General features: G+C 69.0%; 48 protein-coding genes (2 of these 48 only partly in view). 25 read left to right on the forward strand and 23 right to left on the reverse strand.

Translation table 11 applies throughout. The features are described from left to right. A protein-coding gene (locus tag F4554_RS23875) for an ATP-binding protein (protein WP_179789636.1) crosses the window boundary here: on the reverse strand, window positions 1-2,145 show its 5' portion. 858 nt of this gene lie to the left of the window's left edge; only the first 2,145 of its 3,003 coding nucleotides appear in the window; the start codon lies at window positions 2,143-2,145; the stop codon falls past the left edge of the window. A gap of 97 nt (window positions 2,146-2,242) precedes the next feature. On the opposite strand from F4554_RS23875, the gene F4554_RS23880 reads away from it, so the two are divergent. The 3 genes from F4554_RS23880 to F4554_RS23890 all read left to right on the forward strand — a co-directional run bounded on the left by F4554_RS23880 (window position 2,243) and on the right by F4554_RS23890 (window position 4,243). Further along, window positions 2,243-2,995 (forward strand): SAM-dependent methyltransferase, encoded by a 753-nt coding sequence (locus F4554_RS23880; protein ID WP_337796178.1) that lies wholly within the window; start codon window positions 2,243-2,245, stop codon window positions 2,993-2,995. Window positions 2,996-3,134: 139 nt separating this feature from the next. Further along, on the forward strand, window positions 3,135-3,518 hold the full coding sequence (locus F4554_RS23885; RefSeq protein ID WP_202889440.1) for a GNAT family N-acetyltransferase: 384 nt from the start codon (window positions 3,135-3,137) through the stop codon (window positions 3,516-3,518). Window positions 3,519-3,916: 398 nt separating this feature from the next. Beyond that, complete coding sequence (locus F4554_RS23890; RefSeq protein WP_179789637.1) at window positions 3,917-4,243, forward strand: hypothetical protein; 327 nt, start codon at window positions 3,917-3,919, stop codon at window positions 4,241-4,243. Window positions 4,244-4,711: 468 nt separating this feature from the next. On the opposite strand, the gene F4554_RS23895 is transcribed toward F4554_RS23890, so the two are convergent. From F4554_RS23895 to F4554_RS23905, 3 genes are all read right to left on the reverse strand, one after another. Continuing rightward, window positions 4,712-6,400 carry an HNH endonuclease signature motif containing protein gene (locus F4554_RS23895; RefSeq protein ID WP_179789638.1) on the reverse strand — a complete coding sequence of 563 codons (1,689 nt, stop codon included), beginning with the start codon at window positions 6,398-6,400 and terminating at the stop codon, window positions 4,712-4,714. Window positions 6,401-6,484: 84 nt separating this feature from the next. After that, on the reverse strand, window positions 6,485-7,243 hold the full coding sequence (locus F4554_RS23900) for an alpha/beta hydrolase family protein (RefSeq protein ID WP_179789639.1): 759 nt from the start codon (window positions 7,241-7,243) through the stop codon (window positions 6,485-6,487). A gap of 431 nt (window positions 7,244-7,674) precedes the next feature. Then, on the reverse strand, window positions 7,675-8,091 hold the full coding sequence (locus F4554_RS23905; RefSeq protein WP_179789640.1) for a hypothetical protein: 417 nt from the start codon (window positions 8,089-8,091) through the stop codon (window positions 7,675-7,677). 110 nt (window positions 8,092-8,201) lie between these two features. Between F4554_RS23905 and F4554_RS23910 the strand changes: the two genes are divergently transcribed. Continuing rightward, on the forward strand, window positions 8,202-8,927 hold the full coding sequence (locus tag F4554_RS23910; RefSeq protein ID WP_179789641.1) for a transporter substrate-binding domain-containing protein: 726 nt from the start codon (window positions 8,202-8,204) through the stop codon (window positions 8,925-8,927). Between the two features lie 18 nt (window positions 8,928-8,945). On the opposite strand, the gene F4554_RS23915 is transcribed toward F4554_RS23910, so the two are convergent. The 3 genes from F4554_RS23915 to F4554_RS23925 form a co-directional block, all read right to left on the reverse strand. Next, window positions 8,946-10,904 (reverse strand): C1 family peptidase, encoded by a 1,959-nt coding sequence (locus F4554_RS23915; RefSeq protein ID WP_179789642.1) that lies wholly within the window; start codon window positions 10,902-10,904, stop codon window positions 8,946-8,948. Window positions 10,905-11,219: 315 nt separating this feature from the next. Next, on the reverse strand, window positions 11,220-11,540 hold the full coding sequence (locus tag F4554_RS23920) for a GYD domain-containing protein (RefSeq protein WP_179789643.1): 321 nt from the start codon (window positions 11,538-11,540) through the stop codon (window positions 11,220-11,222). Window positions 11,541-11,618: 78 nt separating this feature from the next. After that, on the reverse strand, window positions 11,619-11,795 hold the full coding sequence (locus tag F4554_RS23925; protein ID WP_179789644.1) for a ParB N-terminal domain-containing protein: 177 nt from the start codon (window positions 11,793-11,795) through the stop codon (window positions 11,619-11,621). A gap of 139 nt (window positions 11,796-11,934) precedes the next feature. Here F4554_RS23925 and F4554_RS23930 point away from each other — a divergent pair, with 139 nt between their 5' ends. Next, window positions 11,935-12,756 carry a nucleotidyltransferase domain-containing protein gene (locus F4554_RS23930; RefSeq protein WP_179789645.1) on the forward strand — a complete coding sequence of 274 codons (822 nt, stop codon included), beginning with the start codon at window positions 11,935-11,937 and terminating at the stop codon, window positions 12,754-12,756. A gap of 14 nt (window positions 12,757-12,770) precedes the next feature. Here the strand turns inward: F4554_RS23930 and F4554_RS23935 are convergent, their stop codons facing one another. After that, the gene (locus F4554_RS23935; RefSeq protein WP_202890159.1) at window positions 12,771-14,282 is read right to left on the reverse strand and encodes an MDR family MFS transporter; all 1,512 of its coding nucleotides are present in this window, start codon (window positions 14,280-14,282) and stop codon (window positions 12,771-12,773) included. 211 nt (window positions 14,283-14,493) lie between these two features. Here F4554_RS23935 and F4554_RS23940 point away from each other — a divergent pair, with 211 nt between their 5' ends. Next, entirely contained in the window at window positions 14,494-16,896 is a 2,403-nt protein-coding gene (locus F4554_RS23940; RefSeq protein WP_179789647.1) for a hypothetical protein, read from the forward strand. A 13-nt stretch (window positions 16,897-16,909) separates the two neighbouring features. Here F4554_RS23940 and F4554_RS23945 read toward each other — a convergent pair whose 3' ends face one another. Beyond that, window positions 16,910-18,865 carry a translation factor GTPase family protein gene (locus tag F4554_RS23945; protein WP_337796179.1) on the reverse strand — a complete coding sequence of 652 codons (1,956 nt, stop codon included), beginning with the start codon at window positions 18,863-18,865 and terminating at the stop codon, window positions 16,910-16,912. Window positions 18,866-19,235: 370 nt separating this feature from the next. On the opposite strand from F4554_RS23945, the gene F4554_RS32565 reads away from it, so the two are divergent. After that, window positions 19,236-20,231 (forward strand): L,D-transpeptidase family protein, encoded by a 996-nt coding sequence (locus F4554_RS32565; RefSeq protein ID WP_238341390.1) that lies wholly within the window; start codon window positions 19,236-19,238, stop codon window positions 20,229-20,231. Window positions 20,232-20,245: 14 nt separating this feature from the next. Here F4554_RS32565 and F4554_RS23955 read toward each other — a convergent pair whose 3' ends face one another. Then, complete coding sequence (locus tag F4554_RS23955; RefSeq protein ID WP_337796180.1) at window positions 20,246-21,100, reverse strand: SDR family NAD(P)-dependent oxidoreductase; 855 nt, start codon at window positions 21,098-21,100, stop codon at window positions 20,246-20,248. Between the two features lie 112 nt (window positions 21,101-21,212). Here F4554_RS23955 and F4554_RS23960 point away from each other — a divergent pair, with 112 nt between their 5' ends. Next, window positions 21,213-22,367 carry an acyltransferase gene (locus F4554_RS23960; RefSeq protein ID WP_179789649.1) on the forward strand — a complete coding sequence of 385 codons (1,155 nt, stop codon included), beginning with the start codon at window positions 21,213-21,215 and terminating at the stop codon, window positions 22,365-22,367. Between the two features lie 14 nt (window positions 22,368-22,381). Here the strand turns inward: F4554_RS23960 and F4554_RS23965 are convergent, their stop codons facing one another. Next, window positions 22,382-24,064 carry a glycosyltransferase family 39 protein gene (locus tag F4554_RS23965; RefSeq protein WP_179789650.1) on the reverse strand — a complete coding sequence of 561 codons (1,683 nt, stop codon included), beginning with the start codon at window positions 24,062-24,064 and terminating at the stop codon, window positions 22,382-22,384. Between the two features lie 276 nt (window positions 24,065-24,340). Between F4554_RS23965 and F4554_RS23970 the strand changes: the two genes are divergently transcribed. Next, window positions 24,341-24,508, forward strand: coding sequence for a hypothetical protein (locus F4554_RS23970; RefSeq protein ID WP_179789651.1), 168 nt, complete (start codon window positions 24,341-24,343; stop codon window positions 24,506-24,508). On the opposite strand, the gene F4554_RS23975 is transcribed toward F4554_RS23970, so the two are convergent. Both F4554_RS23975 and F4554_RS23980 read right to left on the reverse strand, forming a co-directional pair. After that, a complete protein-coding gene (locus F4554_RS23975) occupies window positions 24,490-26,727 on the reverse strand; it encodes an FAD-dependent oxidoreductase (protein WP_179789652.1) in 2,238 nt (745 codons plus the stop codon). The two genes, F4554_RS23970 and F4554_RS23975, sit on opposite strands and share 19 nt — an antisense overlap. A gap of 22 nt (window positions 26,728-26,749) precedes the next feature. Beyond that, window positions 26,750-28,741 (reverse strand): ABC transporter substrate-binding protein, encoded by a 1,992-nt coding sequence (locus tag F4554_RS23980; protein WP_179789653.1) that lies wholly within the window; start codon window positions 28,739-28,741, stop codon window positions 26,750-26,752. 59 nt (window positions 28,742-28,800) lie between these two features. Here F4554_RS23980 and F4554_RS23985 point away from each other — a divergent pair, with 59 nt between their 5' ends. The 4 genes from F4554_RS23985 to F4554_RS24000 all read left to right on the forward strand — a co-directional run bounded on the left by F4554_RS23985 (window position 28,801) and on the right by F4554_RS24000 (window position 32,378). After that, window positions 28,801-29,571, forward strand: a complete 771-nt coding sequence (locus tag F4554_RS23985; RefSeq protein WP_179789654.1) for a phytanoyl-CoA dioxygenase family protein — start codon at window positions 28,801-28,803, stop codon at window positions 29,569-29,571. A 119-nt stretch (window positions 29,572-29,690) separates the two neighbouring features. Beyond that, entirely contained in the window at window positions 29,691-30,593 is a 903-nt protein-coding gene (locus tag F4554_RS23990; protein WP_179789655.1) for a helix-turn-helix domain-containing protein, read from the forward strand. Window positions 30,594-30,610: 17 nt separating this feature from the next. Then, on the forward strand, window positions 30,611-31,390 hold the full coding sequence (locus F4554_RS23995) for a phytanoyl-CoA dioxygenase family protein (protein WP_179789656.1): 780 nt from the start codon (window positions 30,611-30,613) through the stop codon (window positions 31,388-31,390). Between the two features lie 49 nt (window positions 31,391-31,439). Next, window positions 31,440-32,378 carry an ROK family protein gene (locus F4554_RS24000; RefSeq protein WP_202889441.1) on the forward strand — a complete coding sequence of 313 codons (939 nt, stop codon included), beginning with the start codon at window positions 31,440-31,442 and terminating at the stop codon, window positions 32,376-32,378. Between the two features lie 35 nt (window positions 32,379-32,413). Here F4554_RS24000 and F4554_RS24005 read toward each other — a convergent pair whose 3' ends face one another. From F4554_RS24005 to F4554_RS24025, 5 genes are all read right to left on the reverse strand, one after another. Beyond that, window positions 32,414-33,517 carry a Gfo/Idh/MocA family protein gene (locus F4554_RS24005; RefSeq protein ID WP_179789658.1) on the reverse strand — a complete coding sequence of 368 codons (1,104 nt, stop codon included), beginning with the start codon at window positions 33,515-33,517 and terminating at the stop codon, window positions 32,414-32,416. Further along, window positions 33,514-34,404, reverse strand: a complete 891-nt coding sequence (locus F4554_RS24010; protein ID WP_179789659.1) for a cupin domain-containing protein — start codon at window positions 34,402-34,404, stop codon at window positions 33,514-33,516. The genes F4554_RS24005 and F4554_RS24010 overlap by 4 nt, the downstream gene beginning before the upstream one ends. Before the next feature lie 42 nt (window positions 34,405-34,446). Further along, window positions 34,447-35,166, reverse strand: a complete 720-nt coding sequence (locus F4554_RS24015) for a GntR family transcriptional regulator (RefSeq protein WP_179789660.1) — start codon at window positions 35,164-35,166, stop codon at window positions 34,447-34,449. 170 nt (window positions 35,167-35,336) lie between these two features. Next, a complete protein-coding gene (locus F4554_RS33795) occupies window positions 35,337-36,944 on the reverse strand; it encodes an ankyrin repeat domain-containing protein (protein WP_179789661.1) in 1,608 nt (535 codons plus the stop codon). A 223-nt stretch (window positions 36,945-37,167) separates the two neighbouring features. Next, the gene (locus F4554_RS24025; RefSeq protein WP_179789662.1) at window positions 37,168-39,144 is read right to left on the reverse strand and encodes an ABC transporter substrate-binding protein; all 1,977 of its coding nucleotides are present in this window, start codon (window positions 39,142-39,144) and stop codon (window positions 37,168-37,170) included. Window positions 39,145-39,404: 260 nt separating this feature from the next. Between F4554_RS24025 and F4554_RS24030 the strand changes: the two genes are divergently transcribed. After that, on the forward strand, window positions 39,405-39,866 hold the full coding sequence (locus F4554_RS24030; protein WP_179789663.1) for a universal stress protein: 462 nt from the start codon (window positions 39,405-39,407) through the stop codon (window positions 39,864-39,866). Window positions 39,867-40,119: 253 nt separating this feature from the next. Further along, window positions 40,120-41,379 (forward strand): sulfatase family protein, encoded by a 1,260-nt coding sequence (locus F4554_RS24035; RefSeq protein ID WP_179789664.1) that lies wholly within the window; start codon window positions 40,120-40,122, stop codon window positions 41,377-41,379. Between the two features lie 77 nt (window positions 41,380-41,456). On the opposite strand, the gene F4554_RS24040 is transcribed toward F4554_RS24035, so the two are convergent. Beyond that, a complete protein-coding gene (locus F4554_RS24040; protein ID WP_179789665.1) occupies window positions 41,457-42,434 on the reverse strand; it encodes an aldo/keto reductase in 978 nt (325 codons plus the stop codon). A 292-nt stretch (window positions 42,435-42,726) separates the two neighbouring features. On the opposite strand from F4554_RS24040, the gene F4554_RS24045 reads away from it, so the two are divergent. After that, the gene (locus F4554_RS24045) at window positions 42,727-42,966 is read left to right on the forward strand and encodes a hypothetical protein (RefSeq protein WP_179789666.1); all 240 of its coding nucleotides are present in this window, start codon (window positions 42,727-42,729) and stop codon (window positions 42,964-42,966) included. A 56-nt stretch (window positions 42,967-43,022) separates the two neighbouring features. Then, entirely contained in the window at window positions 43,023-43,313 is a 291-nt protein-coding gene (locus F4554_RS24050; RefSeq protein ID WP_179789667.1) for a DUF1330 domain-containing protein, read from the forward strand. A 23-nt stretch (window positions 43,314-43,336) separates the two neighbouring features. Here the strand turns inward: F4554_RS24050 and F4554_RS24055 are convergent, their stop codons facing one another. From F4554_RS24055 to F4554_RS24065, 3 genes are read right to left on the reverse strand one after another with little or no spacing between them, the layout of a single operon-like run. Continuing rightward, window positions 43,337-44,446 (reverse strand): Gfo/Idh/MocA family oxidoreductase, encoded by a 1,110-nt coding sequence (locus F4554_RS24055; RefSeq protein WP_179789668.1) that lies wholly within the window; start codon window positions 44,444-44,446, stop codon window positions 43,337-43,339. After that, window positions 44,443-45,678: an ABC transporter substrate-binding protein gene (locus tag F4554_RS24060; RefSeq protein ID WP_179789669.1), complete on the reverse strand. Its 1,236-nt coding sequence runs from the start codon at window positions 45,676-45,678 to the stop codon at window positions 44,443-44,445. Before F4554_RS24060 ends, F4554_RS24055 begins: the two co-directional genes overlap by 4 nt. Window positions 45,679-45,712: 34 nt before the next feature. Then, window positions 45,713-46,771, reverse strand: coding sequence for a substrate-binding domain-containing protein (locus tag F4554_RS24065; protein ID WP_179789670.1), 1,059 nt, complete (start codon window positions 46,769-46,771; stop codon window positions 45,713-45,715). A 186-nt stretch (window positions 46,772-46,957) separates the two neighbouring features. On the opposite strand from F4554_RS24065, the gene F4554_RS24070 reads away from it, so the two are divergent. Genes F4554_RS24070 through F4554_RS24095 form a run of 6 tightly spaced genes read left to right on the forward strand, consistent with a single transcriptional unit; the run spans window position 46,958 to window position 53,649 of the window. Then, the gene (locus tag F4554_RS24070; protein WP_179789671.1) at window positions 46,958-47,419 is read left to right on the forward strand and encodes a MaoC/PaaZ C-terminal domain-containing protein; all 462 of its coding nucleotides are present in this window, start codon (window positions 46,958-46,960) and stop codon (window positions 47,417-47,419) included. Window positions 47,420-47,452: 33 nt separating this feature from the next. Continuing rightward, window positions 47,453-48,649, forward strand: coding sequence for an extracellular solute-binding protein (locus F4554_RS24075; protein WP_179789672.1), 1,197 nt, complete (start codon window positions 47,453-47,455; stop codon window positions 48,647-48,649). After that, window positions 48,646-50,280, forward strand: coding sequence for a class I adenylate-forming enzyme family protein (locus F4554_RS24080; RefSeq protein WP_179789673.1), 1,635 nt, complete (start codon window positions 48,646-48,648; stop codon window positions 50,278-50,280). Before F4554_RS24075 ends, F4554_RS24080 begins: the two co-directional genes overlap by 4 nt. Window positions 50,281-50,330: 50 nt before the next feature. After that, the gene (locus tag F4554_RS24085; protein WP_202889442.1) at window positions 50,331-51,659 is read left to right on the forward strand and encodes an MFS transporter; all 1,329 of its coding nucleotides are present in this window, start codon (window positions 50,331-50,333) and stop codon (window positions 51,657-51,659) included. A 35-nt stretch (window positions 51,660-51,694) separates the two neighbouring features. Continuing rightward, window positions 51,695-52,870 (forward strand): CoA transferase, encoded by a 1,176-nt coding sequence (locus tag F4554_RS24090; protein WP_179789674.1) that lies wholly within the window; start codon window positions 51,695-51,697, stop codon window positions 52,868-52,870. Beyond that, a complete protein-coding gene (locus F4554_RS24095; RefSeq protein WP_179789675.1) occupies window positions 52,867-53,649 on the forward strand; it encodes an enoyl-CoA hydratase-related protein in 783 nt (260 codons plus the stop codon). Before F4554_RS24090 ends, F4554_RS24095 begins: the two co-directional genes overlap by 4 nt. 9 nt (window positions 53,650-53,658) lie before the next feature. Here the strand turns inward: F4554_RS24095 and F4554_RS33800 are convergent, their stop codons facing one another. Next, window positions 53,659-55,617, reverse strand: coding sequence for a heparinase II/III domain-containing protein (locus tag F4554_RS33800; RefSeq protein ID WP_179789676.1), 1,959 nt, complete (start codon window positions 55,615-55,617; stop codon window positions 53,659-53,661). 151 nt (window positions 55,618-55,768) lie between these two features. Between F4554_RS33800 and F4554_RS24105 the strand changes: the two genes are divergently transcribed. Then, entirely contained in the window at window positions 55,769-56,788 is a 1,020-nt protein-coding gene (locus tag F4554_RS24105) for a carbon-nitrogen hydrolase family protein (RefSeq protein WP_179789677.1), read from the forward strand. A gap of 81 nt (window positions 56,789-56,869) precedes the next feature. Further along, window positions 56,870-57,671, forward strand: the 5' portion of a protein-coding gene (locus F4554_RS24110; protein ID WP_179789678.1) for an MFS transporter. Its footprint extends 539 nt past the window's final position; only the first 802 of its 1,341 coding nucleotides appear in the window; the start codon lies at window positions 56,870-56,872; the stop codon falls past the right edge of the window.

Genomic DNA, 57,671 nt, shown 5'->3' on the forward strand with positions numbered 1-57,671 from the left:
GGCGTACTCCTCTGTGACCTCGGTCAGGTGCCGCCGCGCGGTGTCGCGCTCGCCGCCGGCGAGGGCCACCAGCCCCAGGAGCTGCCGTGCCTGCAGCTGGTCCAGCGTCACCGACGTCTCCGAGGTCGCGAGTTCGCGTGCCGCGGCGTCGAGGTCGGCCCAGTCACCGGTGTGCCAGTCGAGGAAGGCCTCGGTGACCCGGACGGTCGCCCGCAGCCGCTGGTAGTCCGCGGCCTGCAGGTGTTCCAGGGCCGACACCAGCCATGGGCGTACCTCGTCGCAGCGTCCCCACACCACGGCGAGCTGGGCGGCGTTCAGCAGACCTCGCGCGACGACCAGACGTTCCGCCGGGTCGGCCGGGTTGGCCGCCTCCCGCGGAACTTCCGCTGCTGCCTGCCATCCCGCCTCCTCGCCCAGCAGGAGCAGGCTGCTCGCGCGGTTGACGGCGAACGACAGCCGATCGACCCGAGACTCCAACGCGGGCAGGGATTCGGTCGCGCGTTCCAGCCAGGCCAGGTGGCGGGCGGCCGGCCAGTCCGGAACCAGCGGCATGGCCAGGTTGAGCATCGCGCGCACCGCGAGGTCGGGGCGGTGCCCGAGGTCGTCGACCGCCGCCTCGATCGCCGCGTACGCCTCGGGTTCCTCACTGATCTCGCGGAGCATCCGGCCCAGCAGCAGCCGAAGCTCGCCTCGTGCGGCCGGCGTCGCGACGCCCGCTGCCAGCGCGTTCCGCAGCGCGTCAACGACCTGTGCGGCGAGGTCTCCCAGCGCTGCCGTCCCCTGGTGCGCCGCCTCCCCGAGCTTGCGGGCCAGTCGGGTACGCCGGTCGGCCGGATGGTCGCCGGCCGCCAGCAGTTCCAGCAGCGTCACGACGGCGAACCGGTCGTCACCGGACTTCAGCGCGAGATCCGCACTCGCCTCGGCGTACTCCGTCCAGGCTTCGTGGTCCCCGGCCTCGCGAAAGTGCCGGGCGAGCCGCGCCACCGGTGGTGGGTCGAGGCGCCGGAGCCGCTCGGCCGCCCGCCGGTGCAGATGCCGGCGCCGCGAGACGGGAACCGCCTCGTCCACGGCCTGCGAGGCGAGTACGTGCCGGAACCCGAACAGTCCCGGACCGGTCTCGCGCAACAAGCCCGAGGTCAACGCGGCGGCGAGACCACGCCGGCCGGCCTCGGCGTCCAGGCCCGGCACGTCGGTGAGCGTCGCCTCGTCGGCCGGGGCGGCCAGGACCGCGGCCGCCTCCAGCACCGCGCGGGTCTCCGGGGCCTGGCGTTCCACGCGTTCGAGTACCGAGTCGCGCACGGTCGGCGGCACCTGAAGGTCGTCGAGCACCCGACGGGTCCACTGTCCGCCGCGCTCGACGATGTCCCGGCGGTCGCGCAGCAGGTGCAGGCACTCCTCCAGGGCGAGCGGCAGTCCGTCCGTACGCGCGTGCAGGAACGCGGCGAACTGCTCCGACACCTGCTCGGTGGCGAACATCGCCGACACGAGGTCACGGGTCCCGCCGACGTCGAGGGGCCGCAGGTCGATCCGTAGCTGGGCCATCCCCGCCGGTCGCCGGGTGACCAGCCGCCGCAGCAGCGAACCGCCCGGCACGTCCGCGGGCCGGTAGGTGAGAACGACGGGGACGCGGGTGTGGCCGGTGGCGTACGTCGTCAGCAGCCACTCCCACGTCGCCTGGTCCGCCCAGTGGACGTCCTCCACTACCAGCACGTCCACCCGCAGGCACTCCAGGAGTTCGGCGAACGCACGGAACAGCCGGTGTCTGGTGGCGGTCAGATCGGTGAGTACGTCCACCGCGGGTGGAAGGCGGTCGGCGAGTTCGGGAAACACCGGACGCAGCGCGCCGCCCAACGGGGTCAGCTCGAGCGGGCCATCGGGTGGCACCAGCCGACGTACGCCGTCCAGCAGTGGTCCCAGCGGGAACGGCTCCGGCAACGGCGGGCACGAAGCGACCAGCACCACCTGGCCGCTCATCGCCGGCGACGCCAGGCACTCGCGGACCAGGCGGGACTTTCCGATGCCGGCCTCGCCCTCGATCAGCACCATCGCAGGCGGCCGCCGCAGCGCGGCGACCACGGCCTCGACCTCGGCAGCCCGGCCGACGAACGCCGAACGCGATGCCTCTGCCGGCCGTACCGATCGCATCGACCGAACGTACTACGGCGCCGGCCGCGGGACGGACCTCAGGAGGTGCTTCAAAACCGGTTGCCTCCCGCGGTGCGGCCTCGCCAGACTCCGCGGCGTGGAGGACGACGAACTGACACGGTTGCTGACGAACGATCGCTACCCCCGGTCGGGGCGATACTCCGCCCGCTGGATGGTCGACAACGCCATGGGTCCGAACCCCGTCTGGCTGGCCGAGGCACTGACGGAGGTCATGCCGCTCGAACCCGGCATGCGAGTTCTGGACATGGGCTGCGGCAAGGCACTCACGTCGATCTTCCTTGCCCGCGAGTTCGGCGTGCGGGTGTGGGCCACCGATCTGTGGATCGACCCCACGCAGAACTGGTCCCGCATCGAGGAGGCCGACCTACGTGGCCAGGTGCATCCGGTGCATGCCGAGGCACACGCACTTCCATTCGAGGAGGGCTTCTTCGACGTGCTGGTCAGCATCGACGCCTACCACTACTTCGGAACCGACGACCTGTATCTCGGCTACTACGCGCGGTTCGTCAAGCCAGGCGGCCCGATAGGCATGGTGGTCCCCGGTCTCGCCGAGGAGCCGCCGTCGTATCCGCCGCCACATCTGGCGTCCTACTGGCCATGGGAATTCTGCTCCTTCCACAGCCCGGACTGGTGGCGCCGTCACTGGGAGAAGACCGGCCAGGTCACCGTCGACCTCGCCGACCGGCTGTCCGGCGGCTGGGAGGACTGGCTGCGCTGGAACGACGTGTGCGACCGCGACTTCGGCGAGCCGAGGGAAGAGGCGGAGATGCTGCGTGCAGACGCCGGGCAGCTGCTGGGGTTCACCCGGATGGTCGCGCGGCGGAGTTGAGGTCGCGTCGACCAGTGCCGTAACAGGCTACGTTCGCCTGGTCTGCCAGACTGCTCGGGTGATCGTCAGACTTGCACGGGAGCAGGACTTCTTCGGCTTTCTTGCCCTGGCAGCCCAGGTCGAGCACTAATTCGGCCCGATGGTCGATGCTCCCGGTTTCCACCGCGCCGTGGAGGAGCACATTCGCCGGTCCACCGCGCTCGTCGCGGTCGACTCGGGTTCGGATCTCCTCGGCGGCCTGATGTTCGGGGGGAAGGCCCCGACCTACCACGTCCACTGGCTCGTCGTCTCGCAGCAGGCGCGCGGAAGTGGCGTCGGCCGTGCGCTGATGTCGGACGCCACACGTAGGTTCGTGCGGGGTCCGGGCAGCATCGAGGTGGTCACCTTCGGGGCCGACCACCCGGGCGCGGTTGCCAGTGGCGCACGCGTCTTCTACGAGTCTCTCGGTTTCGCCCCGGCCGAGGCCACCGATCCGGGCCCCGAAGGCGGGTCACGGCAGATCTATCGCCGCACCGTCGCCTGATTCGGGGTACGAGACGCGTCGAGTCCAGCATGGCGGCGACCGGACCGAGGTTGTCCCACAACCCCGGTCCGCCGTGACACAACACCACCGGTGCGGCGTCCGACGGCCCGGACGTCATGGTCCACAACCGTGCGCCGTCGTCGACGGTCACGGCCTCCTCCCGGATTCTGTCCACCGGCACAGGGTCGCGGACCTGTGCCGTGCCGTCAACGGGGTTCGGGGTTCCCGACCTGTGCCGTGCTGTCAACCGGCGGTTGGCGATGGGCATGTCCTGGAAGGATGTGACCAGACACCGCACTCAGCGCCACCCATGTGCATCACCGCAAGCGCGCCTTGTCACCTGCCGCCTTTCGACCGACACAACGCGCGTGCCCGCAACGACGGCCGAGGAGGAAGTGATGACCGCCACCACTCACGCCCGGGCCGAGGAACACGAGCACCACACCCACGGACCGGGCTGCGGACACGAGTCCGTGGTGCACAACGATCACGTCGACTACTTCCACGGCGGCCACGCACATCGCGAACACGCCGGCCACTACGACGAGTGCACGACCTGCCAGTGCAGCAACTGCGAAGGCGCCTGCGCCGGCTGCCGGTGCACGGACTGCACCTGCCCCAACTGCAACCACGGCACCTGCTCCTGCACGAACTGCGGCGGCGAGAGTTGCGCCAACTGCACGTGCGCCGACTGCGACTGCCCGACCTGCGCGCACGGAGGCTGATCCCTCCGTGCGCCTCGGTCAGGTCGGCTGGCGTGCGGGCCGTCCTGCTGGGAGCGTTGCCACAGCTGGCGCAGGGCGAGGGGTCGAGGCGTGTCTCCCAAGCCATCCGGGCTTCCCGGGCCACCGATCGGTCTGCAGTTGACCAACACCTCCCGCGCCGTCAGCCGGGCGTTCGACACAGCGCTGGCCGCCGCCGGGGCTCGTTGGCGACCTGGCAGGTGCTGCTGGCGTTGAAGACCCGGCCGACTGCCAACCAACGCGAGCTCGCGGCCGCGGTGGGCATCCAGGGAGCGACCCTGACTCACCACCTCAACGGCCTGCTGACCCGCCGGCGCGACCCTGCCAACCGGCGGGTTCACCTGGTCGAGCTCACCGACGAGGGCGAAGCCGCGTTCCGCCGGCTCCGGGATGTCGCCGTCGCCCACGACCGCCGCTTTCGAGCCGACATCGGTGTCGCCTATGCCACCTTCAGGGACGGAGGACGCGGCGCTGCGGGTCCGACCACTCGGGCGGAACGTATTCGGGGTGGCCGTGGGTGCCCATGCGGACGTGCCAGCCTTTGTGGTGGACGGTGACGTGGTGGTAGCGGCACAACAGCACCCCGTTCGCCAGGTCCGTCGGCCCGCCATCGTCCCAGGCGGTCATGTGGTGCGTAATACAGCGCGGCTCCGGAATCTGGCAGCCGGGGAAGTGGCAGTGGCTCCCATCGCGGATGGCGAGGGCACGCCGCTGGTGTTCTTTGAAGAACCGGTCGGAACGGCCCAGGTCGAGGATTTGCCCGTCTCCGCCGAGGACGACGGGGATGAGGTCGGCCTCGCAGGCAAGCCGGCGCACGGTCGCGGCTGAGATCGGTTTGCCGTCGGTACCGAGGTAGCGAGCCGATCCGCCGCCTCCGCACTTCGGGCAGCCGTCGTGGGGATCGATGGCAGCCCCCGGATCCGGTCCGGTGATCGGATCGGATTGGATCGGATCCGTTCCGGTACGGGGTTCCGGTTCGGGGTCGATGTTCGGTTGTGGTTGTGCTTCGTGCCCGGGTGCTCGCGGTGGGGGTATCCCGTCCGCGAGTGAACCCGTACCAGGTGATCGCTGTTTCTCCTTACCGGCTTGGCCTTCGTCCTGCCCTCCTGCCTCCTCCCGCTTCGGAACGCCGGTGTCATCAGCCTTCTTGGTGCTGTTGGTGTTCTTGGTGGTGGCGTATTTGGGGTCTGTGCAGGGGCAGGTGCACGGCCTGGGCCGGATGATGGTGGCGGTGTCGTCGATCGTTCCCGCGCCCGTGCCCTTCAGCATCGCCTCCAGTGGGATGGTGACCGCGACCTGTGGTGGTCTGCCACCGCGGACGGGTGCGGTCGCGGCGGCGGCGAGCAGCCCGAGGGCTTCGGCGAACGCGTCACCGCGCCGCTGGTCGATGGGCCGCCGGTCCGGCTCTGCGCCCTTCACCGGCTCCGCAAGGGGCTCGATGATCTTGCGGAGCAGCTCCATCTCCCACGCCGGCAGCGTGATGTGCACTGATTCGGACTGGGGGATCCCGTTGGGCACGTACCGAAGAGACCGTTTCTGCTCGGCCTTGCGGTCCTTCCTCTCCAACTCCTCCCGCATCCGCCGGTCGTATTCTTCCGGCGCGATCCGCTCCAGCAGTTTCTCGCCCAGCACCCGTAGCTCGTCGGGGTTGGCGAACCGGGCTTTGGCGATCAGGAACTCCTCGGCCCGGTGGCGTTCGTCGACACCCACGTACTCGGGGAGTTTCTTGATCGCGTCGGCGATGACCTGCGCCTGCCGCACCGACACCACACCCGCCGCCAATGCCTCCCCGGTCAACCGCACCTCCTTGTCGAGGTCGCGGGCGAGACCGACCGCGGCGGAGGACTCGTGCTGACTCATCCGCTGCGCCGTCCGCAGATACACCGTCGCGTTCGGCGCCCCGGTCAAATTTCCGATGTCACAGGCCTCGGCCTGACGCACCAACGCCAACTCCAACGCCTCGATGCGAGCCTTCTTCGCCCGCACCTGCGCGATCAGCGACCCGACCTCCTCCGCGCCCAGGAAGCCCTTCGGCGTCACCCACGCCGAGTCGAGAGCCGGATCCAACAGGTCGAGCGCAGCCTGAACCCGACCAGCGGCACCACCACCAGTCGGACAACCCCACTCGCTCGAAGACATGATCGAATGCTATCGGCCACCACCGACAACAACCCCTCGTCCGACGGCGCGATATCTCTGTGTACGAAGGAAAAACGCGATGTGTCATGGGGTCAACTGAAACCAGGCCTGCGCACGGTCGAGCAGGTCCGCCAGGTTGCGTGGATTGGTCAGGACGTGCCCTTCGTCGGCATAGACGACGTACTCGTTGCGCACTCCGTGGCGGCGAAGTACCTCCAGCCAGTTCTCACCATGGGGGACGGCGAGACCGTGCTCGCCGTAGACCAGCAGCATCGGCACCTTGGCCTGAGCCGCTCGCTCGACCGGAGAGGCCGCGGCCCACGCCTCGGGCCGATCGGCAGGCGACCCGCCCCGCCATCTGGACTGTGTTCGCAGGCTGGCCGGATCCAGAAGCCGTAGGTCCGCGACTCCCTCCCAGCACACCGCCGCCCGGAAGGGATGGTCGGCCGTCACGATTCGGTTGAGGAGGTACGCACCGTAGCTGTGGCCGATGGCAAACATTCGGTCCGTGTCGACCAGACCGGTGCCGGCGACGACGGCGACCCCGGCGAGCACCTCCTCCGCCTCCAGGTCGCGGTCGGGTAGCCCGACACCGCGGAATGCCTGCCACATCGGGTCCGGGCCCAGAATTCCGCTCGCGCGAAACTCGGGCCGAAACACCGCGAATCCGCGGGCACACCAACCGGCAAGGTTGCCGACGTCGCCGGCCTGGAACGCGCCGATCGGCCCGCCGTGCAGGTCCACCACCAGTGGCCACGTCCTCCTGTCCCCTCCGGTCGGCACCACGAGCAGACCTTCCAGGCTTCCGGCCGGCACCTCCCAGCGCACCAGCCGACAGCTCATGTGATCATCGGGAGCACGCTCACTCTCCGACGACCCGTCTGATGGAGCACTCCGCTACCGCGGTCGACGCGCACCCGGGTCCGCACGCCGTCCAGCCCGACCCGGACAGCTTCCACGTATCTGCCGACGGGTCCGAGCCGCACGTCGACGTAGGAAGCCTGATCGTGCCACGGAACGCCCCGACCGACAGGGCACTCCCGTCCGGGGACCATGCCAGCGGGCCTGCCAGCCGGAGTTCAGGCGGAGGCGGAACGGCCCAAGCCGCCGAGTGTTCCACCACGAGGCGGAACCACCAGGGAAACTCCGGATCACAGTCGCTGTTCAGAAAGGCGATCCGACCGCTGCTGTTCGAGGTCACATCCGTCGTGTAACCAGGCAGGTCCTCTGGCCTCGGCTTGCCGGCTTCCGCATCCACGTGTGCCATGAGTTCGTCAGCGTACGGCGATCTCGTCCAGCAGGTCCATCGGCACCTTCTTCACCGTCACGTGGTCATGACCTGCCAGCGACGCCGTCAGAAGCCGGTGCGTACCGTCCAGAACGGTGAGGCCACCTGGCCTGTCGAGGAAGTGCAGCGGCCAACGTGGATCCGCCGCCGTCGTCCGGGCGTACTGCTCGTGAAACCGCCACGGGTCCGCCGCGACCTCCAGCGGACTGACAGCGAACGGCCGCCTGTCGTATGCCCACAACGGCAACCGCAGGTGCCACTCGACCTCGGCTATCGACACCTGGACGGACTCCAGCTCCAACTGCCACAGGCGTTCGCGTTCCCAGTGAAAGTCGAGGATCACCTCACGCAGGACCGGCGGCACCAGGTCCAGCAAGGGAAACGGGCGGCGATCGGTGGGCATCGCAGAATGCTACGCACCCGAACGTGCCACGGCGACGCGCTGCCGCCCGCGCGCTCCCACCCACGCGCCGCTGACCACGGCACGCAGGACCGTTCGGTACGCTCCCCCGCATGACCGCCGGTACTGCAGCGATCGCCGAGGATCTCGCCCCGACGGGCGTCCTTCGGGCATCGATCAACCTCGGCAACCCCGTTCTCGCCCAGGGAACTCCGAGCGACCCCAGTGGTGTCACGGTCGACATCGCGCGCGAGGTCGCGGCTCGTCTGGACCTGCCGGTACGACTGCTCTGCTTCGACGCCGCACGCAAGTCCTACGAGGCGATGGCGACAGGTGAGGCCGACCTCTGCTTCCTGGCCATCGAGCCCGCACGGGAGGCCGAGGTCGCGTTCACCGGGCCGTACGTCGTGATCGAGGGCGTGTTCGTCGTACGCCAGGACTCACCACTGTCAACCGTCGCGGACGTCGACCACCCCGGCGTACGCATCGGCGTGAAGCGCGGCTCCGCCTACGATCTCTACCTCTCCCGCACCCTCCGGTACGCGGAGGTCGTACGAGGCGACGAGGGCGTCGAGGTGTTCCGCGACCAGGACCTGGACGCCGGTGCGGGCATCCGGCAGCCGATGACGGAGTTCGTCGCCGCACACCCGGAGGTGCGGCTGATCGACGAGCGCTTCATGCAGATCCGGCAGGCGGTGGGGACGACCAGGGGCCGGGCGCCGGAGACCGTCCGGTTCCTTCGGAACCTGGTGGAGGAGCTGAAGGCCGACGGGTTCGTCGCCAAGTCACTTCGGCGAGCAGGCCTCCCCGACGCCCTGGTCGCCCCCGCAGAGCGATGACCGCGTGCTAGCCGCCGCTCACCCCGTCGGCATGCCGGTCAGGTCCGCCTGGCCCCAGTGGCTTTCCCAGAAGAGTTCGTGCAGGTGGCCGTCCCAGGTCTGGTAGTAGACGCGGGGGTTGGTGCCGTCGCGGCCGAATGCCTGCAGGGAGCTGACCGGTGCGGCCGGCGGGCTCTGGGTGATGGCCGTGAGGTCGTTGTGGAACCAGTTTCCCTGCCAGCCGAGTTCGTTCACGTTCCCTCCCTCGGCGAGATAGTAGATCCAGATGTTGCTGCCTGCGTGGCCGAAAGCCGTCACGGCGGTGCCGACAGCGGCCGGCCAGGCACCGGTCACGGCGGTCACGTCACCCGCGTACCAGCCGTTGCTCCACGAGAGTTCCCGCACGTGCCCGTCGGGGCTGATGTAGTAGACCCGCGGTGAGTCGCCGTTGTACGCGACCGAGGCGATGCCGCTGGCCGCGGTGGCGAACGGCGCATCGGTGAGGGCCGAGACGTCGAGGTGCCGCCAGGTCTGTCCGCTCCAGGAGAGTTCGTGAACGTGGCCTTCCTCACCGATGTAGTAGACGCACGGCGAGGTCCCGTTGACGGCGAAGCCGGTGAGGCCGCTCGCCGTCACCGCGGGCGGTGCACCCACGAGAGCCGAGAGGTCTCCGTGGTACCAGCCGTTGCTCCACGACAGTTCGTGTACGTGGCCGTCCACACTGATGTAGTAGACGCGGGACGCCGTACCACCGATGCCGAAGCTGCACATCCCGCTGCCGGGACGAGCTCGGTCGGCTCCGGTGGCCTCGGTGAGGTTGGTCGCGTGCCAGCCGTTGCCCCAGTAGCCGTCGCCGGACCACCACAGCTCGTGGACGCTGCCGTCGTCGGTGAGGTAGTAGACCCGGGAGTCGTTCCCACCGACGGCGAATCCGGTCATCGGCGTACGTCCCACCCGGGGTGCACCAGCAGCCCGGGTCGTCACGTCGGACTGGTACCAGCCTGTGTTCCAACCGAGTTCGTGGACGTGTTGCTCCTCACCGAGGTAGTAGATCCGTGAGGCACTGCCGTGGACGGCGAACCCGGTGAGCGTCGTGGCGGCGGATGGCTTCGCGGAGTAGAGAAGGTCGAAACCCTCCACCGCCCACATCATGGCATCGATCCCACACTGGCCGTACTGGATCCAGAAGTACCCGGACTCGCCCCACCCGGTGCCCCACTGGTTCTTGCACAGCCAGGCTCCGCGGCTGTCGTCGTACCCGATGACACAGACGCAGTGGCCACCCTGGTAGTCGCCGTACTCATGGGTGTAGATGCCGCCGCGGTAGGACTGGAAGTCCTCGTAGACCGTGAACGCGGTGGCCAGCGGGCCGTGCTGTTCCAGCCACGACTTCATGTCGGCGTGGTCGGTCAGCGTACGGACCTGCTTGATGCGGGTGACGACCTGCCCGTAGTCGTTCGGGAGGTATCCGCTCTGGTCGTTGGCGGTGTACGGGTAGGAGCTCTCGGGCACCAGGCCGAAGTACGTGCAGTACGACATGGCAGACGTGACGTCCCAGCCGACGGTGCAGGATCGGCCGTTGTAGAAGAAGAGTTGCGCCTCCGAGACGTCCTGTAGAAGGCCGGCCTCGGGGTGCGACAGCGGAAGCCCCCGGGTGATGCGCATGTTCGCGTCGACCGCCGCACCGACACCGAACGCGACACACGAGCCACAGCTTCCCTGGTCCTTGATCGGCGTGACGTAGTTGCCGCCGTCGTGGTTACGCCAGTCGACGGCGCCCGGTACTGCGCGCGCCGCGAGGGCCCGGATGTGGCTGCCGAGGCGGGCCTGCGAGATGCGTTCGCGCTGCTGGACCGACGGTTGTCCCGGCCCGGGTACGTATCCCAGCCGAACTCTCTGGTCGTGTTCGCTCAGACCTGTCTGGCTGGTCTCACCTGCCTGCCACGCGGCCCCGACAGCCTCCAGCGTGGACACGATCGCAGCAAGATCCACAGACATGGCAGCTCCCAGGAGTGTGATCACCGTGCCCGCACACGCGTCGGCCCGCGCCGAAGACGGATACGGAAGAAGGACCGAGCAGGTCATGGAAGGTGGGCGCCCAACCGTGACGTTAGGCTCGGTGATCACCGCCGACAAGATCGACTTGGCATAGCTTTCGCCAACTCACTGTCGGCACGGGAGAGCTACCGGCACAGGCGAACTGTCGGCACAGGAGAACTGCCGGCAAGGGTGAAGCGGAGGGAAGGAAGCGCTGAGAAAGCACACCCAGGAAAGGTGACGACCCGGTGTGCGGATCTTCGATGGGTGCCGACGTCAGGTGCCGGGCGGACGGAACTCCACCGACTTCTTCGCGGCGGTGTCGATCTCCTCCGGAGTCAGCAGAACGGTCGCCTTCGTCTGGATCGCCCCACTCGCCTTGACCGCGAGCGCTACCGCCGCCATCGAAACGTTGTCCGGGAAGTCCAGGATGCTGTAGAAGTCGACGTCGCCGAACGCGAAGTACGTGGACTCGACCGTGCCGCCCAACCGCTTCGTCACCTGCTCGACGGCGTCCCGCCGTCCGGTTCCGCCTTCTTTGACCAAGCCCTCCGAACCCTTGGTCGTGTAGCTCGCCTGCACGAGAAACTTCGGCATCGAAACCACCCCCTGCGTCCAGACTCTCACCCGGCGGCCACCCGCCGTTTCGCCCCGATCCGGCATATCCCTCATTCCTCACGCACCAGATCGTGGGTCCTGCCTGAGCACCTGGGCCGAGCCGATCCCGAGTAGCCGCAGAGCGCGGTATCTCGCGTAGCCGTCCACCAGCTTCAGCTCTCGCCCGAGCACGATGAGCGGAGGGAGGTGGACGCCGGACCGGATGCGCTCCACGAATCCGTCCCGGCGTCTCACGTGGAGGTCTTCCTGGTCGTGTCGTTCGAGCATCCCGACGTCAGGCCGAGACCGCCACCGCGTTCATGCCGCCTATCCTCGATCACCAGCACGTCCGATCGCCGCCGCGGGCTCCTCGCGGCCCGGAAGGTGGGGTGGAGTGTTGCGTGACCTGAGCACCGAGCCGCAGTGGAACCTGATCGAACGCGTGCGGGCCGTCGCCACCGACGACGACCGGATCCTCGCCGCGTGGCTCGCCGGCAGCTTCGCGACCGGGGAGGCAGACGCCTACAGCGACGTCGACGTGCACTGTCTGGTCAGCGATGACAGTGCCGAGTGGTTCCGGGACAACTGGCCGGAGACGGCCGCCGCGATCGCCGGGCCACTGGTGCTCGCCACCGGCCTCCCGGGCCTGATCGGCGGGTACGCGGTGACGAAGGACTGGCAGCACCTCGACCTCATCATGCATCCGCGCGGCCTGGCCGACCCGCTTCTCACCGCGGGGGTCATGCCGTTGTACGACTCGACCGGCAACCTCCTTCCCGCCGAACACGTAGCGCCGGAACCGCCCACGGGTGAGCCGTTCTTTCCCGAGGCCGCGGTCAAGGTGTGCCTGTACTTCCTCGGCAACCTCGTGGTGACGTTCGGACGCAAGGAGCTGACCGTCGCGCACAGCGGGATCAACGCGATCCGGGACGGGCTGGTCCAGGTCATGCTCGCCGAACGCGGAGTTCGCCGGCGCGGTGGCAACAAGCGGCTGAACCCGTACCTGAGCGGCGAGCAGCGGTTGTTCCTGGAATCGATCCCAGCCGCGGACGTGTCCGTCGACGGCATCACCGCGACGATTCGGGTGCTGTCACGGGAGTTCATCCGGCGCGGCAGGGCGCTGGCCGATCGCACCGGCGCCGCCTGGCCCCAGGAACTCGAGGACGCCACGATCGCGCACCTCCAAAGGCACCTCGGCGTCGACTACCGCTCGTGAGCCCGTCCAGCAGTTCAGCGGACGGTCTCGAGCTCGTCCAGCTCGTCGGTGGGCGGGCACCGCTGCGGGTCGTCCGGCGTCGGCTCCTGGCTGTCATCGGCCCGCCGCGGCATCCGCAGGGCGACCGCGACCACGATGATCGAGAGCACCGCGCTGACCAGGAAGGCGAGTCTCATGCCGTCGAGTTGGGCGGGGCCGGCGGGGGCTCCACCAGTCATCAGCTGGTCGGCCCGTACGGTCATCACGGTCACCGCCAGCGCGGTGCCGAACGCGGCGGCCACCTGCTGCAAGGTCCCCAGCATCGAGCTCCCGTGGGAGTAGAGGTGCTGCGGCAGGGCGCCAAGCGCGAGCGTGAAGACCGGGGTGAAGACCGTGGCCAGCGACAGCATCAACACCATGTAGAGCCCGAGCACCTGCCAGTACGGCATCGTCATGGAGACCTGGGTGAAGCCGGCCAACGAAGCCACGATCCCGACGGAGCCCGGGATGATCAGCACTCGGCCACCGCGCCGGTCGAAAACCCGCCCGACGGTCGGGCCGAGCACGCCCATGGCGAGCCCCCCGGGCATCACCAGCAGGCCGGTCTGCAGCGGGCTCAGGCCGCGGATGTTCTGCAGGAACAGGGGTAGCAGGATCATCGAGCCCATCATCGCCACGAACCCCACCGACATCAGGCCAACGCCCTTGGCATAGGTCGAGTGCCGTAGGGTGCCCAGATCCATCAGGGGCGAGGAGCCTGCGCGCTTGAGCCGACGCTGGCGCATCACGAAAGCTCCGATAGCCACCAGCCCGCCGCCGACGATGACGGCCGACTGGCCGGCTCCGCCCTCGGCGAACTCGGTGAGACCGTAGACCAGTCCACCGAAGCCAACGGCGGCCATGACCACGCTGGGCCAGTCGATGGTGCTGTCGTGCGGCTCGCCGACGTTCTCGAGGCGACGCAGCCCGAACCAGGTGACCGCGCCGGCGATCGGCATGACAAGCAGGAAGAGCATCCGCCACGATCCGTGCTGCAGGACGAGACCGGAAACCGTCGGCCCCATCGCGGGAGCAACCGAGATCGCCATGGTCACGTTGCCCATCACCCGGCCCCGGTCGCTCTCGGGCACCACGGTCATCAGGGTGGTCATCAGCAACGGCAGCATCACGGCTGTGCCGAGCGCCTGGATGATGCGGCCGAGCAGAAGTACCTCGAAGACCGGGGCGGCAGCCGACAGCGCCGTGCCGGCGAGGAAGATGCCCATCGCCGTGGCGTAGGCGCTGCGGGTGGAGACTCGCTGGAGGAACCAGCCGGTGACCGGGATGACAGCGGCGGTGGTCAGCATGAACCCGGTGGAGACCCACTGTGCGGCCTGCTCGGTGACGTGCAGGTCAGCCGTCAACCGCGGGATCGCGTTGAGCATGATGGTCTCGTTGAGGATCACGACGAAGGTCGCCAGCATCAGGAGCCTGATCACCGCGGGGGTACGACGACTCGGCACGTCCGCGGTGCCCGGCAGGACGTCTTCGGGCCGATCGGCAGGCATGAGTCCTCGCACGGGATAGGTCTTGTCGGTGTCGCAGCCGGCATTCCGGCCGAGAGTCTCAGTAGTCGCCGTCATGGTTGATCAGACCGGCGTACCGTCCACAACTCATCGGTGGCCAGACGCATTCCAGTTCGCGACGATGCTCTGAGTCGACCATCATAGAGAAGCAGCTCGGGTGCTGCCACGGGAGTTTGGCCATACAGTCACCTCCGTGACATCCGCACTGAACGGGACGCCCCGGCCACTCCCACTCGTGGTGACCATCGACGAGCAAAGCGTCACGCTCGCGGGGACCGGCGACCGAGACCTTCGACTTCACGTGGGCGGGGCCCACGACGGCTGGGTGCTGATGGCGACGGTTCGCGGCCGTCGGGGCGGCGACGTCGCCATCTTCGAGGACTTCCGTACGAAGGCCGGGGTGATCGCGGCGGTCAGCCAGGATGGCACGACGCGCGTCCTCGCCAAGTCGCTGGAGCCGACGTTCGCCGCGCCCGAGGGTCTCTACCGCGGCCACGACGTCCGGACGGTGCTGTCGAGTGATGCCGACCTGCTCGGCGACGAGATCCTCGCCGAGGAGGGTGATCCCGAGTACGCCGACGTCGCCGCGTGCTTCCCGCCGATCGCCAAGCCCGCGAACTCCAGCATCTCCGCGATGGCGACCTACACGTTCGTCGCCACTCCCGGCTGCGGCGACAAGATCGGCGTCGCCTACGGCGGACGTACGGCGAACTTCGATCCGGCCGTCCACGTCCCGGCGATCGCGCGGATCCGAGAACGCGGCGAAGTCCTCGACGGACTCGTGGGTGGCTGGCCGCCGGTGCTCCGGTTCGTCTACCCGGAAGGCGAAGGAACCTGGTCGGAGCTGGTGATGTTCGCTCCGTTCCGTACCGACAACGGCAATGATCGCATCCAGCCGGTGTGGCACCGCATCGCCCGGGTCGAGGCCGACGAGCTGGCCTGGGTGAAGTACGTCGACTCCTACCCTCCGGTCCCACCTCGTACGGACGTCGACCGCGCGGGCGACTTCTTCGCCGACCTGCTGGACACGACCCGGAGCTGGGAGGACCTTCTCGCCGGCGCCGCCGAACTCGACGTTCCGGACCGGCGGTTGGCCGACCAGGCTCGGCACTCCCTCGCCCGGGCGATGAGCACGCGGATCGGCGACTTCCCGAAGTACGGCGTGATGGACCGCGCCTACGGCGGTGCCGAGCACGACGGCTTCCAGGACACGTTCAACGTCGACGTCACCGCGATGCTGGACTGGGGGCTGTTCGACGCCGCCCGGAGTTACGTGGACAACTACCTCGCCTACTTCGTACGCGACGACGGCTCGATCGTCTACCGCGGTCCCGGCACCGGCCAGTACGGGCGGATGTTGACCGTGATCGCCCACTGCTACCGGCTGGCGCGCGACGACGAGCTCCTGATGCGTCACCGGGCACGCATCGACGCCATCACGGATGTACTCCTCGGCCTTCGTACGACTGCGAAAGCCCTGCCACCCAAGGATCCCGGGCACGGCCTGATCGCGGGCTGGTCCGAGGCGGACTCCTGCCTGGAGGCCGACCCCGACCACTACGTGCGGCCGTACCTGTCCAACAGCAGTGAGGCGGTACGCGGGTTCGCCGACCTCGGTGCCGTGTGGGTGGAACTCGGCCTGGCCCACCGCAACGACGGGTTGACGGAGAAGGGTAGGCGGCTGCTGGCGGAGTCGGCGGCACTGCGGGACGATCTTCGCGTCGCCATCGACCGGTCGGTGCTGACCGACGTGGAGCCACCGTGCCTGCCCAGCATCGCCGGCGTCGAGGAGCCGTTCCACGTGGCGGTGCAACGGGACAACGTGGATCCGCAGTTTCGCGCCTACCGTGTCAACTCCGAGTTGCTCCACTCCGGCGTGCTCGGCAGAGACGACGTGGAGACGATCCTCCGCTACCGGGCCGCGCACCGCGACATTCGGCTCGGCGTACCGATGGCGTACGGGTTCGACTCGTGGGACGACCTCGGCGGCAACGGCGGCGAAATGGCCGGGTTTCTCAGCTACGGGCACGCGTACGGCCTGCTGCAGCACGACCTGATCCGCGAGTTCCTGCTGGCGCTGTACAGCCTGTCGGCCCACCAGTACACGCGTGGATCGTGGACGGCTCCGGAAACGAGGAGTCTCCACCCGAACCGGCCCGCCGCGCCGTACTGCGTGCCGGCCCAGCTCGTCGTCCCGTTGCTGGTGCGGTGGATGCTGGCCTTCGAAGAACCCCTCGAGGACGTGCTGTGGCTGTGCCGGGCGACGCCACGCGGGTGGCTTCGGGACGGAGGCCGCATCTCGGCTCGCGGCGTGCCCACGCGGTGGGGCAAGGTCGACGTCACCATCGTCTCCCGGGTCGCGAACGGTCGCGTCGACGTCGAGGTGAACCTTCCGGACGGGACACGTGTGCCGCTCACCCGGATCCGCCTCCGGCTGCCCGCGGGGTTGCGGATCGCGAGCGCGTCCGTCGTCGACCACGAGTGGACCTCGGCCGGGAACGGCGAGCCCGTGACGGTCGACCCGGAGTCGGAGACGGTCACCATCCCCGCCAACCGAGGTGGGCAGCTTCGGCTGACGGTCGCGGTCGCGGAGTGAGGCCGGTGCCGAGTCACGCCCGTCGTACGACGTGAAGTAGGTACTCCTTGCGGTCGAGGGGATTGTGGTCGGTCCGGGGCCGGGAAGGAACCGGGCCGCGGACCGGTTCGTAGCTCTCGAACGCGAACTCCAGCACGCCTTCGCCGCGGGTCAGGCCCGGCAGCCTTTGTTGCAGGTCGTGCACCACGGCCGCCCGGATCCGCCCCTCCAGTACGCACCCGGCCCCACGGGTCGACGGTGCGTCCGGAACCGCGCCCAGCTGGGATAGCGCGGGCAGGAGCGATCCGAGCGTGTCGGCCGGAATCTCCAGCCGGAAGTGGTGAACCGGCTCGCACACGATGGTTCCCGCCCTTGTGAGCGCGTCCATCACGACCAGCGGCGTCAGCCCGCGGAAGTCACCGGCGGTGCTCCCCGCCGAGGAGTAACCGGAGTGGGTCAGCGTGACTGTGCAGTCCGGCACCTGCCAGCCGTGGAGTCCCTGCTGCAACGCGTGCGGCACGGTCTCCTCGATCGCCTTGAGCAGCGTGGGCAGGAGGGAGCCGCGTTCGACCTCGAGCCGGAAGTCGACACCCGCGTCGACCGGTGCCGGTTCGATGCGTAGTCCGATCGTCGCGGCGAACGGGTTGTCCGGGGTGCCCATGAGGTTGAACGACGCGCCGCTGCCCAGCACGCGTTCGACGCAGATGGGGGTGGTTTCGCGGAAGGTGACGTCGATGCCGTACTCCAGGGCAAGGGTGGCCTCGATGACCTCCTTCTGCACCTCGCCGTACAACGAGACGTACATTTCCTGGGCAACGTCGTCCTGGCGCAGGTTGATCAACGGGTCCTGCTCGGCCAGCTGCGTCAACGCCACATGCAACCCGCCCTTGTCACCCGTGCGGACCGGCACCACCACCGTCTCCGACGTCGGCGGCGCGAAGTACTGCTCCCGGCCCTCGGAGCCCGGGTCGCCGAGCCGGTCACCGATGCGCACGTCGGAAAGCCCCCACACCTTCGCGATCCGGCCCGCCGTGACCGACGGGCGCTGGACGGCCGACCCGTCCTCGAACACCCGGACCGCGGTGACCTTCTCGCCCTCACCCCGGCCGAAGCGCACCCGCTCCCTGGTGTGCAGCTCACCTGCGAACATCCGCAGATAGGCGACCTTCTCCCCCGCCGGGCCACGCTCGACCTTGAACACCGTCCCCACAGCAGGCCCGCCGGCGTCCGGCTCCCTCGCCGGCAACAACCCCGTGATCCCGCCGACGAGCTCCGCCACCCCCGCACCGGTGATCGCCGAACCGAAGAACACCGGATGCACCCGCGACCGGGCCACCTGCGACACCAGCTCACGACGAAGCCGACCGTCCGCGACCACCCCGGCCCCACCCTCGACGTAGGCCGCCAGGAACTCCTCATCAGAATCGGCGAGCACCTCGGTCGCGCTGGTGACGAACACCTCGTCCTCCGGCCCGTACGCCACGAACCCCGCCCGCCGAGTGCCTTCGCCGCACCCCCGGCCCATCGCCACCATCGCGGGCGTCAACTTCTCCCCGATCTCGGCGAACACCCGCTCCGCATCCGCGCCCCCACGGTCGAGCTTGTTCACGAACACCAGCGTCGGAATCCCCAACCGCCGCAACGTCCGCATCAACACCCGCGTCTGCGCCTGCACACCCTCCACCGCAGACACCACCAACACCGCACCATCGAGCACCCCCAGCACCCGCTCCACCTCAGCGATGAAATCCGGGTGCCCCGGCGTGTCGATCAGATTCACCGTCACACCGTCCAACACGAACGACACCACCGCCGACCGGATCGTGATCCCCCGCCGACGCTCCAACTCCAACGAATCGGTCTGCGTACTCCCCGCATCCACACTGCCCACCTGCGCGATCACCCCCGCCAGATGAAGCAGCCGCTCCGTCAGACTCGTCTTGCCCGCATCAACATGGGCCACGATCCCAAGATTCAACGTCCGCACCACGCGTCAGGTCCTTCGGATAGGCGACAGTTGCCTCCTGAGGTGACACGAACGCCGCACGCATGTCGCTCTCCTTGGTCGCTGACCGATGACCGGTGGCCGGTGAACGGTGGCCGGTGGCCGGTGGCCGAGTGGTCGTGTTGCCGGAAGTGCAGCAAGCAGCGACCCTCGGGGTCAACCGAATTGCCGGCTCAGGCGGAGCACCCCTGCCCCGAGCTCGGGACGAGACGCGTCCGTTCCTGGCCAAGTTCACCCCTGCGTGACCGGATCGTGACCGGACTCGCCGTACAAGAGTGCAACCTTCCAGGGCTACGCGACATCCTTTGGATGTCGTCGCCGTGCAGTGCAGTCGCCTGAAGCCCATGGGGGTCCGATGCGCCATCGTCGTTTCGCAGCGGTGCTCGCCGCCGTCGTACTCGCGGTCGCCGCGCTTGGCGGGGTCGCGTACGGCGCCGGCCTCCCGCCGTTCGCGCACAAGTCGACGGCCACCACGGACGCGTCCGTCAGGGCGCACCGGCCGGCCGCGCAGCCGTCACGTCCGACCCCCACGCCGACGGCAGCCGAGAAGACCCCGGATGAGGCGACTCCCACCCCTCGCGCCACCCTTCCGACGCCGACAGCGACGCCGAGCCGGAAACCGGCCGCGACCCCGACCCCGAAGCCCACCGCCACCACGAAGGCTTCCCCGAAGCCGACACCCACGCCCACCCCCACCCCCAAGCCCAAGCCCAAGGCGCTGATGAGCGTCGGCTCCCGCACCGACCAGGTACGCGAACTCGAGGCCCGCCTGCACCAGCTCGACTGGCTGACCACCGAGTGGGTCGACGGCTACTTCGGCACTTCCACCCGCAAGGCGGTCTACGGCTACCAGGGCAAGCACGGGCTGGAGCAGCTGGGCTACGTCGACAGCGCCACCTGGAACAGCCTGCGTGAGGCGAGCCGGACCCCGACGCACGACGAGCTGTATCCGCCGAAGCCCAAGCCGCACACCGGTCCGCTCGACCCGCGCTGCACCACCGGACGAACAGTCTGCATCGACAAGTCCACCCGGAGTCTGCGGTGGGTCGTCGACGGCAACGTCCGGTTGACGATGGACGTACGGTTCGGATGCCCGTCGTCACCGACCCGGGAGGGCACGTTCCACATCCGGGCCAAGGTGCGGGACGGCTACTCCGACATGTACGACAGCAGCATGCCGTTCTCGATGTTCTTCAGCGGCGACGAGGCGGTCCACTACTCCTCCGACTTCGCCGCCCGCGGCTACAACGGCTGCTCCCACGGATGTGTGAACGTCCGCAACTGGGACGCGCTGGCCCAGCTGTTCGGCGAGGCGCAGGTCGGCGACAAGGTCGTCGTCTACTGGTCCTGACGAGCCACCGCACGTCACGACCGACTTCGGGTGGGCCCGGCGGAGAGGATGCCGCCGTCGACCGGGAGGACGGTGCCGGTGATCCACGCGGCATCCCCGGAGGCGAGGAATGCGACCGCGGCGGCAACGTCGTCCGGCTCGCCCACCCGGCCCAGCGGGTAGAGCCGAGCCAGCCGGGCGAGTGAGTCAGCCTGGTCGTCCCACACCCGAGTACGGATCGTCCCGGGCGCGACGAGGTTGAAGCGGACGCCCTGCGGACCGTACTTCGCCGCGAGGTTGGCGGTCAGGATCTGCAGGCCCGACTTGGCGGCCGAGTACGGCTCGCTGCCGAACGTCGCCATGCCGTTGACCGAACTGATGGTGACCACGCTGCCACCTTCAGGCGCGGCGAGCAGATGGGGCAGCGCCGCGCGGATGCAGCGGACCACACCGACCAGATTCAGGTCGAGCAGGGCCTCCCAGACACTGTCGTCGGTGTCCGGGAAATCCGGATGCCTTCCACCCCCTCCCGCGGTGTTGACGAGTACGTCGAGCCGGTCGAACTCGTCCACCGCGCGGGCGGTGGCTGCCTCGACGGATGAGCGATCCCGTACATCACACCTGACTGCGACCGCCGCGGTGCCGGCCTTCCCGAGCTCATCGGCAACCGCTTGAGCCGCCGCCAGGTCGAGGTCCGCCACCGTAACGGACGCCCCCTCCGATGCCAGTCGGTGTGCGGACGCACGACCGATCCCGTGACCGCCGCCGGTCACCAGCGCTGCTCTTCCGTCGAATCGACGCATGACTTCCCTCCGTGGTTGGCGCACCAGGTGAGCCCTTCGGACACCGCTCACCGCGGCGGTGAGGTTGCCGTTGGTATTCTTCGACATCCTTCGGCCGGGCAGATAAGAGGGCGGGTCCGTGTTCGTGGTATGCCTCGCGAGCCGGCGACGCAGTGAGCAGTGCCCTGCCTCGGCCGCATCATCTCGAGGGGGGCACCTGATGTCGTCATCTGTCGCAGCGTCGGCCGAAGCCGTGGCCGCCCCGGAGTCGACAACGACGTCCGATCGCCCTGCCCGCCGCTACGTTCCCTGGCTGTCGTGGGTACGTGTAGCGGCCGCGATCGCGGTGGTGTCCGGCCACGTCTGCACCCACCTGGTGTGGGAGTGGGGAAAGGTCTCCGACCGCGAGTGGCACTTCGGCAACCTCGTCGCCGCCACCAGCCGGTTCAGCGTGCCGCTCTTCGTGATGGCCTCGGGTGCCGTGCTCCTGCAGGCCGGACGTAACCAGTCGCTGCGGGACTTCTACGCCCGGCGCGCGTCCAGGCTCGCGATTCCGCTCGTCGCCTGGTCGGTCTTCTACATCTGGTTCGGTCGCTGGATGACCGACGTGGACCTGGTCTGGACCGACTTCTCCAAGCTCCTGCTGCTCGGCCGGCCGTACTACCACCTGTACTTCCTCTTCGTGATCGTCGGCCTCTACCTGATCACGCCGTACCTCCGGATCTTCGTCAACGCCGCACCGCGCAGGTATCTCGTCACCGGCACCGCGCTGATCATGGCGATGACGTTCTTCGACAAGCTGCACAGGGTTCTCAACGGCCTTTCGCTGGAACCGAACGCGTTCAGCTACTTCCTGCCCTGGATCGGTTACTACCTGCTGGGGTACGTCCTGCTGACGACGCCCATGCCTGCCAGCCGGCGACGCGTGGGCTGGATCGCCGGCGTGACGTTCGTCGTCACGATGCTGGCGAACGCCATCGGCAACTGGGTGATGCACATGGCGTTCGGCAACAGGTACGGCCTGATGCTCTACCACCACCACCTGCTCGGCCCGATGATCATGGCGATCGCGGCGGTCTTCCTCATGCGGGCGATCTTCGGTGACGGTGAAGCCGTCGACACCGCGCGGGAAGGCGCTGCTGCGCCCGAGAAGCCGAAGAGGCGACCGGTCGGGCAGCGGCTGGCCGACCTCACGCTCGGGATCTACCTCATGCACCCGATCCCGATCGCGTTCATCCGGGAGTACCAGCCGAGGTTCAGCTCGCCGTGGTCCAGCATCGGCTACCACTCTGCCGGCATCGTCGCTGTCCTCGCTGTGTGCGCGGGGACGGCGTGGCTGCTGCTGCGCGTCCCCTACGTGCGCCGGCTGGTCTGACGTACCGACCGCGGTCAGTCGACCGGAAGCGCGGGCGGGCGGGCCGGCGTTCCGGGTGGCCCGACAGGAGCGAACTCCAGGCAGCGCGTCTGTGGGGGGTCAACGGTCGCGGCCCGGCCGGGCATCAGCACCTGGATCGTCACGTGCCCCTTGTCGGCGAAGTAGACCCGGCGGTAGCGGTCGAGGAACGGCGCGATCACCGTGTACCGGCTCCGGTCCTCGGGGTAGATCGACACCCGGTCGCCGGTGAGCAGCCAGACGCGTCCGGCCGACGTGATCTCACTTGGCAGCGGGCAGCCGATCCGTCTGGTCTCGTCGCGGGACCGCATCGCGCGGTACGCACGGTCCGCAGGCAGGCCGAGCCGCCGCCCGTAGACCCGGAACGCCACCCGGTCGCCGTTGCCGGTGACGAGGACGTCCCCCGGCTTCCACCGCGACTTCACGAACTGGAGCGCGACGCGGTAGTCGTCCACGCCGTACTGGTAACGGAGGTTCTGGTCCAGGCTCGTCGGTGTCGTCCAGGCGACCAGCCCGAGGGCGACGACGCCGGCCAGCCCGACGACCTGCGCCGTCCAGGACGGCACGAGTCGCCGCACACCATCGACGAGCGCGTCCACGGCGACACCGGCCAGCACGAGCACGCCGGGTACGCAGAAGAGCACGAGGCGACGTCCGAACGGATACATCGAAACGAGCGCGAAGGCGTACGCGGCGAACAACGGGAGCGCGAGCGGCGGCGCCGTGCTCCGGGACCATCGCCGCGCGCACGCGGCGGCCAGCCCCAGCACGGGAACCACGAACAGGACCAGCGCCCAGGGCCGGTCGAAACCGAGCTCCCGGATGCCGAAGTCCTCCCACAGGAAGCGGTTCCAGTGCAGGAAACGGCCGCGGTCGCCGGCGCGCATGAACGGCAGCCAGTACGCCGCGAAGTCGGGCGCGAGCGAGGTGAGGTGGCGGGCCCACAGTGCGGCCAGCAACAACGAGACACCTGGCGCCGCCAGCCGGACCGCCAGGCCCGCGAGCGATCGCACTCCCCTGCGCCACTGGACGAATCCGACCCAGGCCGCGACCAGCGGGGCCGCCAGCATGAAGCCGTGAGAGAACCACGGACCGACCGCGATCAGTGCGTACCAGGCGATCTCGCGCCGCCGGGACGGTCCGCCGGACGGTTGGCCGGATGGTTCGACGCCCGGTCGAAGCATGCCGACCGCGAGCAGCAGCATGCCGGTGACCAGCAGCATGTCGGTGGTGTACTGCTTGGCCTGGGCGGAGTAGAAGACCAACTGTGGCAACGTTGCCAGCGCCAGCACAGGAATCGCCGCGGTCCAGGTATGGCGCACGAACCTCCTGGCCAGTAGTGCGACTAGGACCAGCGTCGCGCAGCCGGCCAGCAGGGGGATCAGCCGGTACGCCCGCTCACCGGTGCCCAGTGCGGTGGTCACCAGGCGTTCGAGCAGCAGCCAGGCCGGTGGGGCCGACTGCGTGTCGGACAGCGGGCCCAGGAGCTTCCCGAGCGGGTAGGTGTCCAGGCTCTGCACCAGCGCCAGCTCGTCACGCCAGAACGCCCGGCCCTGCCACCACAGGTCGACCCTGGCCACGATCCCGGCCAGGACCGCCGCCCACACCACGAGTTCCTGTGCGCCGACAGGACCGATGCGAACCGAACGCCGGAACGAAAGGAGACGCCGGAGCCGCACCGGGCTGGGCTCGGTCGCGGGCGGCTGAAGCGGAGAGGTGGCGCGGGTCATCGACGCGTACGCCGGCACGTGGATCGACCGGCCCTGGCTCCCTGCATCGGGCGATCGTACCGGCCGAACCCCGAACACGTACCGGCCGATACGTGCTGGCCGGCATCTCCTGGGGCGGGTACCTCACGCTGCTCGGTCTCGGCACCCAGCCCGACCGCTGGGCGGCCGGCGTCGACGAGCTGCCCATCGGCCAGCCGCAACGACCCACGGTGCCCCATCCGCCAGGTGGACAACTACCTCGCCAGGCTCACCGAACTGGGCAAGGACAGCGAGTCCTATCTGTTCGACGCCGGGCACTTCAGCGTCGTCACCGACGAACGAATCCACCAGATGCGACTGCAACTGGACTTCTGCACCCGGAACGTCCCGGCCGGTCAGCGCGGGTTGGCGTAGACGCGCAGCGCCACCACGTGTGCCCGGGGCGCGCCGTTGGTGGCCTCGACCAGCACGCGCAACTGACGCGTGGTGACGGCTTTCTCCAACCGGTGTACGCGGTGCCGGCGGCGGTTCTCGCGTACCGACACGATCGTGGTCCACTCACCGGCCACCATCGCCTGCACGCGGTAGTCACGGACCAGACCGGGCAGCACGTCGAACGGCGTTCGGTGGTGGTGCAGGTTGATGAGGTCCTCCTCGACCTCGTCGTCGAAGATCACCGCGACCTCGCCGAAGGTCACCGGCTCCTCCCAGGCAAGCCGAAGCCACGGCCGCTCGTCCCACTCGATCCGCTCCGACACCCACATCCGCGGGCCGCCGTAGGGGCGCGCGTACCCGCCGGCCACGTGAGCGGCGTCGTAGGCCCGGGTCGGCGATCCCAGCCGCAGGCACAGGCTCTCCCGGTGCAGGATGTGCTTCCACTCCCGCCACTGTTCGGTGTACTTCTCCTCCGGCGGCGGAGTGCGGTGCCGGAAGAACAACGTGCCGGGCTCTGCGCTGTCGCTGCGGTGGATCGACACGGCGTCGTTCCGGCGTACGACGAGGAAGGCGTTCTGCGGCTGGTCCGGCGTCCAGTCCAGGGCGAACCGCACCCACTGCTTGTGGCCCGCGCCGACGCGAGCGGCGGCCGAAGTCTCCAGGTGAAGCGGAACGTAGTTCTGGGGCTGCCCTGTGCTGTGCAACTCCACGTTGACGGTGGTGTCCTCGTCGGCGTCCAGCAGCAGTTCGACGAAGCCGAGCGAGGGATCGACCGGGACCACCATGCCCAGCGGGGAGTCCAGGGGAACGGTGCCGACGGAGGTGTCGACCACGAGGCGCCTCAGCGTGGACGAGGCGTCGACCGCAGCCGTTCGCGCGAGGTCGCCGGAGTCGGTGTTCTCCACCCCCAGGAGTGCGGAGTCGGCGCGCACCATCGCCCGGTGCACCAGGCCGATCTCGTTCGTGGCGAGCTCCCGCGGCGACATCCTGCGGCGGGTCGCCAGCGCCGCCCCCGTTCCGGCCGCCTCCCCCACGACCGCACACGTGGCCATCACCCGTGTGCTGCCGAAAGCCACGTGGCTGCAGCTGATGTTGCGTCCGGCCATCCACAGGTTCGCGACGTTCTGGGAGTACAGGCTGCGCAGCGGAATGTGGTAGTTGCCGTGCGGATGCCAGTGCCGCGACCCACGCTCCGTGGCGTACATTCCACCCGGAGGGTGCAGGTCGATCGACCAGCCGCCGAAGGCCACCCGGTCGGGGAAGAACTCCTGTCCCAGGACATCGTGCTGGGTCAGCGTGTGGTCACCGACGAACCTGCGGTACTCCCGCTTGCCGGGCACCGCGCCGATCCACTCCAGGGTGAGGTTGTCGGCGTCGAACTTTCCGGAGTTCTTGATGTGATCCCAGATGCCGTAGATCGCCGCCTGGAGTTCGTCGCGGATCTCCTCGTTGTCGTGTACGACGTCGCGATCACCACCCCACTCGATCCACCAGTACGCGCATCCGTTGAGGTCCGTACGGATGATCCGGTGTTCCGGAATCGACGTGGTGGTGATGTCGCGGGCGAACGCCGGCGGGACGTACTTCACCGGATGCCCGACATCCTTGGAGTAGAACAGGATGGTGCTGCCGAGGGTGGTGTCGTCGGCTTGCTCCGGCGCCCAGGACTCGTCGTACTCCTCGCGCGACTCGCAGCCGGTGCGGAAGTGCGCACCGGCCAGGAGCCCCACCAGGCCGTCTCCGCTGCAGTCGACGAACGTCGGGCCGGTGAACCTGATCTCGCGTTCGGACCCCATCATCCAACCGGTCACCGCGCGGACGGTCCGCTCGTGTTCGGGTCCGTCGGCCTCGACGGAACGGACGTCGGTGTTGAGGAACAGGCTGATGTTCGGCTCGTCGCGGACAGCCTCCAGCACCACGAGGTCCCAGTAGTAGGGGTTCCCGTCGGGGTTGCGGAACTGGTTCTCCACCATCAGCTCGCCGATGATCCCGGTCTCCCGGGCGTAGTGGTGGGTGCCGTGAGCGGTGGCGCCGCAGACCCAGACCCGAATCTCGCTGGAGGAGTTCCCGCCCAGCACCGGCCGGTTCTGGATCAGCGCCACCTTCGCGCCCTGCCGGGCAGCGGCTATCGCCGCACAGCAGCCCGCGAGCCCACCACCCACGACCGTGACGTCGGAGACGACTTCCTCGTGGCGCATTGCTCGATCACTCCCACCGGCGTCAGGTGATGAAGTACTGTTCCGGGTTCGTCGGGCCTGGGGTCGGGTACACCCAGGAGTTCGGCATCTTGTCCGGGACGTTGCGCAACCGGTTGTTGACGGTCGCGTACTCCTCCGGCTGGAGGTTGATGCCGATCGCGTAGAACTCCTGACGGGCGATGGCGAGGATCTGCTTCATCAGGGACTTCCGCTCCCCGGCGTCTGCGGTCGCCTCGAGCCGGTCGAAGAGCGTCAGCTGCCGTCTGGTCGGCTCCGGTGGCTCCTCGCCGTTCTTGCCGCCGCTGAGGTACCAGTCCCACCAGGCGCGCCCGAAGTAGGTCGCACCGGCGCTGGCCGGCAGGTAGAAGTAGGGATTGAGGTAGATGTCGTTCCACCCGCCGGCGCCCTGCCACACCGCCGCGTCGTGCTTCTGCGCCTCGCCGGTGCGTACGTCGAACAACGCCCGGTCCTCGCCCTTGATCTTCAGGTCGACGCCGACCTTCGTGGCGTAGTTGCGAATCAGCTCCAGCACGGTGGGGTACTCCGGCCAGATGCCGTTCGCGAACTCCACGGTGAACGTCAGCCGCCTGCCGTCCGGGCGCAGCCGGAACCCCTTGTCGTCCTTGTCCGGCAGTACGCGGTCCAGGTGCTGGTTCGCGCCGGCCACGTCGTACTCCGTGTACTGCGTGGCGAACTTCTCGTCGTAGAACTCCGACTCCGGGCGCGGCGCGGCCTGGTACGGCTTGCCCTGCTTCTGGTATGCCGTGTCGATGATCTCCTGCCGGTTGATGGCCAGCGAGAGCCCGATCCGGAAGTCCTTGGCGCGGAAGATGTTTCGCAGCACCCGGTCGCCGTGGGTGAGGTTCAGGCACAGCACCATGGTGTTCATGTTCGACGGCACGGCCCGGCTGAAGCGGTAGTTCCCCTGCTCGCGACGGCGGGCCAGCACCGGCTTGTTCGTCAGGGTGTTGGTCGGGCGCAGCTGGAAGTCGACGTCTCCGGCCAGCACGTGGGTCAGCAGGACCTCGGGGTCGGAGATCACCGAGTAGACGACCCGCTCGATGTAGGGCAGCTGGCGGCCGTCGGGGTCGACCTTCCAGTAGTACGGATTGCGCTCCAGGACGACCCGCGTCCCGTCACCGACGCCCTGGGTGATCCGCCACCCGAACACCGTCGGCAGGTCGGGGTTGACCCACCGGTCGGCCTTGGCGAGGAAGTACTCCGTCCAGGCGGCGAACTTCTCCTTCTTCGCCTCCGCCGCGACGCCCGGGTTGTACTTCGCGTGGAAGCGCCTCAGGTAGCGCGACGGCCTGGTGACATAGTCCAGGCCCATCGTGGAGGCCTGCTCCTGCAGGAAGAGCCCGTTCGGTTCGTCGAAGTTGAACCGAACGGTGTGGTCGTCCAGCGCCTGGGCGGTACCGGGGTGAGTCGGGCCCGCCGGATACAGCTCCGAGTTGTTGAACACGTCGTTCTGGACGAACACGATGTCGTGTGCGGTGAACGGGTCGCCGTTCGACCAGCGCATCCCCTCCCGCAACGCGAAGGTGAACGTCCTGGCGTCCGGACTGGCCTTGACCGACCTGGCGATGTTGGGGACCGGCGCCGACTCCCACTGCGGGCTCCACCGCATCAGGTAGTCGTAGCCGACGATCCGGTAGAGCTGGACGGCTTCGGCCGGGCCGAGGATCGCGCTGGTGAGATCGCCGCCGTAGGAGCCGGTCCGCTCCACGGGAGTCACGACAAGCGGCGACTTCGGCAGGCGTTCGGCCAACGGCGGAAGCTTTCCGGCCCGGACGAGCTTCTGCAGGCTGGGGGCTTCCTTCGCGCCCGGGTCACCACGGTCACCCCGATCGCCACCACCGCTCTGCTTCCCGCTGGTGGGATCGGTGGACAGCAGATTGCATGCGCTCAACGAGGTGAACGCCACGGCCGAGGCGCCGGTGGTGGCGAGGAATCGACGGCGGTCCACGGTGACAGCATGCCCCTCGCGACGAAGGACGGTCACCATACGCATGTGGCCAGTCTCGGTCAGTGGCGACGTCATGCAGGCGTTCCGGCGGTCAGCATCGGACGATGACCACGCATGCGCCCACCGCGGCGACCAGCCCGAGCCTGCACCGCGACGAGATACGCCACTTCCACGAGTGGGGATACCTCGGCCCCTACACCGCGGTGCCATCGCAGGAGATGACCGCGATCCGGCAGCGGATCGACACCGAGGTGATCCCGGCGCCCGGGCCGAACCCGAAGAACCCGTTGCAGTCGAGGCACATCGACCACCGGCTCGTCCACGACCTCATCACCCGGCCCGAGATTCTCGTCAGGCTCCGCGCACTGGTCGGGGACGACCTCGTGGTGTGGGCGAGCTACTTCTTCACCAAGGAGCCCGGTGGCAAGGAGATCCCCTGGCACCAGGACGCCAACTACTGGCCGATCGAGCCGCCGCTGAACCTGTCCATGTGGATGGCGATCGACGAGGTGACGACGGAGAACTCCTGCGTCCGCGTCATTCCCGGCTCCCATCGCCACGTCGTACCCCACGTGCCGGCGCGTGACGGCGTGGCGTTCGCGCAGGAGGCCGACCCGGCGTACGTCGACGAGGCCGCGGCCGTGGACATGGTGCTGCGCCCCGGGCAGTTCTTCCTCTTCAACGAGCGCCTGCTCCACCAGTCGCACCGGAACACCTCCGGTACGCGGCGGATGGGGCTGTCCGCGCGGTACACGCCGCCGTTCGTCGCCCTGCTCGACCAGGACGCTCCACCGCTGTTTCCCGGGCACGCCTGCGTGGTGGTCAGTGGCGAGGACACCTTCGGCCTGAACCGCACGCAGCCACCACCGTCCTGACCCCCGACGAGAGCCGACGGCCGTAGCCCGCTGACCCGCGGAACGGGCGTGGTGCGAAGCTGCCGTGCCTGGCGACCGGCGCGGTTCCAGCCTCCGAGGACTGGCTGCACCAGGCACACGTGGACCTGGTGGGCTTCTGGGAGGATGCCGCGTCCCGGCTGTACGAGGCGTACGACGTGATCGCCGGCCCACGGTGGCGGCTGGAGCTCGACGCCCAGCCCTACGGCGAGGTGTGGCTGATCCGGGAGGGGTCGTGCTCGGTCGCACTCGGAGCGCAGCAGGTGGTCGCGGAGCCCGGGCAGGTGGCGCTGCTACGTCCCGGCCCGCGGAGGGTCTCGGCGAACGCCGGAACCGAACCACTCTCGTTGGCCGGCTTCGGATGTGGCGTGCTGCTGTTCGGTGCGATCGACCTGCTCGGGTTGCTGAAACTGCCGCTGGTCCTCCCCCAACCGTCGGACCGACTGCGTGACCTGATCACCGGGACAGTCGCGGCATCCCAGGCGGACCGCACGTCCCGCGCGTTTCGAGCGCCCGCTCTGGCCGAGCTCGCGCTGGCGGAGATCGTCGACCTCGCCCAGGCGGACCTGCCCGACGGAGCCGGTGCCGCCGCGCCGCTTCCCGACGTCGAGTTGCGGCCAGAGGTTCGTGCGGTCCTCGCCCATGTCGCCCAGCACTTCGGCGAGCACCTCGAACTCGATGACCTTGCCCGGGCGGCCCACCTCTCGCCGAAGCACCTGGCGCGTTGCTTCCGGGAGACGCTCGGCGTGACGCCGATGGCGTACGTACGCCGATATCGACTGACCCACGCACGGGAGCGGCTCGTCACCACCGACCTCCCGGTCAGCCGAATCGCCGCCGACACCGGCTTCGCGGATCTCGCACACTTCTCCCGCGCCTTCCGTACGCAGTTCGGCGTCAGCCCGCGCATCCTCAGGACCCACGCACGCGCCTTGCAGTCAACTTCGCGCTCCGCACGGACAAGCTTCCCCGGCGACCCGGACGTAGTGTCAACGCACACCTGACACCGCCTGGAGGATCCGTGTCCACCATCGAAGCCACCGTCTGCCTGGATGCGGACCAGATCGCCGCCTTCCACCGCGACGGGTTCCTCTCCCTGCCCGCACTCACCACTCCGGACGAGGTGGCGTTGCTGCGTGAGGTCTACGACCGGCTGTTCTCCAGCGCCGCCGGCACCTTCCGCGACGGCGACCACCTCGGGCTGGCTCAGCTCGACGAGGAGGGCCGCGAGACCCTCCCGCAGATCCTCAACCCGGAGACGTACGCACCCGAACTCCTGGACACCCAGGCCCGGGTGAACGCGTTCGCGGTCGCCGGCCAGTTGCTGGGTTCCGACGTCACCCGGGCGGGTGACCACGCGATCATGAAGCCGGCCGGTCACGGGGCGCCGACACCCTGGCACCAGGACGAGGCGTACTGGCATCCGGGCTACGACCACCAGGCGATCAGCTTCTGGATGCCGCTGCAGGACACGACGGTCGGGATGGGCTGCATGCAGTTCGTGCCCGGTAGCCACGCTCTCGGCGTACGCCCACACCGGCTGGCCGACCCCGAGGCGCACGCGCTCGAACTCGAGCCAGCCGAGGCCGAGGCGGCCGATGGCCGCGCGGCCGCCTGCCCCCTTCCGGCCGGCGGCGCGACGATCCACCACTGCCGGACGGTGCACTACGCGGGGCCGAACCGTTCGGGCGTCCCGCGCCGGGCGTACATCATGGGATTCCAGGTCGCCCCCACCCCGGTCGAGACTCCGCACGACTACTACTGGCAACGGCCCGAGTGGTACGGCTCGCAACCGTCGTAGGATCACCGATCTGCTGGGCGGGGCCGGCAACTCGATGGGAGGCTGCAGGGTGGAACCGGAGAAAGACGTCGTCCTCGCGCTCGACGTAGGCGGGACCAAACTGGCCGGTGCGCTGGTCGACGACCGCCTGGAGGTTCTCTGGTACGCCGAAAGCCCGACGCCGCGTTCACCGCAGGGCGGGGATCCGGCGCTGGCCGCCACCGCGGCGCTGGCCGAGGACCTCCGCTCCCACGCCGGCCGGCGGGGCCGGCGGGTCCAGGGAGTGGGCGCGGGATTCCCGGAGTACGTCGACGACAAGGGACGGTTGACATCCCGGGAGGTGCTGGCCTGGACCGAGCAGCCGTGCGACGCCCTCGCTGCGGTCTGCCCGGGGGTTCCGGTCGCGATCGAGTCCGACGTTCGCTGCGGAGCCATCGCGGAGTGGCGGCACGGTGCGGGCAAGGGGCACCCCGGGCTCTTCTACGTCGCCCTCGGCACCGGGCTGTCCGCCGTGGCGATCGTCGACGGCATCGTCGTACGGGGTGCGCGTGGCGAGGCGATCGCCCTGGGCGAGTGGGACGTGCCGGCCCGGGTGGATGCCACGTGGACCGGCGGCCTGGAGAGCTTCGTCTCCGGCCGGGGCATCGAGCACCGCTACGCCCAGTTGACCGGAGCCGAGGTGTCGACGCGTGAGATCGCCGCCATGGCGGAGGGCGGGGATCCGGCCGCGACCATGCTCCTGACCTCCGCCGGAAACGCACTGGGCATGGCGCTCGCCGACGTCGTTGCCCTGCTCGATCCACCTGTGCTCGTCCTCGGCGGCGGGCTGGGCAGCGCCGACACCCTTGTGCGTAAGGCCGTACGCGAGAGCTACGCAGCCCGTACCCGGCGCCGGCCGAACCCGCCGCCGCTGGTCACCGCCGCGCTCGGTCCCCGCGCCGGCCTCGTCGGCGGCGCCCTGGTCGCACTGGCGGCCCGCTCCGACTCCCGCTCCGACTCACCTGCGTGAGCCGGAGCGGGCCGTGAACACCCGGAGCGGGTCGCCTACCGCTCCGGATCGTGCACCAGGTGAGCGTCCTGCCGGTCGTCGCCGGTGTCGAACGTCGGCGGAGTGAAGGTGCTCTCGATCGTCCTCGTCTGCCCGTCCCGGCCGGCGTCGATGGCCTTGATCATGACCTCCAGCGCGTGGTAGGCGTGCTCGGGCGTGATCACCGGTGCGACGTCGTTGTCGATGCAGTCGACCAGGTGGCGAAGGCCGTCGGTCCAGGGCCACCGCGGATCGCGGTCACCGTGGATCTTCCACGCACCGACGTCGTTCTGCCACAGCTCGTATCCCGCGGGTGCCCAGTCGTCGCCCATCATCTGGACGGTGCCCTTGCTGCCGTACACCTCGATCGCGGGTCCGCGGTACGCCTGCATCGAGAATCCCGTGGTGATGGAGGCGAACGTCGCGTCGCCGAAGTCGAGCAGGATCTGGAAGTTGTCCTCGACCTCCACCTTGATGAGCTCGTCGTCGACCACCCGCTCCGGCGTCGCGGTGCCCGCCATCGCGGTCACCTGCCGCACCGGGCCGAGCCAGCCGGTCAGCGACGTGACGTTGTAGACGCCGAGGTCGAAGAGCGGACCTCCGCCGGAGCGGTAGAACCACTGCCCCCACCAGGGGCCTGCCCACCCGTAGCGCGCCCGCGCGAGGTGAACCCGGCCGATGTCGCCGCGAGCGATGTGCCGCCACATGTCCTGGTACGTGGGGCTCAGGATCACCGACGGAGCGCAGACCAGGTGGCCGGGACTCTCCTTCGCCACCTCGACCAGCTTCGCGGCCTCGTCGAGGGTCACCCCCATGGGCTTCTCGACCAGGACGTGCTTGCCGGCTTCCAGCGCGGCCAGAGCCAGCGGCCCGTGCTCGGGCATCGAGGTGAGGACGAGTACGGCGTCTACGTCCGGGGAGTCGATGATCTCCCGCGGGTCGGTGGTGACCCACGGGATGTCGTGCCGCTCACCCGTCGCCCGCGCCCTCTCGGGGACGACGTCGCACGCGGCGACCGTGCGGATGCGACCCCGCTCACGCAGCTCACGGGCCAGGCTCATGTACGGCCCGTTCATGACGCTGCCGCAACCGATGAATCCGACATTGACCGGGCGGCTCATCGGCCACCTCCCTCTCGTTCGTGCAGACCGGCGGGTAGATAGGACGGTGCCGTCGCGAACAGGAACCGTGCCTGCCCCTGCGAGACGTTGTGGTACTGATGCGCGGTCCCCCGTGGTACGTAGAAGCCGTCGCCCGGGCCGAGCTCGAACCAGATCGGCGCGCTCGTCGCGTCCGGCAGCAGGATGTTGAGGCGGCCCTCCAGCACGTACACGCTTTCGTCGCCGTCGTGCCGCTCGACCGGACTGCGCCGGCCCGGCAGGAGCACGCCCTTGCCGACGGTCAGATGCTCGGTGCTGACGAGCAGGCCGACGAGGTACTCACCGGCGGGATCCTCCAACCGCCACAGGAGGTCGGCGTCGCGAATGACGCGGAACGAGCGGTTCTTCTTGATCTGCTCCTCGTTCATCGGCCACTGGGTGAGCTCGTCGTTGTCGTGGTAGTTCCACTCGGTGAGGTTCTCCTTCGTCCGCGCATAGCCGGAGGAGGTGCCCTGCGAGGGCGGTGGCGCGAAGAGTTCGAGCACCCGGAGCCTTGCCGTCGCGTCGTAGTTGAAGCCGTGGTGCCAGGTGTCGCGGCGGAAGAAGACACTCTCGCCGGCATGCGCGACCTCGACCTCGCCCGTGCCGGGGTTGGCGATCACGAGCGTGCCTTCCAGTACGTGGTACACCTCGTCGGCGGCGAAGATCGTGCGGTTCTGGTCAGAGTGCTGGAACCGTCCGCCGGGCGGCAGGCTGAGCTCGAGCTGGTGCACGGAGTCCGATGACACGTAGATCCGGTCCTCGACGAGCCCGGCCTCCTCGTCGCCCCACAGGTGGAGGGTCGCGTCCGCGCGGCGGATCGGGGTTGCCTTGTCGTACGACGGCCGAGGCGACGGTCGACGGGCCATAGGTCGGGGTCCTTTCAACGGGGTTCGTGACGTGGTGCCGGCTCAGTCGCCGGGCAGCGGGCGGCGGCCGTCGCGGAGCACGGTGCGGAAGCGGTAACGGTCGCCCCGATACGTGATCCGGCCGACCTCGAACGCTCGGTCGTTGTCGTCGAAGCAGGTGTACGCACCGACCAGGACCGCCTCGCCGGGAGCAAGTCCCAGTTGCGCAGCCTCGCCGGGCTCGGCACCTCTGGCCTGGAGCATGTACTCCGACCGGGTGGGGGTGATCCCACAGCTTTCGCGCAGGGTGGCGTACAGGGACCGGGTGGAGTAGTCGGCGTCCAGCGCCTCGCGCACGAGGGCGACCGGCAGCAGTGCGCTGGCCACCGCGACCGGCACGTCATCGAGCTTGCGCAGCCGGTCGAGGCTGAAAACCTCAGACCCGGGTGCGATTCCGAGGTCCTCGGCCTCCTCGAGCGTGGCTGGCCTGGTCGACTGGTTCAGCACCTCCGCCGACGCAGTGAGGCCGCGCAACGCCGCGATCTCGGTGAAGCTCAGCGGCGGCTCGTGTCCCTCCTCCACCACGCTCGGCGTGACGACGTGCCACCCGCGACCCTGCGTCGGCTGGAGTACGCCGTCGTCACGAAGGGCGCGTAGCGCGACGCGAAGGGTTGCCCGGCTGACCCCGACCTGAGTGCTGAGCTCGCGCTCGGGCGGAAGCTGCGCGCCGGGCCGCAACGTGCCGTCCGAGATGGCCCCGACGAACATTCGGTAGACCTGCATGGACGGAGGCTCGTCGCTGTCCTTCCGAACACCCTTGAGGATCGCCACCCCAACCCCTCTTGCCCGCCTTTGGATCACATTGGTCTGGAATGCTAGACCACTGCGGACCACGCGGGCGCCATTGGCGGCCGGCCGGATCCGGCCACGACCAGGCTGCGTGCTCTGACAGCTCAGGGTGACTGCGGACCGCGGTGTCGCTCGGCGTTCGCCAGAAACTCCGCCATCTCCTCGTCACCAGCCGCGTGCCGAGCCCACCCCTCCGCGGTCGCGTGGTAGCGGTGATCGCGAATCGTCAGGTCGATGCCATGGTCGACCAGGAACCGCGCCGCCTCGTGCTTGCCGTGGAGCACACACTCGTGCAGGATGCTCGCCGGTTCGTGCGTGGCCCATCTGGTGTTGATGTCCGCGCCACTGTCGAGCAGGAACGACGCGACCTCGAACTCCGCGTTCATGCATGCCCACGCAAGTGCGGTATCGAGGATCTGCTGGATGGTGGCGCCGGTCCAGGAGAGGTTCGTTCTGGTGCGTGGACTGTTTCCCGGGTAGTGGTCGTGCGGGCTGCCGAGCACGGGCCGGCCGCTTCCGTCGAACCAGCGTCTCACCCGGGCGAGGTCCCCCGTCCCCGCCGCATGCGGCAGGTCGTCGGGGAGCGGCCAGATCCGGGTCAGCCGGCGTACCAGACCGGCATTGCCGTATTCCAGGGCGAACACGACTGCCGCCGACTCGGGGGGTGTACGACAACCCAGCACGGCCGGCGAGCGGTCGAGGAACTCGACGACGAACGCCTCGCGCCCATGCACCGCCGCGTGTTCCAGCAGGTCGATCTGAAGGTCGAGACAAGCGTTCCCCAGCAGCCAGGGTTCGGCTGTCAACCACCGGTTGGCAGCGTCGAGATCGTCGTCGTCCACCGCCAGCATGAGCTGCAGGGCCACGAACAGCCGCCAGGGATCCATGTCGGTGCCGGCCTGCTCGCTGTCCCACTCGCGTCCCCTCGCGCACAGGAACCGCACGAATGCCGCGCGGTCACCCCACCGGTCGATTCGCTCACTCAGCCCGCGGTCGGACGCAACGCAATGGTCCAGCAACATCGACGCCACGGCTACCTGACCGAATCGACACGCATGGAGAAAGGACCGGGTCACATCTGCCGGATCGGCACTCGCACCGAGGTCGGCCCGTACGCCGTCCAGGTCACCCAGAGCCGCAAAGGTCGCAAGCGTGCGCGGGAGTGCACCCTTGCTCCGCAGCAGCCGAAGCATCCCGGCGGCACCGGTTCGGATGACTCGCTCCGCCACCGACGGGTCGACCACCGCGCCTGCTTCGATCAGGAACGCCGCACACTCGGGTCGGTTGTACACGTCCTCGCGGGTGGGATCGGCGCTGTCGTTCGCGAACGAGGTAGTGGCGAGGAGCAGGCCGTCGCCAAGATCGTCCCGCCACGTGAGTAGGCCCGGATGCTCGGCCACCAGTTGGCGAAGGCGTCCGACGTCGTTGTCATGGATGGCCCGTCCGGCCTGGCCGGCCGCCCAGGCCAGGCTGCTGCCGTCGCGACGGAGCACCTCGGCCCGCAGATCCTGCCAGCCGCCGAAGCCGTACTCGCGGGCAACGACCAGCTGGGCATCCCGACGTGACAGGGGGACGGAGATGCCCGGCACCATGACACGGGCACGGGCGACGGCGTCGGCGCTCCCTGCCGCGGTGTCGCGGGCAATCTTCTTCGCCTGCTTGCGGATCGACTCCCACGAGGGACGGTCGGGGAGGGTACTTGGCGTGGTCACGGCGACCTCCTTCCACATACCGCCTGTGGCCCGCTGAGACCAGGCTGAAAGAAGGTGCGAAGCACGCTGGACGAACCAGAGGACAGGTGGGAGTTGGTTCCCTTGCCGCGGGCAGGTGGCGCCCTGGAGCGCGCTGCCAGCAGTATCCAGAGCACCCCGCCGGCTTGTCAATCACGACGGACGCCCGGGCATGGCGCCCGGCATGCCAGGCTTGGGGTCTGCCCTAGGCGCGGAGGTAGAACTGCTCCGGGCCGGCCGGGGCCGGGTCCGGATACAACGAGCCTTCGGGGATCGGCTCGGGGACGTTGCGGACCTTGTTCTGCACGATCGAGTAGCGACCGGCGATCAGGACCGTGCCGATCGTGTAGAACTCCTCCGCGGAGACGCGCAGGATCTCGGCGAAGAGCCGTCGGCGTTCCTCTTCGTCCATGGTGATCTTGATGGTGTCGTACAACTCCATCTGGCGAAGTGGCGCGGCCGGTGGCTTCTCGCCGCTCTTGCCGCCGGTCGCGTACCAGTCGGCCCACTGCCTGGCGTAGTAGCAGCGTCCGGCGATCGGAAAGAACCAGCCCGGGTCGAGGATCGCGTCGCGCAGGCCGTTCTCCGCGCTGTAGAGCACGGCGTCGTGTTCGTTGGCGAACAGACGCTTCCAGAACAGCGGGCCGCCCTGAGCCTGGACCCGTAGCTGGACACCGACCGCCTTCCAGTAGTTCTGCACCAGTTCGGCGGTGGCCGGGTAGGTGGGGTCGAAGCCGGTCGGCAGCTCCACGGTGAAGGCGACCCGCCGGCCGTCCGGGCGCAGCCGCCAGCCGGCGCCGTCCCGCCGGGTGAGCCCGGCACGGTCGAGCCGGCGGTTCGCCTCCGCAACGTCGTACTTCGTGTACTGCTTGGCCAGCTTCTCGTCGTAGAAGTCCGACTCGGGCCGCGGTGCCGACTGGTAGGGCTTTCCCTGGCGCTGGTGCACGGCCTTGATCAGCTCGGCACGGTTGATGGCGTACGACAGCCCGATCCGGAAGTCCTTGTTCTGGAAGAGCTTTCGGGTCGCGGGGTTCTTGTGCGTGAGGTTGAGACAGAACACCCCGTTGTTGATGTCGGAGGTCATCTGGTCGATCAGCCGGTACTCGCCCTTCTCGGTGCTCCGGGCGAAGACCGGCTTGTTGGACGGCGTGAGGATGTCGGTGGACGGAAGCGTGTACTCCCCGTTGCTCACCTTGAGCACCGCCGTCTCCGGACTGGTCACGACCTCGACGACCACTTCGTCCAGGTACGGCAACTGGCTGCCGTCGGGATCGGTCTTCCAGTAGTACGGGTTGCGCTTCGCGACCAGCCGGTCCTTCGTCAGCGGCGTCGCGACCATCCAGGGCAGGAGGACGGGCAGGTCGGGGTTCTGCCAGATCGCCAGACCCGACGTGCCGTCGCCTCCCTTGCCGAAGTACAGCTGGTTCCAGTCGGTGAGCTTCGCTTCCTTGACGAGCTTGTCCAGGTCCGGGTTGTACTTCTTGTGGAACCGCCGGAGGTAGTGCTTGGGCGACGCCGCGAGGATGTTGCCCTCGGGGCTGGCCAGGCGTTCGAGGAAGAACGCGTGTGGCTCGGCGAAGGAGAACCTGCAGGTTACGTCGTCCACCTTGGTGAAGCGGGCCGGCTTTCCGCCGGGCGCCAGCCATTCCGGGAAGACCGGGAAGAGGTCCTCGTTGGAGAGCACGTCGGAGAAGGCGAACGCGATGTCGTCGACGGTGAAGGGTTTGCCGTCAGACCACCGCATTCCCTTGCGCAGATGGAAGACGTACTCCTTCCCATCCGCGTCGACCTCCCACGACACGACGTTCGGGATCACTCCGGAGAAGTCCGGTGCCCAGCGAACGAGCGGGTCGTAGCCGATGTTCTCGTACACCGACGAACCGTCGATCCCCTGGATGAACGTCTTCCACGTTCCGCCGTACGAACCGGCCTCCTGGGCCGGCTTGAGGACGAGCGGGCGTTCGGGCAACCGGTCCTTGACGGCCGGCAGCTTGCCCGCCTTCACCTGCGCGGCCAGGGCGGGCGCCTCCTTCCCCTTGCTGCCAGTCGGTTTTCCCTTGGACTTGCTGGTCGGATCGGTGCTCAGCAGGTCACAACCGAACAGCGAGGTCGCGGCGAGCGCGGCACCTCCGGTGGACAGCAGCAGTTCTCGCCTCGTGAGGTGTCGTCGCTGGTTTCCCATTGGTGTCCAGCCCCCGTCGTCGGGTCCGCGGCAGCACTTCGGATTGCCACAGCCTGATCAGGCCCCGACCGGATGTCAACCAACCGGGACGAACGTGAGCAAACGTGGTCGTTCCGGCGGGAGGTTTCACGCGACCGGGAACGCCCCGATTGGTGTCCGACCTGTGCGGGAAGGCTCTACGGCGCGGTTGCCGCGCGGTGGGACTCCACGCCGCGTCGTCGACCACTCCACTTCGGATCGGCCAGCGCACGGAGCCCGACATGACCTCTCGTCCCGACGCCGAAAGCTCGCGAATCGTGGTCGGGTTCGACGGGTCGCCGTGCTCCGAACGCGCCCTGGAATGGGCGGCCGGCGAGGCGCGCGTGCACCACTCCCGAATGGAGGTCATCTGCGCCTGGGAGCCGGTCACCAGGGTCGCACCGCCCTTCTTCGTCTACGCGGACGAGGAGTTCGAGACCGAGGCTCAGTCGATCCTCGAGGCCGCAGCCGCCCGGCTGCGCACCGACGGCCCGGTCGACCTGGAGACCAAGGCGGTGATGGCACATCCGGCGGCCGCACTGATCGAGGCGTCCCGGGGCGCCCTACTGGTGGTGGTCGGCTCCCACGGCCACGGCGGTGTCGCCGGCACGGTGCTCGGGTCGGTGAGCCAGCGCGTGGCCATGCACGCGCACTGCCCGGTCGTGATCGTCCGACCTGAACCCGGTCACTCGGGTAGCGCCTGAGCCGTGCCCGGCCAAGCTTCGTAGGCCGCGTACAGCTCTTGGGCGATCGTGTCGCCACCGTCCTTCTTCCACTTCTCCACCGCCGGCTTCCAGGCCGAGCTGGGTCTCGCTGATTCCCTTGTCGGTCAGCACCGGGTTGCCGTCGCGTTCCGCCGCGGCCTTGGTTGGAGCAGCCAGTAACGGTCCGGGTCAGCGCGAGACAGCGACGGGTGACGTTCGCGGCCCGGCTCGGGCGTGACTATAGCCTGCACAGATGAGTCCTCATCGGCCGAACATCATCCTGATCCACTGGCATGATCTTGGAACCCACCTTGGCGCCTACGGTCACCGCGGCGTCCAGAGCCCACGACTTGACCGACTGGCCGAGACATCCTTGCGCTTCACGAATGCCTTCTGCACCGCGCCACAATGCAGCCCGTCCCGTGGATCGCTCTTCACCGGGCGCTATCCGCATACGAACGGGCTGATGGGCCTTGCGCACACCGGCTGGGAATACCACCCAGGAGAACAGACCTTGCCGATGATGCTGCGGTCGGCCGGTTACGAGAGCGCGCTGATCGGTCTGCAGCACGAGAGCAGCGATCCGCATCGCCTCGGATTTGCTCACGTCGACTCGCCGGCGCCGTCGATGCGGGCCGACGAGGTGGCAGCGCGAGCAGCGCAATGGCTCGCGACTCCTCGCGACCAGCCGTTTCTCCTCACGGTTGGGTTCTTGGAAACACATCGGCCTTACCCGGCCGAGCACTACCCTGCGGCCGACCCCGACTCCATCGAGGTTCCGGCGTACCTTCCCGATCACCAGACGACGCGCGACGACCTCGCCGCCTTCTACGGCTCGATCCAGGTTGCCGATCAAGCTGTCGGCGTGATCCTCGACGCCGTCGACCAAGGACCGAATGCAAGCGACACCTGGGTCGTCTTCACTACCGATCACGGGCCGGCTTTCCCACGGGCAAAGGGAACTCTGTACGATCCCGGCCTGCGGGTCGCACTCCTCATCCGCCCACCGGAGGGCCACCGCCGAGCAGACGTCATTGATCGCCCGGTCAGCCTGATCGACGTGGTGCCGACCCTTCTGGATCTCATCGGCCAGCCCATCCCACGCACAGTGCAGGGCCACAGCTTCTTACCGGCCGTCCTCGGAGAGCCAACGGGCTCAGCGACCGCGATCTTCGCTGAAAAGACATCCCATCGCGACTACGATCCGATGCGCTGTGTCAGGGCCGGCGGATTCAAGTACATCCGCAACTACGAATCAGGTCCGCGCCTGTTGCTACCTAGCGACATCGAGGACAGCCTGACCCGAGCAGGAATGGGCGACGATCATCTTCGCCCTCGAGCACCGGAGGAACTGTACGACTTGAACGAGGACCCGCTGGAGTCGAACAATCTTGCCGAAGTCCCCGAGTTCTCGCAGGTGCGCGACCGGTTGGCAGCTCAACTTGACCAATGGCAGCAGGAGACGAGTGATCCGATTCTGTCGGGGCCGATCCCCTCGCCCATCCGGGACTGATGCAGGCATCCAGCCTCAGGGTCCACGGTGCCATTATCACCGCGCAACCGAGCTGACGACTGAGTGGTCAGCTCGGGTCAGCCCTGGTCGAGACGGGCCAACTGCTCCTCGGACAGCTTCAACTCCAGAGCCCCCAGAGACTCCTCCAGTTGGGCGACGGAACTGGCGCTGAACAGCGGCAGGACCGACGGCGTACCGGCGAGCATCCAGGCCAGCACCACCTGGTTGGGCGACGCATCGAGTTCGGTGGCGACCTCCTCCAGCGCCGCCAGCCGGCCGGCACTCGCCGGGTGGGCGTACGGCAGCGGGATCGGCCGGTCGGATCGGCCGCTGTAGGCGCCACCCAGCAGCGGCGAGTAGGCGACCAGGGTCAGCTCGGGCTCGGACCGCACGTAGTCGAGGAGTTCCTCACCGAGGATCGGCATGAACTCGTCGTGGAAGCCCGGCCTGGGCTGCAGGTAGGTGTGCCGCTGCTGGACCCACGTGTACGACGGAAGGCCCGAGTGTGCGGCGAGCTGGCGCGCTCGCTCCACCCGCCACGCCGGCTCGTTGCTCACCCCGATCGCCTTGGCCTTGCCCGCTTGGACGATCTCACCGAACGCCCCGACCGTCTCCTCCAGCGGCACGGACCGGTCCTCGTGGTGTGAGTAGTACAGGTCGACGTGGTCCAGTCCGAGGCGGCGCAGGCTCACCTCGATCTGCTGCCGGATGATGTCGGCGGACAGCCCCTCGCGGTTCTCCGGGAAGTCGCCGCGGCCGGGTCCGGTGATCGGCCGGGCACCCACCTTCGTGGCCACCACGACCCGATCCCGGCCGACGCCCGAGGCGAGGCCACGGCCGCGCAGCCACCGGCCGAGCAGTTCCTCGCTCTCGTGTCCCTGTCCGTCGCCCTCCCAGAACTGGTAGCAGTTCGCGGTGTCGACGAAGGTGCCACCGGCCTCCACGAACCTGTCGAGGATGTCGAACGACGTCCGCTCGTCGACCTTGGTTCCGAACATCATCGTGCCCAGGCACAGCTGGCTGACCTCGACTCCACCTACGTTTCTGTACTCCATGCGCTTCACCGTAGGGACGATCGACGACCGCGAGCAGACCAATCGCGACCGGCGGACTCGGACCAATCCGCGCCTGTCCTGTACCTGTGGACAACCATCCTGCCCGTCTCGAAGATCCTGCCACGATGACGTCCACGCACCTCTCTGGAACCGCGGCGCATACGGGGCCGCCACTAGCGAGCTCAGGAGGATTGATGACAGGGTCTGTCTCACAAGCGGCTCTTTCCAACCTGCTGCTGGAGACCCGTCAAGCGCTCGAGGGCGCCAGGACGCACCGACAAGGGTGGATGACATGGCAGTGGTGCGAGAGCTTGTCGGGTTCGGGCCGGACGACAAACTCGTGTTCTCCCAGGAGTTCCCCGAGGAGAAGATGTCGGCGCTGCGTCCGCTGTTCGACTACGGCGACGACGAGCTCATGTATGCCGGCTCCTACGAGGTGACAGCCGACATCCGTGACCGGGTGTCGGCCATCCTCGGGGTCGACCTGCGGCCTGACATCGTCTACTACGTCGAGGCCACGGCGAGGAGCTGACCGGCTCGTCGGGGCTCCTGCGCACCGGTCCGGGGCGCCGCGACACAATGGCCCGCATGACTGCGTACTGGATCAGCATCTACCGGGAGATCCTCGACGAGGACAAGCTCGCGGCCTACGCCGAGCTCGCCGGGCCGGCGCTCACCGAGGCCGGTGGCACCTTCGTCGCCCGCGGTGTCCCCGAGAAGGTCTACGAGGCCGGCGAGGAGACCCGGACCGTGGTGATCAGGTTCGACTCGATCGAGGCCGCCGAGGCCGCGCACGACAGCCCGGCGTACCAGAAGGCACTGGCAGCGCTGGACGGCGGCGTGGTCCGCGAGATCCGGTTGGTCCCCGGAGTCGACTGAGCCCGGATTCGACTGAGCGAGGCTCAGCCGGCAGAGCGGACCGAGAGCGGCACCTCGTCCACGCGTACCCGGCGTCCTTCCTCGGCGGAACGACAGGCCGCGTGCACGACTCGCAGCGTGCCGAGGTTGTCCCGGCCACTGGTCAGCGGTGCGCGTCCCTGGGCGACGGCGGCCTGCAGGTCCGACATCGGCCCGACTAAGGCGTCCGGGATCCAGCGTTCCTCGAAGTCGCGCCGGAACGTGTGGTCGGGGTGGATCGTCCGGGACCAGAACTCGAAGGTGTCCGGACGCCCGACCGGGTAGTCGTACAACACCCCGAGCGTCCCCTCGGACTGTCCCTCGGTGCCCTGGCAGCGCACAACCGCGCGAGGGCGGGACGACCAGTTGTTGTGGTTGGCGAGCACCGTGACGCTGAGCTCGGACGAGAACTCGTACACCGTGCAGGTACGGGTGTCGCCGCCGGCCGCCTGGCCGGGATAGCGACCGGTGGTGGCGACGACGCTGACCGGTTCGCCGAAGACGTACCGGATCGCGTCGACGTAGTGGATGGAGTGGTAGAAGTACTCCAACCGCGGCTTGGCCAGCATCCACGGCCACGATCGCCAGTCGGTCCACACGTCGACGTCGAACAACCCGGACGTGAGCGTGCCGTACCACCCGGCCTGCAGCAGGGCCTTCGTCGTCGAGATCACCTGGTCCCAGCGCATCTGCTGGTTGACAGCGAGCAGGGTGCCGGCCCGCTCGGCGGCCTCGACGAGTTCCACAGCGGTGGCGAGGTCCTCCGCGAACGGCTTCTGGCACAGCACGTGCTTGCCGGCGGAGATCGCCGCGCGCACGATGTCCGCCTGCGCGTGCGGGGTGACGGCGATGTCGACGACCTCCACCCGCGGGTCGTCCACCAGTGCCTGGGCGGAGTCGTGCACTGTCTCGACGCCGAACTCCCGCGCCACCGCACTCGCGGCGTCCACGTCCAGGTCGGCGACGGCCGCGACCCGCAACCCCGCCTTGCGGTAGGCCGGAAGATGCCCGGCCCGAACTATCGCGCCCGCTCCGGCGATCCCGATCGGCCGGCCACCGTCGGCGGGTGGTGCGATCCGGTGGTCGTACGCCAACGCCTGCTCGAGCGCGTTCACGACCGCTCCAGGATGTCGTCGGCACGCCGGGCGGCGTCGTTCAGCGCTTCCTCCACGGCCTTGGCACCTGTGTAGACCATGTCGATCTCCTCGTTCAGGACCTCGTTGATCTCCGGATAGCACGCCAGGGCGGGCATCGTCTCCACGTCGCGGTAGGTCTCCTCGATGAGGCGGTAGCTCGCGAACTCCTGCTGGATGGCCGGATCGCGCCACGTGGACAGCCGGCACCCGACCGCGCCCTCGGTCGCGGTCACCCGGTCCATCTCGGCCGACGCGACGTGACGCGCGAACTCCCAGGCAAGGTCGGGTTGACGGCTGCCTGCCGGGATCGTGAGCACCCAGTAGACCGACAACGACACGTGCCGTCCGGCGGGGGCGTCGCCGCGCGGGATGAGCCCCAGGCGGTTGCGGCCGCGCACCCGGGAGCCGGGCAGGTCGGCGACCACGGCGAACCCCGACCAGTTCCACATCATGGCACCGTGCCCACTGGCGTAGTAGTCACCGGACCGCACGCTCTCGTAGTCGCGTGGGTTCGGCTGGGTGACGCGGTGGACGCGGATCAGGTCACGGAGAAAGCCCAGCGCCTGAACGCCTTCCGGGCCCGCGAAGGCCGCGCGCCCACCGTCGAGCACCCGCCCACCCCGGCTCCACAGCTGGATCAGGAAGTCGTACACGCTGTTGTGGCCGTCCGGCATCGCGGCGAGCACACAGCCGTAGAGGTCCTCGTCAGGCCTGGTGAAGAAGCGCGCGACCTCCAGGAACTCCGGCCAGGTGCGCGGCGGTCGCAGCGGGCGGCCATGGTCGGCTTCGAACCTCTTCTGCTCGGCCGGGTCGTCGAACAGGTCGCCGCGATACATCAACATCTGCGGCCCGTCGTGGTAGGGAATCCCGTACGTCGTTCCGTCGGCCGCCGTCTGAACGCGCCGCAGGGCAGGACTCCAGCCGTCCGGCCAGTCCCGCGGAGGGGCGGCGTCGAGGTGAGGGTCCAGGCGACGGAGTGCTCCGCGCTCCATCAGCGTCGGCAGCCAGTCGGTGTTGCACAGGAACAGGTCCCACTCACCGGACTCGCAGCCCGGCCCCTCCACCATCTGCCGATACAGCTCCGGGATGTCGGCGGGAACCAGCTCGACGTCGACGCCCGGGTGCGTCTCCCGGAACGCTGCCACCTGCCGGCCGAACGCCTTCTCGAAGCCGGTGAACTCGCGGTAGACGAGCCGAAGCCGGTCGGACATGGACTCCTCCTGGATACGGTTCGTGGAACGGGTGCTACCTGCTCGGTGGTGCCGTGGACGCCCGTACGACGAGTTCGGGAGCGGGCTCGGCGACGGCGATGCTCGCAGGTCCTGCCGATGCGTCCTCGTCAAGCAGGACTTGCGCCGCTCGCTCACCCATGTCCTCCAGTGGCAACCGGACGACGGTCAGCGGCGGGGTGAGCCGCTCGGCGAACCAGATGTCGTGGATCGCGACGACGGACAGGTCGTCCGGAACGTGTACGCCCGCGTCGTAGGCCGCCGAGATCACGCCGGTGGCGACCACGGCGTTCGTCACCAGAACCGCGGTCACCCGCGGCCGAGCACGGAGCAGGCGTTCCATCGCATGGTGACCGCTGCCCGGGTCCCAGCCGCCTTCGACGTCCCAGGCCGCGTGCCGACGGATGCCCGCGGCGCGCAGCGCCTGCCGGTAGCTTCGCCGACGGCGTTCGGACACCCGCGACCCCGGCACACCGGAGACGAACCCGATGCGTTCGTGTCCCAGCTCCAGCAGGTGACCCATCGCGAGTTCGGCGGCGCGCTCGTCGTCGAGGTGGACGCCGGTCAGCTCCCCCTCGGACTCGGAGTTGACCAGCACGACCGGCACGTAGCGCGCGGCGACCCGCACCAGCTCGTCCAGCTCGGCGTGGCCGGCCATCTGCCACAGCAACCCGTCCACGCGGCCACCACCGGCGATCTGCAGCAGCCTGGCCTGGTCGGTGATCGCCTCCGCGTCCGCCACCATCAGGATGCTTCCGGCCCGGCTGACCGCCCGCTGTGCACCACGGACGATCTCCCCGTAGATGGGATTGCCGACGTCGTGGACCACCAGCCCGATGCAGCCGGCCCGCGAGGTGCGGAGATTCCGGGCCAGCTGGTGGGGCACGTACCCGATCTGTTCGGCCGCCTTCAGGACCCGGCGCCGGGTGTCCTCGCGGGCCCGGACCGTCTCGTCGCCACGCAGGATCCGCGAGACCAGCGAGGGTGAGACCCCCGCCTGCCGGGCCACGTCGGCGAGCCCGGGCGGGCGTCGGGTGCGGCCGGACACGATCACCTCCTGCCTGAGAACGGACACGCCTCCTGCTCGACGACGAGGACGCAGGTCGGCCAAGCGCAAAGGATTAACCACGGACCCTACCGAGCCGCGCCACGCCAGGGAAGAGCGGCCGTGAGCCTGCTCACTTCCGACTTGACGTGCGTCGCACGGCGGAGCAAGATCCGATACTGCGTCTGGTAAATCGTTGGATCTAGGAGGAAGTTCGTGCAGACCGTCTCCCGCTACTTCGAGGACCATCGGGTCGGTGAGGATCGGCGGACCACCGGACGCACCATCACCGAGGCGGACATCGTGCTGCACGCGGGCCAGACCGGTGACTGGTTTCCCCACCACGTCGACGCCGAATGGTGCGCCACCCAGCCGTTCGGCCAGCGCATCGCCCACGGCACGCTGATCCTGTCCGTCGCGGTGGGCATGACCGCCGGCGACATCAATCCGGTCGCGTTCAGCTACGGCTACGACCGAATCCGTTTCGTACGCCCGGTCCACATCGGCGACACCATCTCCGTGCACGCCGAGATCGCCGAGCTACGACCACACGCGAAGCGCAGCGACGTGGGCTACGTGGACGAGAAGGTCACCGTCACCAACCAGCGCGGCGAGGTGGTGCTGGCGCTCGTACACGTCTACCTCGTGGAACGCCACACGCCGGCAGCCGAAAGCTGACAACGTTCCCACGACCAGCAGGAAGGATCATCGATGCCCCACCTTCGCGGGATGACCTGGAGCCATCCACGAGGGTCGGACTCCATTCGCGCGGCGACCGAGGCCTTCACCGCCGAGCGCCCCGACGTGACGGTGGAGTGGGCCGCTCGGTCCCTGCGGGAGTTCGAGGAGGTTCCCGTCGAGGACCTCGCGAGCCGGTACGACCTGATGGCCATCGACCATCCGTTCGTCGGCGAAGCGGTCCGCACCGGAGCGCTCCTTCGGCTGGACGAGTTCCTCCCGGCAGAAGTGCTCGCCGACCTCGAGCGCCACGCGGTCGGCCCGAGCCACCGCAGCTACACCATGGCCGGGCACCAGTGGGCACTGGCGATGGACGCGGCCGCCCAGGTCTCCGCGTACCGGCCCGATCTCCTCCCGACCGAACCACCACGCACCTGGGACGACGCCCTGGACCTGGTGTCGAAGCTGCCGTCCGGCGTGACCGCCGAGCTACCCGCCAATCCGGTACACCTGTGGTCGACGTTCCTGTCCCTGTGCCAGCACGGCGCCGCGGACCGTGGGATCGATACCACCACCCCCGGAGTCGGCGGCCGACCGGCCTGGTGGCCGGACACCGGGATCGACCCCGACGTGGCGGTCGCCGCGCTGGACCGTGTTGTCGAACTGCTGGGCAAGGTCGACCCGATCTCACTGAACCGCGACCCGATCCAGACGTTGGACGCGATGGCAGCCGGCGCGCCGATCGGCTACGTACCGTTGATCTTCGGCTACTCCAACTACGCCCGTCCGGGTTACGGCGGGCACCTCGTCCGGTTCGGCGACGCACCGTCCCTTCCGGGCACCAACGCCGGGACGATGGCCGGTGGGGTCGGGCTCGCCGTGTCGGCGCGGTGCGCCGACCCCGAGGTCGCCGTCGAGTTCGCCGCGTGGGTCGTCTCCCCCGACTGCCAGCGCGGACCGTACTTCCAGGCGGGTGGTCAGCCGGGCGACCGGCGCGCCTGGACCGACACCGCCGCGAACGCAGCCACCAACGGCTTCTTCGAGGACACCCTGGCCACCCTGGACGCGTCGTTCCTGCGGGCGCGAAACCCCGGCTACCCGGCGTACCAGCATCGGGGCGGCGAGCTGCTGCACAAGGGCATCCGCGACGGTGAGCAGAACGCCCACCTCGTGCGGGAACTCCGCGAGCTGTGGCGGCAGACCGTGACGCCGGAAGGGCCCGCCGGATGACCACGCTCGCCGACCTGACCCGTCGCGCACACGTCCGCTACGCCCACCATCCGGCGGTCCACGACGGGCAACGCCGGCTGACCTTCGCCGAGCTCGGAGCGATGGCGAGGCGGACCGCCAACCGGCTGCTCGTCGCCGGCCTTCGTCCCGGCGACCGGGTGGTGCTCGCGTTGGACAACCGGCCCGAGGTGCTGGCCGTCGAGCACGCGTTGTTCCTCACCGGGATGGTGCGGGTGGCGCTGAGCAGTCGCCTGCACGGACGCGAGGTCGCGGGCATCGCCGCCGACTGCACCGCCGCTGCCGTCGTCTGCGAGCCCACGCACCTGGCAGCGCTGACGGCCCAGCGCCCGGAACTCCCCCGGCTGCGGCTCCTCGCGGTCGCCGACCAGGAGCCTGCCGAGCAAGCCGACGTCGACAGCGCCGTCTCCCTCGCCGAACTGGTGGGGCCGGGCGTACCCGACACGCCACCCGACGTACCCGACCCGCTCCCGGACGACGTTGCCGCGCTCATGTACACGTCGGGGACGACCGGCGAGCCGAAGGGCGCCGTCGCGACCCATGCGGCGTGGGTGTCGATGGTACGCGCCTTCTGGGCGGAGCTTCCTCCGTCCGGACCCGGGGACGTCGTTCTCCACGTCGCGCCGATGAGCCACTTCGGTGGGTCTGCGGGTTCGGCGTACACCCTTCGTGGCGCTGCCGTCGTGCCCGTACGCCGATTCGACCCACCGGCCGTGCTCGACCTCTTGGCCGAGTACCAGGTGACAACGATCCCACTCGTCCCCACGATGCTGAAGGACCTCACCGTCGAGGCCGAGCGGCGACGCCGGGCGGGCGACCAGTGGAGCCCCGGCACGTTGCGGGCAGTGCCGTACGGCGGCGCCGCGATCTCCGCCCAGGCACTGGACCGAGCATGGCAGGCGTTCGGGGACGTCCTCTACCAGTGCTACGGGCTGTCGGAGGCGCTGGCGCCGTTGACGGTGCTGAGCGCCCACGACCACCGTCCGACCGCGGATGGCGAGCTTCCGGCGCGGCTGTCGTCGGCCGGACGGCCGGTCCCCGACGTCGAGCTGTCGGTCGTGGACAGCGATCCGTCCGAGGGCCGGTCCGTGGACGTGAGCCGCGACGGGGTTCCGCGGGGTGGCACCGGTGAGGTGGTCGTGCGCGGGACCGTGGTGACGCGGGGGTACTGGAACCGACCGGACGAGACCCGGGACGTGCTCACCTCCGACGGCTGGTTTCGCACCGGTGACCTCGGCTATCTGGACGAGGGCGGCTACCTCCACCTGGTCGACCGCAGGCGCGAGGTCATCGTCAGCGGTGGCTTCAACGTCTACCCGTCCGAGGTCGAGCGCGCCATCGCCGAACTCGACGGGGTGCAGGACGTCGTGGTGGTAGCGATTCCACATCCGCGCTGGGGAGAGGCCGTCGCCGCGGTCGTCGTCCGCAGACCTGGCTACGACGTGACCGCCGACGACGTGGTCGCGGCCTGCCGGGTCCGGCTCGCCAGCTACAAGAAGCCCGTGCACGTGGAGTTCGACGTCCAGCTGCCATTGACAGGTAACCGCAAGCTGAGCCGGCGGTTGGTCCAGGAGAGGTACTGGACCGGCAGCGACCGCCGGGTCGGCCAGTGAGCCGGAACCGTCCCACCGTTCGCAACACACCGAGGAGCTGACCCCACACCGTGGTCGACACCAAGTCACCCACTACGAACGCGGACACCGAACGCCGCTTCCGATACCGATGGGCCGTCCTGAGCATGAACTTCCTCGTGCTCGGCCTGAACTACGCCGACCGGGCGGCCATCGGACTGGCCGCACCGCTGATCATCGCCGAGTACGGCTTCTCCAAGGCCACCTGGGGTTGGATCTCGGCGATCTTCTTCGTCGGGTACGCACCGTTCTGCTTCATCGGCGGCTACACCTCCGACCGGTTCGGCCCGCGCAAGGTGATGGCCTGGGCGGTGGCCTGGTGGTCGCTGTTCACCGCCCTGACCGCGGCCGGCTTCGGCTTCGTGTCCTTCATGGTCATCCGGCTGCTGTTCGGGTTCGGTGAGGGGCCGCAGGCGTCGGTGACCGCCAAGACGATGTCCAACTGGTTCCCCCGCCGCCGGATGGGAACCGCCCTCGGCCTGTCCCAGGCGTCCACCCCGCTCGGTGGCGCGGTCGGGACTCCGATCATCGTGGCGATCATCAACGCCTTCAACGGAAACTGGCGTGCACCGTTCGTCATCCTCGGCCTGGTGGGCATCTTCTTCCTCGTCGGCTGGTGGGTCGTGGTGCGGGACAGTCCTGCCAAGCACCCGTGGGTGCGAGGCGAGGAGGCCGCCGAGATGCGGGCCGACGCGCAGGCGGCGGCCGACGACGGCCCGGAGGACGAACCCGGCTCCCGGAGCCTGGCGAGCTACCTGCGGTTGCCGATCGTTCTCACCACCGCGCTGACCTACTTCGGCTACTCGTGGGTCCTCTACACCTTCCTCACCTGGTTTCCGGAGTTCCTGCACGAGGCGCACGGGCTCGACCTGAACCAGATCGCGTTCACCGGCGCGGTTCCGTGGCTGTGCGGATTCGTCGGGCTCGCGTTGGGTGGGGTGTTCACCGACGCTCTCGGCCGTCGCTTCGGGCTGTTCACGGCCCGCAAGTGGACCACGGTCGTCGGCCTGCTCCTGGTGGCGGTGGCGTTCGGTCCCGTCGGCATGGTGAAGTCCACCACCTCCGCGGTCGCGCTGATGGCCCTGACGGTGTTCGTGCTCTACGTCGTCGGCGCGCAGTTCTTCGCGCTCATCCAGCCCGCGATCCCGGCGCGGAGGTTCGGTGCGGCGTCCGGGTTCATCCACTTCGTCGCGAACCTCGCCGGCATCTTCGCCCCCATCGTTCTCGGCTACATCGTCGACGCCACCGGCTCGTGGGCCGTGTCCTTCCTGATCTCCGGAGCCGTGGTCGCGATTCCCGCCGTCCTGCTGGCGGTGTTCGGGCGTGCCCGTCCGACCCGGCCGGCGCACGGCCCCGCCTGAACCGTCTCCGGACCTTCCCTGAAAGGAGTGACGCCGTGCCCGCAGCGTTGGACGGCATCCGCATTCTCGACTTCACCCAGATGATGCTGGGTCCCTACGGCACCCAACTGCTGGCCGACCTGGGTGCCGACGTGATCAAGGTCGAGCGGCTGGGCGGTGAGTGGGAACGTTCCCTGGAGCTCCTCGGGGGTCTCGTGGCCGGAGAGTCGGCCGCGTTCCTCGCCATGAACCGCAACAAGCGTTCGGTCACCGCCGACCTCAAGTCCGCCGACGTACGGAACGCCCTGCTCAAGCTCGGCCGCTCCTGCGACGTGGTGGTGGAGAACTTCCGTCCGGGCGTGCTGTCCCGGCTCGGTCTCGGCTACGACGACTTCCGTGCCGTACGACCGGACATCATCTACTGCTCGGGTTCGGGGTGGGGCCAGGACACGGTGTTCGCCAAGGAGAACCGCCCGGGTCAGGACCTGCTCATCCAGGCCATGTCGGGGCTCGCCGCCGCGGGCGGACGCGCGACCGATCCCCCGACGCCGGCCGGGACCTCGATCGTCGACGCGTCCACCGCGCTCACCCTGTCCAACGCGATCCTGGCCGCGCTCGTCGCCAAGGAGCGCCAGGGCGTCGGGCAGCGCATCGAGGTGGATCTGTACTCCACGGCGATCTCCCTGCAGTGCCAGGAGATCTCGGCGATGGTCAACCAGGGCACGGACTGGGAACGCTCGTCCGCGGGCATCGGCCAGGCGTGGCTGTCCGCCCCCTTCGGCATCTACCGCGCTCAGGACGGCTGGCTGGCGCTGGCGATGGCACCGGTCACCCGGGTGGCCGAGCTCCTCGACGTGGCCGGCACCGAGGGTCTGGATCCCTGGCACGACCGCGACGAGATCAAGGTCCGGCTCGAACGCGCCACCGAGCAACGCACGGTTGACGACCTGGTGGGGCTCCTCATGCCGGCGGGGATCTGGTGCTCCCCGGTGCGTACGACCGCCGAGGCGGTGGACGAGCTTCGCGAACAGGGCCACGACCTGATCGTCGAGGTCGACCATCCGGAAGCCGGGCGGCTCGAGCTCATCGGCTGCCCGATCAGGATGTCGGAGACACCGTGGAGTCTGCGGTACGCACCACCCACCGCGGGCCAGCACACCGACGAGGTTCTTGCCGAGGTCCTCTCCCCCGACCAGCTCGCCAATCTGCGCGCGGAAGGAGTGATCGGGTGACGCGGGTGCACGAGCATCTCGTCGAGACCCGTCAAGGTTCGGTTGCCACCCTCCGTATCGACCGGGAGGAGGCGCTCGGTGCCCTGTCCCGCGACATGGTGGCCGGCCTCGGTGACTACTTCCGGGCCGTACGCGGCTCCGACATCCGCGTCCTGGTCCTCACCGGGACCGGGCGTGGGTTCGTGGCCGGGGCCGATGTGGGTGAGTACGCCCACGCGTCCCGGGCGGAGTTCGACGCGTACCAGCGGCTGTCCCGCTCGGTGTTCGGTGAGCTGGAGCAACTGCCGCAGCCGACGATTGCCGCCGTCAACGGGTACGCGCTGGGCGGCGGGTTCGAGCTCGCCCTGTGCTGTGACTTCATCGTCGCGTCCACCGCCGCGCGGTTCGGCCTGCCGGAGGTCAAGCTCGGCTTGACGCCCGGTGGTGGCGGCACCCAGCGGCTGGCCCGTGCGATCGGCACCAGAGCGACGAAGGAACTCGTTCTCACCGGGCGGGTCATCCGCCCGGACGAGGCTCAACGCCGCGGCCTGCTCACCCAGGTGATGGAGCCCGACGAGCTGGTCCCGCACGTGGCCGGCTTCGCGGCCGAGCTCGCCGGCCATGCCCCGCTGGCGATACGTGAGGCAAAGCGGCTGATCGACGACGGCGTGCAACAGCCTCTTGACGTCGCGCTCACCGCCGAGCAGGCGGCACTCGGCCGGTTGTTCGACAGCGAGGACGGCCGGGAAGGGATCGCCGCCTTCCTGGAGAAACGCGACCCGCGGTTCACAGGTCGATAGGGACGCGTCTCAGTCCGCCTGCTCGGCGCGCAGGTCGAGGCTCCACTCGCCGTGCCTGCCGGGCCGGCTGGGACTCAGGGCGACCCGCCACAGCGCGGGTCCCCACACGCCGCTCAGCCGCCGGTCGTCGAGATCGATCCGCTCGACCACGGGAGGGCGGAAGCCGCTCGCGTCGTACTCGATCCGCAACGCGCGGCCAGGCGTCGGCACCCGGATGGTGCCGGTGCTTCCGCTCCCCCCGTCGCCACTGCCCAGATCGGGTTCGGCCGAGGTGATCAGGTGCAGCGTCATCGAGTCCGGCTCGTGGTCGAGCCCCCACTCGTCGTGCCAGCGAACGTGTGCTGACTTCCTGCGTTCGAACGTCACCTGCCGCCACCAGTGGACCAGCCCGGCGTCCTTCGGATAGGCGCCGGCGAGGTCGAGCCGTACGTCGACCCGATCGTTCCCGAGGTCGGCCGTCACGTCACGGGCACGGAACTCACTGCCAGGCAACTGCTCATGGCCGTCGACGTTCGGGACGTTGTGGTAGTCGCTGCGCATCGTCCAGATCTCGTACCGCCGTGGACCGAAGTGCTGCCGGGTGTACTGCGCGACGCCGGCATCGACCAGCGCGGGATGACCGTCGACCGAGACCAGAACCGTGCCGATGTCGTTGTGGTTGTGGCTCTCTCCGTTGTGCCCGCCCTTCACCGACACGAAGAGACCCTCGACCTGCCCGCCGGTCTCGCGCGCGGTCAGCAACTGAGTCTGCGGCCACCATGCCTGCGCCGTGAGTGGCGCGGGTGACCCCGGCGCCTCCGCCCAGTCGCGATCGGCGAGTGCGAACAGGGAACGGCCGAGACTGAGCCGCGGCACGGTGACAGCGCCTTCGCCACGCATGTACCGAGCATGTGCGGCCACCTCGTCGTCGCCCGTACGACGGCCGAACCGGTAGAGCACGTGGGGCTCGACGGTGTCCGCGGCCTCGGTGCGCGCCGGGCCGTCACCGACGTTGACGTACCAGTCGTCGGCGATGTGGACACGGTGTGGATACCGCGCCATCTCGCGCACCTTGGGCAGCGTGTATCCGTCGAGCGCGCCGCTGGTGGCGTCGTACAACTGCTCCAGGCATTCCGACAGCGAGGCGCCCGCACGCCACCAGTACATCTGTCCCTCGTCGCACCCGCCGTCGTCCGGATAGCCGGACACGAAGACATCAAGGCCTTCGAGCACTCGGCTCACGGTCGTCACGAGGTCGTCGCGATCCTGATCGAGGAGGAGCGAACACGTGAGGACGTTGGAGTTGATCCACGGGTTCCAGTTGTTCACCGGACCCGAACGCCCGAACCACGTCCACGTGTCGACCGTACGCTGAGGCACCAGGATCCGTCGTCGTACCTCGTCGACCAGGCGGCGCCGCACCAGGGCCGACCGCTCGTCCAACCGCGAACCGAGAACGTGCAGGGTCCACGCCAACAACGCGCCGGTCTCGGCCGCGAACAGGTCCAGATACGGACGCTTCGGGTCGGGCAGCCGGGGACCGTCCTCCCTGGCGGAGAAGTCGTGCGCCGGAACGCACCACGTCGTCTCCTCCAACATCAGCCACACACCGTCGAGCACGTCGTCGTGCCACCCGGGGTCGTCGGTGAGGCAGGCCGCGAGGGCGGACGCGACCGTACGCCTGCGCCGGGCGAAATAGCGGTCCTCATACCTCGTCCGGTTGCCCGTATCGACGAAGTCCCGCCAGCCGCGGGCCGTCAGCACCGGCCATTCCCGCGCACGGAACTCCTCTGCCCGCTGGAGAATCGCCTGCCGGGTCGACGCGTCCACCGCCTCCCAGAACGCCCGGTCGGACACGTCCGGGACGGGGTGCCACTGCCCGGGAGCGGGCAGCACGTCGGCGAGGAGGCCGGTGTCGTTGAAGCCTGCCAGGGAGTCCGGCGCCGATCCACCTGGACGCCACGGTCGAGAGGACGGCGACTGCTGCACGGGGACCTCCTGGCTCGCTGATGTGGACACGATTCCACTCGCCAAGCCGACGATGCCGACGAAGTGGCGATCCGTCCAGTACCCACCGAACAACGGGATCAGTACGGTGACCGTGACCGTGACAGGTTCCGGAAGGGAACGAGGCCGGCTCATGACTCCCGAGCGCGCGACCACGAGGCTTCCCCGCAAGGTAGTCGTCGGTACGACGATCTTCGGCGGTGGTCGGGAGTATCCCGGACTGGCCGAGCGCGCGCGGGAACTCAGCGAACTCGTCGACCGGATGGCCGCTCAGGCGAGGACGTCCTGGGACGGCCCCGGACAGGGCCTGGATCTCGCCGTCTTGCCGGAGACCGTGCTCACGCCGGACGCCGAGCTTCCCGCGGACCGCTCCATCGCGATGGGCGACCATGCCTTCGACGTCCTGCGTGCGGCCGCGCAGCGACACCACACGTACCTGATCGTTCCCCTGGACGTGCGTGAGCCGGGCCCCTCTCCCACGGTTCCGGCGTACTCCAACGCCGCCGTGCTGCTGGACCGGCGCGGCCACGTGGTGGGCACCTACCGCAAGGCCCATCCGGTCGGCGTCCGGCCCTCCGGGACCCTCGAGGGCGGGATCCTGCCGGGGCGGGATGTCCCGGTGTTCGAATGCGACTTCGGCCGCCTCGGGATCCAGATCTGCTGGGACGTGGTTTACGACGACGGCTGGGCCGAGCTCGGCCGACTGGGCGCCGAGATCGTCGCCTGGCCGAGCGCTTCGCCGGCCACCATCCTCCCGGCCGCACATGCCGCCCGGCATCGTTACCACGTCATCTCGAGCACGCCGCGCGACAACGCCACCGTCTACGAACCCACCGGGATGGTGGCCGGCCGGATCACCGAGCCCGGATCCGTTCTGGTCCATCAACTCGACCTCAGCCACGTACTGCTCGGCTGGTCTCCGGCGCTGCGGGAGGGCGCGGCGCTGCGGGAGAAGTTCGGCGACCGGGTGGGCTTCCACTATGACGCACGCGAGGACATCGGCCTGTTCTGGTCCAACGATCCGGACCTGAGCATCGACGAGATGGTCGGTTCGTTCGACCTGGAGCCGATCGACGCCCAGATCGCGCGCAACCGCCGTCAACGTGTGCACGCCTGGGATGCCTCCACTTCCGGTGGCGGCCAGCTCCCTTGACGCGTGCCGGCCGGACGTGTCGACTGGTCTGTGGTCAGTTCAATCTCCCCACGGGGCCCTCACGGCGCGGGAAGGATCGACATGACCGAGCAGCGAGGAAGCCTGGCGCGGGTGGCGTTCGCGTCCGGGATCGGTTCCTGCCTGGAGTGGTACGACTTCTTCATCTACGGCACCGCCGCCGCCGTGGTGTTCAACACCGTGTTCTTCCCGGACATGGAGCCGGCCGCGGGCACCCTGATCGCGTTCGCGACCTTCGGCGTGGGCTTCTTCGCCAGACCGTTCGGTGGACTCTTCTTCGGCCACATCGGCGACCGGGTGGGCCGCAGGTACGTGCTGATCCTCACGCTGCTGCTCGTCGGTGGTGCCACCTTCCTGATCGGCTTCCTGCCGTCGTACGACAAGATCGGGGTGGCGGCGCCGATTCTCCTTGTCCTGTTGAGACTCGTGCAGGGTTTCGGTGCGGGTGCGGAGTACAGCGGTGCCGTCATCTACGCGGTCGAGCACGCACCCCCGAACCGTCGCGGCTGGTTCGGGAGCTGGTCACCGATGGGCGTCTCGCTCGGCACCCTCATGGCGGCCGGAGTGTTCGCGCTGGTGTCGCTGCTGCCCGAGGACGACTTCCTGTCGTGGGGCTGGCGAATCCCGTTCTGGCTGAGCATCGTGCTCGTCGCGGTCGGCATGTACCTCCGTTTGCACCTGGCGGAGACGCCGGTGTTCAACCAGGCCAGGCAGCGGCGTGACGTCCTGCGCATGCCGATCAGGCACGCGCTGGTGACCCAACCGCGCAGCTTCGTGGTGGTGATCGGTGCTCGGTTCGCGGAGAACGGCCTCGGCTATCTCTTCCCCACCTGGAGCATCAGTTACCTCAGCGGGCAACTGAACT

Source organism: Actinopolymorpha rutila, assembly GCF_013407855.1.
Taxonomy (GTDB): Bacteria; Actinomycetota; Actinomycetes; order Propionibacteriales; family Actinopolymorphaceae; genus Actinopolymorpha; species Actinopolymorpha rutila.

What these genes read in the sequence shown, in the direction of transcription:
- F4554_RS23980 (WP_179789653.1), bottom strand. Translation starts at nt 28,741, where the DNA reads ATGCGTATGGTGACCGTCCTTCGTCGCGAGGGGCATGCTGTCACCGTG.
- F4554_RS24005 (WP_179789658.1), bottom strand. Translation starts at nt 33,517, where the DNA reads ATGAGCCGCCCGGTCAATGTCGGATTCATCGGTTGCGGCAGCGTCATG.
- F4554_RS24040 (WP_179789665.1), bottom strand. Translation starts at nt 42,434, where the DNA reads ATGGAGTACAGAAACGTAGGTGGAGTCGAGGTCAGCCAGCTGTGCCTG.
- F4554_RS23915 (WP_179789642.1), bottom strand. Translation starts at nt 10,904, where the DNA reads ATGTCTGTGGATCTTGCTGCGATCGTGTCCACGCTGGAGGCTGTCGGG.
- F4554_RS23955 (WP_337796180.1), bottom strand. Translation starts at nt 21,100, where the DNA reads ATGTCGAAGAATACCAACGGCAACCTCACCGCCGCGGTGAGCGGTGTC.
- F4554_RS23975 (WP_179789652.1), bottom strand. Translation starts at nt 26,727, where the DNA reads ATGCGCCACGAGGAAGTCGTCTCCGACGTCACGGTCGTGGGTGGTGGG.
- F4554_RS23960 (WP_179789649.1), top strand. Translation starts at nt 21,213, where the DNA reads ATGTCGTCATCTGTCGCAGCGTCGGCCGAAGCCGTGGCCGCCCCGGAG.
- F4554_RS23935 (WP_202890159.1), bottom strand. Translation starts at nt 14,282, where the DNA reads ATGCCTGCCGATCGGCCCGAAGACGTCCTGCCGGGCACCGCGGACGTG.
- F4554_RS23910 (WP_179789641.1), top strand. Translation starts at nt 8,202, where the DNA reads ATGACCGCCGGTACTGCAGCGATCGCCGAGGATCTCGCCCCGACGGGC.
- F4554_RS24080 (WP_179789673.1), top strand. Translation starts at nt 48,646, where the DNA reads ATGACCACGCTCGCCGACCTGACCCGTCGCGCACACGTCCGCTACGCC.
- F4554_RS23905 (WP_179789640.1), bottom strand. Translation starts at nt 8,091, where the DNA reads ATGCCCACCGATCGCCGCCCGTTTCCCTTGCTGGACCTGGTGCCGCCG.
- F4554_RS23900 (WP_179789639.1), bottom strand. Translation starts at nt 7,243, where the DNA reads ATGAGCTGTCGGCTGGTGCGCTGGGAGGTGCCGGCCGGAAGCCTGGAA.
- F4554_RS24060 (WP_179789669.1), bottom strand. Translation starts at nt 45,678, where the DNA reads ATGTCCGACCGGCTTCGGCTCGTCTACCGCGAGTTCACCGGCTTCGAG.
- F4554_RS23885 (WP_202889440.1), top strand. Translation starts at nt 3,135, where the DNA reads ATGGTCGATGCTCCCGGTTTCCACCGCGCCGTGGAGGAGCACATTCGC.
- F4554_RS23985 (WP_179789654.1), top strand. Translation starts at nt 28,801, where the DNA reads ATGACCACGCATGCGCCCACCGCGGCGACCAGCCCGAGCCTGCACCGC.
- F4554_RS23895 (WP_179789638.1), bottom strand. Translation starts at nt 6,400, where the DNA reads ATGTCTTCGAGCGAGTGGGGTTGTCCGACTGGTGGTGGTGCCGCTGGT.
- F4554_RS24050 (WP_179789667.1), top strand. Translation starts at nt 43,023, where the DNA reads ATGACTGCGTACTGGATCAGCATCTACCGGGAGATCCTCGACGAGGAC.
- F4554_RS24105 (WP_179789677.1), top strand. Translation starts at nt 55,769, where the DNA reads ATGACTCCCGAGCGCGCGACCACGAGGCTTCCCCGCAAGGTAGTCGTC.
- F4554_RS23920 (WP_179789643.1), bottom strand. Translation starts at nt 11,540, where the DNA reads ATGCCGAAGTTTCTCGTGCAGGCGAGCTACACGACCAAGGGTTCGGAG.
- F4554_RS24030 (WP_179789663.1), top strand. Translation starts at nt 39,405, where the DNA reads ATGACCTCTCGTCCCGACGCCGAAAGCTCGCGAATCGTGGTCGGGTTC.
- F4554_RS24035 (WP_179789664.1), top strand. Translation starts at nt 40,120, where the DNA reads ATGAGTCCTCATCGGCCGAACATCATCCTGATCCACTGGCATGATCTT.
- F4554_RS32565 (WP_238341390.1), top strand. Translation starts at nt 19,236, where the DNA reads ATGCGCCATCGTCGTTTCGCAGCGGTGCTCGCCGCCGTCGTACTCGCG.
- F4554_RS24010 (WP_179789659.1), bottom strand. Translation starts at nt 34,404, where the DNA reads ATGGCCCGTCGACCGTCGCCTCGGCCGTCGTACGACAAGGCAACCCCG.
- F4554_RS24075 (WP_179789672.1), top strand. Translation starts at nt 47,453, where the DNA reads ATGCCCCACCTTCGCGGGATGACCTGGAGCCATCCACGAGGGTCGGAC.
- F4554_RS24025 (WP_179789662.1), bottom strand. Translation starts at nt 39,144, where the DNA reads ATGGGAAACCAGCGACGACACCTCACGAGGCGAGAACTGCTGCTGTCC.
- F4554_RS24045 (WP_179789666.1), top strand. Translation starts at nt 42,727, where the DNA reads ATGGCAGTGGTGCGAGAGCTTGTCGGGTTCGGGCCGGACGACAAACTC.
- F4554_RS24015 (WP_179789660.1), bottom strand. Translation starts at nt 35,166, where the DNA reads ATGCAGGTCTACCGAATGTTCGTCGGGGCCATCTCGGACGGCACGTTG.
- F4554_RS23890 (WP_179789637.1), top strand. Translation starts at nt 3,917, where the DNA reads ATGACCGCCACCACTCACGCCCGGGCCGAGGAACACGAGCACCACACC.